General features: G+C 73.8%; 43 protein-coding genes (1 of these 43 running past the window's edge). 20 read left to right on the plus strand and 23 right to left on the minus strand.

Annotated elements, in window-relative coordinates:
* Positions 1-90: 90 nt before the first annotated feature.
* A complete protein-coding gene (locus ACFY1T_RS20790; RefSeq protein WP_390789576.1) occupies positions 91-828 on the minus strand; it encodes a hypothetical protein in 738 nt (245 codons plus the stop codon).
* 11 nt (positions 829-839) lie between these two features.
* Between ACFY1T_RS20790 and ACFY1T_RS20795 the strand changes: the two genes are divergently transcribed.
* Both ACFY1T_RS20795 and ACFY1T_RS20800 read left to right on the plus strand, forming a co-directional pair.
* Entirely contained in the window at positions 840-1,397 is a 558-nt protein-coding gene (locus tag ACFY1T_RS20795) for a GNAT family N-acetyltransferase (protein ID WP_390789428.1), read from the plus strand.
* 89 nt (positions 1,398-1,486) lie between these two features.
* The gene (locus ACFY1T_RS20800; RefSeq protein WP_390789429.1) at positions 1,487-3,454 is read left to right on the plus strand and encodes a DUF5107 domain-containing protein; all 1,968 of its coding nucleotides are present in this window, start codon (positions 1,487-1,489) and stop codon (positions 3,452-3,454) included.
* A gap of 40 nt (positions 3,455-3,494) precedes the next feature.
* Here ACFY1T_RS20800 and ACFY1T_RS20805 read toward each other — a convergent pair whose 3' ends face one another.
* Positions 3,495-4,466 carry an SGNH/GDSL hydrolase family protein gene (locus ACFY1T_RS20805; RefSeq protein ID WP_390789430.1) on the minus strand — a complete coding sequence of 324 codons (972 nt, stop codon included), beginning with the start codon at positions 4,464-4,466 and terminating at the stop codon, positions 3,495-3,497.
* 342 nt (positions 4,467-4,808) lie between these two features.
* Between ACFY1T_RS20805 and ACFY1T_RS20810 the strand changes: the two genes are divergently transcribed.
* The 3 genes from ACFY1T_RS20810 to ACFY1T_RS20820 all read left to right on the plus strand — a co-directional run bounded on the left by ACFY1T_RS20810 (position 4,809) and on the right by ACFY1T_RS20820 (position 9,081).
* A complete protein-coding gene (locus ACFY1T_RS20810) occupies positions 4,809-5,849 on the plus strand; it encodes an Rv2578c family radical SAM protein (RefSeq protein WP_390789431.1) in 1,041 nt (346 codons plus the stop codon).
* 112 nt (positions 5,850-5,961) lie between these two features.
* Positions 5,962-7,572: an alpha/beta hydrolase gene (locus tag ACFY1T_RS20815; protein WP_390789432.1), complete on the plus strand. Its 1,611-nt coding sequence runs from the start codon at positions 5,962-5,964 to the stop codon at positions 7,570-7,572.
* 108 nt (positions 7,573-7,680) lie between these two features.
* Positions 7,681-9,081, plus strand: a complete 1,401-nt coding sequence (locus ACFY1T_RS20820; protein WP_390789433.1) for an acyltransferase family protein — start codon at positions 7,681-7,683, stop codon at positions 9,079-9,081.
* Positions 9,082-9,159: 78 nt separating this feature from the next.
* Here the strand turns inward: ACFY1T_RS20820 and ACFY1T_RS20825 are convergent, their stop codons facing one another.
* Positions 9,160-9,720 (minus strand): adenylosuccinate lyase, encoded by a 561-nt coding sequence (locus ACFY1T_RS20825; protein WP_390789434.1) that lies wholly within the window; start codon positions 9,718-9,720, stop codon positions 9,160-9,162.
* A gap of 368 nt (positions 9,721-10,088) precedes the next feature.
* Between ACFY1T_RS20825 and ACFY1T_RS20830 the strand changes: the two genes are divergently transcribed.
* From ACFY1T_RS20830 to ACFY1T_RS20880, 11 genes are all read left to right on the plus strand, one after another.
* The gene (locus tag ACFY1T_RS20830; protein ID WP_390789435.1) at positions 10,089-11,903 is read left to right on the plus strand and encodes a 3-hydroxyacyl-CoA dehydrogenase family protein; all 1,815 of its coding nucleotides are present in this window, start codon (positions 10,089-10,091) and stop codon (positions 11,901-11,903) included.
* Between the two features lie 175 nt (positions 11,904-12,078).
* Positions 12,079-12,912, plus strand: a complete 834-nt coding sequence (locus tag ACFY1T_RS20835) for a TetR family transcriptional regulator (RefSeq protein WP_390789436.1) — start codon at positions 12,079-12,081, stop codon at positions 12,910-12,912.
* Positions 12,913-13,315: 403 nt separating this feature from the next.
* The gene (gene ccrA, locus ACFY1T_RS20840; RefSeq protein ID WP_390789437.1) at positions 13,316-14,653 is read left to right on the plus strand and encodes a crotonyl-CoA carboxylase/reductase; all 1,338 of its coding nucleotides are present in this window, start codon (positions 13,316-13,318) and stop codon (positions 14,651-14,653) included.
* Between the two features lie 49 nt (positions 14,654-14,702).
* Entirely contained in the window at positions 14,703-16,754 is a 2,052-nt protein-coding gene (locus tag ACFY1T_RS20845; RefSeq protein WP_030868036.1) for a protein meaA, read from the plus strand.
* Positions 16,751-17,725 carry a CoA ester lyase gene (locus tag ACFY1T_RS20850; protein ID WP_030292956.1) on the plus strand — a complete coding sequence of 325 codons (975 nt, stop codon included), beginning with the start codon at positions 16,751-16,753 and terminating at the stop codon, positions 17,723-17,725. Before ACFY1T_RS20845 ends, ACFY1T_RS20850 begins: the two co-directional genes overlap by 4 nt.
* Before the next feature lie 5 nt (positions 17,726-17,730).
* Complete coding sequence (locus ACFY1T_RS20855; protein WP_030155134.1) at positions 17,731-18,243, plus strand: MaoC family dehydratase; 513 nt, start codon at positions 17,731-17,733, stop codon at positions 18,241-18,243.
* A gap of 2 nt (positions 18,244-18,245) precedes the next feature.
* Positions 18,246-19,451 (plus strand): acyl-CoA dehydrogenase family protein, encoded by a 1,206-nt coding sequence (locus ACFY1T_RS20860; RefSeq protein ID WP_030868030.1) that lies wholly within the window; start codon positions 18,246-18,248, stop codon positions 19,449-19,451.
* A gap of 186 nt (positions 19,452-19,637) precedes the next feature.
* Complete coding sequence (locus ACFY1T_RS20865) at positions 19,638-20,294, plus strand: phosphatidylserine decarboxylase (protein ID WP_030868027.1); 657 nt, start codon at positions 19,638-19,640, stop codon at positions 20,292-20,294.
* 34 nt (positions 20,295-20,328) lie between these two features.
* Complete coding sequence (gene pssA, locus ACFY1T_RS20870; RefSeq protein WP_030155141.1) at positions 20,329-21,153, plus strand: CDP-diacylglycerol--serine O-phosphatidyltransferase; 825 nt, start codon at positions 20,329-20,331, stop codon at positions 21,151-21,153.
* Positions 21,154-21,504: 351 nt separating this feature from the next.
* Entirely contained in the window at positions 21,505-22,986 is a 1,482-nt protein-coding gene (locus ACFY1T_RS20875; protein ID WP_390789438.1) for an AlkA N-terminal domain-containing protein, read from the plus strand.
* Positions 22,987-23,001: 15 nt separating this feature from the next.
* Positions 23,002-23,517: a methylated-DNA--[protein]-cysteine S-methyltransferase gene (locus ACFY1T_RS20880; RefSeq protein WP_390789439.1), complete on the plus strand. Its 516-nt coding sequence runs from the start codon at positions 23,002-23,004 to the stop codon at positions 23,515-23,517.
* A 1-nt stretch (position 23,518) separates the two neighbouring features.
* On the opposite strand, the gene ACFY1T_RS20885 is transcribed toward ACFY1T_RS20880, so the two are convergent.
* Positions 23,519-23,947: a hypothetical protein gene (locus tag ACFY1T_RS20885; RefSeq protein ID WP_390789440.1), complete on the minus strand. Its 429-nt coding sequence runs from the start codon at positions 23,945-23,947 to the stop codon at positions 23,519-23,521.
* A 35-nt stretch (positions 23,948-23,982) separates the two neighbouring features.
* A complete protein-coding gene (locus ACFY1T_RS20890) occupies positions 23,983-24,483 on the minus strand; it encodes an NUDIX domain-containing protein (protein ID WP_390789441.1) in 501 nt (166 codons plus the stop codon).
* A gap of 228 nt (positions 24,484-24,711) precedes the next feature.
* On the opposite strand from ACFY1T_RS20890, the gene ACFY1T_RS20895 reads away from it, so the two are divergent.
* Positions 24,712-25,728, plus strand: a complete 1,017-nt coding sequence (locus ACFY1T_RS20895) for a glycosyltransferase family 2 protein (RefSeq protein ID WP_390789442.1) — start codon at positions 24,712-24,714, stop codon at positions 25,726-25,728.
* Positions 25,729-25,763: 35 nt separating this feature from the next.
* Here the strand turns inward: ACFY1T_RS20895 and ACFY1T_RS20900 are convergent, their stop codons facing one another.
* Entirely contained in the window at positions 25,764-27,458 is a 1,695-nt protein-coding gene (locus tag ACFY1T_RS20900) for a BCCT family transporter (protein ID WP_390789443.1), read from the minus strand.
* A gap of 143 nt (positions 27,459-27,601) precedes the next feature.
* On the opposite strand from ACFY1T_RS20900, the gene ACFY1T_RS20905 reads away from it, so the two are divergent.
* On the plus strand, positions 27,602-28,750 hold the full coding sequence (locus ACFY1T_RS20905; protein WP_390789444.1) for a glycerate kinase: 1,149 nt from the start codon (positions 27,602-27,604) through the stop codon (positions 28,748-28,750).
* Between the two features lie 136 nt (positions 28,751-28,886).
* Here the strand turns inward: ACFY1T_RS20905 and ACFY1T_RS20910 are convergent, their stop codons facing one another.
* On the minus strand, positions 28,887-29,474 hold the full coding sequence (locus ACFY1T_RS20910; RefSeq protein ID WP_390789445.1) for a cysteine hydrolase family protein: 588 nt from the start codon (positions 29,472-29,474) through the stop codon (positions 28,887-28,889).
* 82 nt (positions 29,475-29,556) lie between these two features.
* Here ACFY1T_RS20910 and ACFY1T_RS20915 point away from each other — a divergent pair, with 82 nt between their 5' ends.
* Complete coding sequence (locus tag ACFY1T_RS20915) at positions 29,557-30,534, plus strand: GlxA family transcriptional regulator (RefSeq protein WP_390789446.1); 978 nt, start codon at positions 29,557-29,559, stop codon at positions 30,532-30,534.
* Positions 30,535-30,552: 18 nt separating this feature from the next.
* Positions 30,553-33,351, plus strand: coding sequence for a SpoIIE family protein phosphatase (locus tag ACFY1T_RS20920; RefSeq protein WP_390789447.1), 2,799 nt, complete (start codon positions 30,553-30,555; stop codon positions 33,349-33,351).
* Between the two features lie 75 nt (positions 33,352-33,426).
* Here ACFY1T_RS20920 and ACFY1T_RS20925 read toward each other — a convergent pair whose 3' ends face one another.
* From ACFY1T_RS20925 to ACFY1T_RS21000, 16 genes are all read right to left on the minus strand, one after another.
* Entirely contained in the window at positions 33,427-35,493 is a 2,067-nt protein-coding gene (locus tag ACFY1T_RS20925; protein ID WP_390789448.1) for a SpoIIE family protein phosphatase, read from the minus strand.
* Between the two features lie 74 nt (positions 35,494-35,567).
* Positions 35,568-38,834, minus strand: a complete 3,267-nt coding sequence (locus tag ACFY1T_RS20930; protein ID WP_390789449.1) for a DUF3376 domain-containing protein — start codon at positions 38,832-38,834, stop codon at positions 35,568-35,570.
* A 20-nt stretch (positions 38,835-38,854) separates the two neighbouring features.
* Positions 38,855-39,649 carry a BTAD domain-containing putative transcriptional regulator gene (locus ACFY1T_RS20935; RefSeq protein ID WP_390789450.1) on the minus strand — a complete coding sequence of 265 codons (795 nt, stop codon included), beginning with the start codon at positions 39,647-39,649 and terminating at the stop codon, positions 38,855-38,857.
* 79 nt (positions 39,650-39,728) lie between these two features.
* A complete protein-coding gene (locus tag ACFY1T_RS20940; protein ID WP_390789451.1) occupies positions 39,729-41,123 on the minus strand; it encodes a hypothetical protein in 1,395 nt (464 codons plus the stop codon).
* Entirely contained in the window at positions 41,120-42,583 is a 1,464-nt protein-coding gene (locus tag ACFY1T_RS20945; protein ID WP_390789452.1) for a hypothetical protein, read from the minus strand. Before ACFY1T_RS20945 ends, ACFY1T_RS20940 begins: the two co-directional genes overlap by 4 nt.
* Positions 42,580-44,679 (minus strand): ATP-binding protein, encoded by a 2,100-nt coding sequence (locus ACFY1T_RS20950; protein ID WP_390789453.1) that lies wholly within the window; start codon positions 44,677-44,679, stop codon positions 42,580-42,582. The genes ACFY1T_RS20945 and ACFY1T_RS20950 overlap by 4 nt, the downstream gene beginning before the upstream one ends.
* The gene (locus ACFY1T_RS20955; protein ID WP_390789454.1) at positions 44,672-46,549 is read right to left on the minus strand and encodes a hypothetical protein; all 1,878 of its coding nucleotides are present in this window, start codon (positions 46,547-46,549) and stop codon (positions 44,672-44,674) included. Before ACFY1T_RS20955 ends, ACFY1T_RS20950 begins: the two co-directional genes overlap by 8 nt.
* Positions 46,546-48,687, minus strand: a complete 2,142-nt coding sequence (locus ACFY1T_RS20960; protein WP_390789455.1) for a phage tail protein — start codon at positions 48,685-48,687, stop codon at positions 46,546-46,548. The genes ACFY1T_RS20955 and ACFY1T_RS20960 overlap by 4 nt, the downstream gene beginning before the upstream one ends.
* A complete protein-coding gene (locus ACFY1T_RS20965; protein ID WP_390789456.1) occupies positions 48,687-50,861 on the minus strand; it encodes a putative baseplate assembly protein in 2,175 nt (724 codons plus the stop codon). Before ACFY1T_RS20965 ends, ACFY1T_RS20960 begins: the two co-directional genes overlap by 1 nt.
* 18 nt (positions 50,862-50,879) lie before the next feature.
* Positions 50,880-51,353, minus strand: a complete 474-nt coding sequence (locus ACFY1T_RS20970; RefSeq protein ID WP_390789457.1) for a GPW/gp25 family protein — start codon at positions 51,351-51,353, stop codon at positions 50,880-50,882.
* Positions 51,354-51,403: 50 nt separating this feature from the next.
* Positions 51,404-54,118 carry a hypothetical protein gene (locus tag ACFY1T_RS20975; protein WP_390789458.1) on the minus strand — a complete coding sequence of 905 codons (2,715 nt, stop codon included), beginning with the start codon at positions 54,116-54,118 and terminating at the stop codon, positions 51,404-51,406.
* Between the two features lies 1 nt (position 54,119).
* Positions 54,120-55,691 carry a hypothetical protein gene (locus tag ACFY1T_RS20980; protein ID WP_390789459.1) on the minus strand — a complete coding sequence of 524 codons (1,572 nt, stop codon included), beginning with the start codon at positions 55,689-55,691 and terminating at the stop codon, positions 54,120-54,122.
* Positions 55,688-56,353: a phage baseplate assembly protein V gene (locus ACFY1T_RS20985; protein WP_390789460.1), complete on the minus strand. Its 666-nt coding sequence runs from the start codon at positions 56,351-56,353 to the stop codon at positions 55,688-55,690. The genes ACFY1T_RS20980 and ACFY1T_RS20985 overlap by 4 nt, the downstream gene beginning before the upstream one ends.
* The gene (locus tag ACFY1T_RS20990) at positions 56,353-57,438 is read right to left on the minus strand and encodes a phage late control D family protein (RefSeq protein WP_390789461.1); all 1,086 of its coding nucleotides are present in this window, start codon (positions 57,436-57,438) and stop codon (positions 56,353-56,355) included. Before ACFY1T_RS20990 ends, ACFY1T_RS20985 begins: the two co-directional genes overlap by 1 nt.
* On the minus strand, positions 57,431-57,613 hold the full coding sequence (locus ACFY1T_RS20995; RefSeq protein ID WP_390789462.1) for a hypothetical protein: 183 nt from the start codon (positions 57,611-57,613) through the stop codon (positions 57,431-57,433). Before ACFY1T_RS20995 ends, ACFY1T_RS20990 begins: the two co-directional genes overlap by 8 nt.
* Positions 57,610-57,671, minus strand: partial view of a hypothetical protein gene (locus tag ACFY1T_RS21000; RefSeq protein WP_390789463.1) — the 3' portion only. The gene runs 1,273 nt beyond the window's last position; the window shows 62 of its 1,335 coding nt (coding positions 1,274-1,335); the start codon falls outside the window, past its right edge — the gene reads right to left on this strand; its stop codon occupies positions 57,610-57,612. The genes ACFY1T_RS20995 and ACFY1T_RS21000 overlap by 4 nt, the downstream gene beginning before the upstream one ends.

A 57,671-nucleotide genomic window follows, 5' to 3' on the forward strand; every position in this document is an offset into this window, starting at 1 on the left:
TACAAGGGCTTCCGCCCGGCACGCCGAGAGCACGCACCGGACGCCGCGGGACCGCCCTCCGGGCGGACGGCGCTACTTTGCGGACACCCCCTAGGCACTGTGCAGCCAGACGCGGAGCGGGCCCAGCGGGGTGAAACCGTGGCGGTGAGCAGTGTCCAGGTCCTCCCCGGATTCGTAGCCGACGACCGGGAGGCCGGGCCAGAGTTCGGCGAGGGCCGCGAGGGCGCCCGCCCAGGCCTCGTCGTCGGGGGTGCCGTCCGCCGTGAAGACGTTGGAGAGGCCGACGACCGCGCCCGTACGGTTGGCGGCGGCCCCGGCGAGGATGCGCCCGTCCGCCGACCTCCCGGCCAGGAACGCGATCTCCGGCGCGAGCAGGCCCGGGTGGAAGAGGCCCGTGCCCTCCCCGCCGCCCCACGCCGCCTCCCAGCCGGCCAGCTCCCCGGCGTCCGCGACGCGGGTCCAGGCCAGGCCGGTGGCCGGTCCGGCCGGGGCCGGGGCGTCCGCCGGCCGGTGGATCCATTCGGCGCCGAACAGCACCTCGAAGCCCGCCGGGGCCAGGTCCAGCACGGCGAAGCTGTCCTTGACGGAGCAGCCGGGGGACCCGGTGTCCATCGCGGCCACCAGCGCCTGCGCCGAGGCCTCCCTCGTCAGGGTCACGCCGTCGGGGTAGTACGGCGGGGTGCGGCGCGCGCTGGTCCACGCGTCGGCCGCGAAGGCGCCGCCGCCGCTCACCGCCGCGCACCACTCGGCGTTGTTGCGTACGGCCGCGTGCAGCAGTTCTTCGGTGTCCTTGTCGATGATCACCCGGGGTAGCCTGCCACAGCTCATAGCCTGGGGGGATGTCATATTCCACGTACCTCCGCGAGGGGGAGCACGTCGGGCTGCGGCCCTTCCGGCTGGCCGACGGCCCCGAGTTCACCGCACGCGTGCACGAGAGCCGGCACCTCCACCACCCCTGGCTGAACCCGCCGGCGACGGCCGAGGAGTACGAGGCGTACGCGACACCGCTCATCGAGGGCGGCGGCCGGGTGGGCTTCCTGGTCTGCGAGCGCGGGACCGGGGCCATCGCGGGCTTCGTCAACATCAACAACATCGTCTACGGGGCCTTCGACTGCGGGGCGCTCGGCTACGGCGCCTTCGCGCACGCAGCCGGGCGGGGCCTGTTCCGCGAAGCGCTGGGGCTCGTCGTGGCGCAGGCCTTCGCCGCCGAGGACGAGGGCGGTCTGGGGCTGCACCGTCTGGAGGCCAACATCCAGCCGGGCAACGCGGCCTCCCTTGCGCTGGTCCGCGGAGCCGGGTTCCGGCAGGAGGGGTTCTCGCCGGACTTCCTCTTCGTCGACGGCGCCTGGCGCGACCACGAACGCTGGGCGATGACCGCCGAGATGCCCGGCGCGTAGCGCTCCGGCCAGGGCTTTACGCAATCCTGACCGGTGGTGATCCGCGGAAACCCTGTGCACCGGCCGCCCCGGCGTGTTCCATTTCCTGCATGGCCACCACCGTCCGCCGCGCCGTACTGAACCTGCCCGCAGCCCCGTTGGGCCCCGAGAACCCGCTGCCCGTCCTGTGCGCGCCCGCCGACGTGCACGCGCTCGACCAACGCTCCCGTGACGGGCTGCCGCGCGACATGGCCCGGCAGATCGGCTACGAGCCGTTGCGCTCGCTGCTGCCCGTACGGCTGCGGGACGGGTACCGACGGCACAGGCGGGAAGGCGAGTTCGAGGCGATCGTCCTCGAGAACGCGCACCTGCGGGTCACGGTGCTGCCCGGGCTCGGCGGCCGCGTCCACTCGCTCGTCCACGTGCCCACCGGGCGGGAACTCCTCTACCGCAACCCGGTGTTCCAGCCCGCCAACTTCGCCCTCAACGGCGCCTGGTTCTCGGGCGGCATCGAGTGGAACATCGGCGCCACCGGCCACACCACCCTCTCCTGCTCCCCGTTGCACGCCGCGCTCGTGCCGGCCCCCGACGGGGGCGTCATGGTCCGGCTCTGGGAGTGGGAGCGGCTGCGCGACCTCCCCTTCCAGGTGGACCTCTGGCTGCCCCAGGACTCGGAGTTCCTGTACGTCGGCGTGCGCGTCCGCAACCCGCACGAGCGGACCGCCCCCGTGTACTGGTGGTCCAACATCGCCGTCCCGGAGGATCCGGGCACGCGGGTGCTCGCCCCCGCCGACGAGGCCTGGCACTTCGGGTACGAGCGCGCGCTGCGGCGGATCCCCGTACCGCGGTGGGAGGACGAGGACCGCACGTACCCGCTGCGCAGCGAGTACCCGGCCGACTTCTTCTACGAGGTCCCGGACGGGGCCCGGCCGTGGATCGCCTCGCTCGACGCGCAGGGGCGCGGACTCGTCCAGACCTCCACGGCCCGGCTGCGCGGGCGCAAGCTGTTCGTGTGGGGCTCGGGAGAGGGCGGCCGGCGGTGGCAGGAGTGGCTGACCGAGCCCGGCACCGGCGGCTACGCCGAGATCCAGGCGGGTCTCGCCCGGACCCAGCTGGAGCACGTACGGCTGGAGGCCGGGGCGGAGTTCAGCTGGCTGGAGGCGTACGGACCGCTGGCCGCGGACCCGGGACCGGTGCACGGCCCCGACTGGGCATCGGCCCGCTCCGCCGCCGAGGCGGCCCTGGCGGCCGCACTGCCCCGGGAGCGGGTCGAGGAGGCGTACGAGGCGTGGCTCGGGGCCGCCGACACCGAACCCGGGGAGCGGCTGGCGGCGGGCTCGGGCTGGGGCGCGCTGGAGGTGCTGTGCGGCGGGTACGAGCTGCCCGGCACCCCGTTCGAGGAGGCGGGGCTCGGCGAGGCCCAGGCGCCCTGGCTGGAGCTGTGGCGCACCGGTGTCTTCCCCGCCCCGCGGCGGGTGGCGCCGCCGGGGCCCAGCCTGGTCGCCCCGCACTGGCGGGACATGCTGGAGACGGCCCCGGCGGATCCGCTGACCGAGTACCACCTGGGCGTGGCCCAGTGGCACGCGGGCGATGTGGCGCAGGCGGTGCGCAGCTGGGAGCGCGGGCTGGCGCTGGCGCCCTCGCGGTGGCCGCTGCTGCGCTGCCTGGCGGTGGCGGACGCGCTGGCCGGCGATCCGGCGCGGGCGGCGCAGCGGTACGCCGAGGCCTTCGAGGACCTGGCCGAGGAGAGCCGGGGCGGCGAGCCCTGGACGGCCGCGGAGTCCGCGCTGGGGCGGGAGGCGATGACGACGCTGCTGGCGGCCGGCCGGCTGCCGGCGGCGCGGGCGGTGTGGGACCGGCTGCGGCCGGCGCTGCGCGAGGAGGGCCGGTTCCGTCTGCTGGCCGCGCGGCTGCTGGCGGCGGAGGGCCACGTGGGCGCGGCCCGCCGGGTGTTCGAGGACGGCTTCGAGCTGGCGGACCTGCGCGAGGGCGAGGAGATCCTGTCGGAGGTCTGGTCCCGCATAACGCACCGGCCGCTCCCCGCGACGTACGACTTCCGCATGCGCCCGCCGACGTAGGCCCACGGCCCCCGGGGACCGTGGGCGGGGGCGTCGTTCGTCAGCGCGGCTCGATGGCGTTCAGGATCGCCGATGCGACGTGGTCGGCGGCGTTGCGGTGGCCCTTGGCGTTGGGGTGGACGAGGGCCGGCCGGTTGTCGTGGTCGAAGACGCCCTCGACCCACTTGCCGGCGTCACAGACGCTGTGGTTCCGGGTGGAGTCGTAGAGGTCGACGAAGTCGGCGGACCCGTGTGCGCCGGCCGACTTCTCGATGGTCTTGTTGAGGGGTTCGAGGACGTCCCGGCGCAGCCAGTCCAGATCGCCCCGGGTGATCGAGAGGAACTGGTGCAGGTCGTTGTAGTCGCACTTGGAGGTGTCCGCGGGAACGATCGTGGGGTAGCCGACGGCCAGGATCCTGGCGTGCGGGGCCTTCTCGTGGAGCTTGGCGAGCATCTCGCCGTACTCCTTGCCCACCTTGGTCAGCCGGCCGGGGATGCTCGCGGCCAGTTCTTCCCGGCACGGCGTGCCCACGCCGCCGCTGCCTCCTCCCAGCTCCAGGCACTTGAGGAGGATGTCGGCGAAGCCGAGGCTGTTGCCGCCCACGCCGACGGTGATCACGTCGGTGCCGGGCCGCACCGCCTCGGACTGCGGAGGAACCGCCGGGAAGGGGTAGTCGGGGTCCTCGGAGAGGGGCGGCAGGTGCCGCCCGATCGGCTCCTGGGCCCTGAAGGTGACGTCCTGGATGGTGGCGGCGCCGCAGCTGACGTTGGTCAGCTCGATCAGCGGGCCCAAGTCGCGGTCGATGACCTGCGGGTACGACTGGTCGGTGCGCTCGCAGCCGTCGCGGGGGTACTCGAAGACGTCACCGGCGGCCGGGATGACCCCGGCGGTGTACGAGTCACCGAGGGCGACCCAGTCGTAGGAGGCCGCGGCCGCGGGCTGCGCCCCGGCGAGTTGTACGGGGACCAGGGCCCCCGCGGTGAGAGCGGTGGCCGAACCGAGCAGGGCCAGACGAATACGGAAGCTCGCCACGAATCCTCCAGAGATAGGGCGTTGGCAGCGCTACGACGATACGGAATCCGTCACTCCATGCACTAGATCGAATACGGACAGTCACGCGCGAGGGAATCCGCGGGCCCTGCGTCGCGCCGGGCGCACGTTCTGACCGGAGATGTCCGTTTAACCGACCAAGATCTTCCGCCGGTGACGGATTCCGCGCGGCGTGGGGACCGTGGGGCGGGTGCGCTCAGCGCCCTCGCGGACCCCGCTCCACCCCCCGCTCGCGCGGCTGTCCGGTTCCCGACCCGGCGTCCCTCGCACGATCATGGGAACGTTTGTTCTATTCTCGGGGCCGAGACACCGAGGGAGGCGCTCATGCGCTGGGACAATCTGACGGACGGGCCCCGGGGTCCCGGGCAGGCGGGGGCGCTCTTCGGGGCCGCCTCCGTCGTCACGCGGACCTTCGACACCCCGGAGTTCCGCGGGATGACCTTCCACGAGGTCCGCGCCCGCTCGGTCCTCAACCGGGTACCCGGCGCCTCGCGCATGCCGTTCGAATGGACGGTCAACCCGTACCGCGGGTGCAGCCACGCCTGCGTGTACTGCTTCGCCCGCAAGACGCACGGCTACCTCGACCTCGACACCGGCGTCGGTTTCGACTCGCAGATCGTCGTCAAGACCAACGCCCCCGAGCTGCTGCGCCGCGAACTCGCCTCGAGCCGGTGGGCCGGCGCGCACATCGCCATGGGCACCAACGTCGACTGCTACCAGCGCGCCGAGGGCCGCTACCGGCTGATGCCCGGGATCATCGAGGCCCTGCTCGAGCGGGCCAACCCCTTCTCCATCCTGACCAAGGGGACGCTGATCCTGCGCGACCTCCCGCTCCTGCGGCGGGCCGCCGCCGTCGCCGACGTCGGCATCTGCGTCTCCGTCGGCTTCACCGACGCCGAGCTGTGGCGCACCGTCGAGCCCGGCACCCCCTCCCCCACCGCCCGGCTGGCCGCCGTACGGGCCCTCACCGACGCCGGCATCGAGTGCGGGGTGCTGATGGCCCCGGTCATCCCCTTCCTCGGGGACTCCCCCGAGCAGCTGCGCGCCACCGTCCGGGCCGTCGCCGAGTCCGGGGCGACCTCCGTGACACCCCTGGTACTCCATCTGCGGCCGGGCGCCCGCGAGTGGTTCACGGCATGGCTGGCCGACCGCCACCCCCACCTCGTCGAACGGTACGAGCGGATGTACGCGGGCGGCTCGTACGCACCCACCTGGTACCAGCGCCAGATCACCCGGCAAGTCCACGAGCTCGCCGCCGAATTCGGCATCGGGCCCTCCCGGCGGGGCGCGGCCCGCAGGATCCCCGTCCCCGAACGCCCGGCCGGTCCGGCGCCCGCCGAGCCGGTGCAGCTCAGCCTCCTGTGACCTCGTACGGCCCCTGAAGGCTCATCACATCGGGCCAATCAGCGGCCCAATCCCGCCTTCCGGGCGCGGTTTCCGGGACGATTCCGCCCAGAACCCTCGGCTGGGAGGCCCCATGCTCCACCCCGCGTACCCTGCGACCCCCGCGAAGAAGCGCGGCCCGCTGACGAAGCGCGCCGCCGTCCTGCTGTCGGTCGCCACCGCGACCGTGGCCGCCGTCGTCACGAGCCCGGCGGGTGCCGCGCCGGCGGCCGCGGCGCCGGCCGCCGCCCCCGCCGCGCTGCGCTGGACCGGCTGTGCGACCCCGCGCTATCCGACGCTGCAGTGCGCCTCCCTCAAGGTCCCGCTCGACCACGACCACCCGGCCGGCCGGCAGATCTCGCTGGCCCTGACCCGGGTCCCGCACACCGCCAAGACCTCGCAGGGCCCGCTGCTCGTCAACCCCGGCGGGCCCGGCGGCAGCGGCCGGAGCCTGGCCGGGTTCATCGCCTCCGCGCTGCCCAAGGACGTGGCCGCCCAGTACGACGTCATCGGCTTCGACCCCCGGGGCGTGGGCAAGAGCGAGCCCGCCCTGGACTGCGGGCCCGGCCACTTCACCCCCGTGCGCCCGGACTCCGTACCGCTCGACGCACAGACCGAGCGGGCCAACCTGGACCGGGTGAAGTCCTTCGCCGAGTCCTGCCAGACCCGGCACGCGGACGTGCTCCCGTACATCGGCACCGTCTCGGCCGCCCGCGACATCGAGGTGCTGCGCGGGGCCCTCGGCGCGGCGAAGGTCAGCTACTTCGGCTACTCGTACGGGACCTACCTGGGCGCGGTGTACGCCAAGCTCCACCCGGACCGGGTGCACCGCCTCGTCCTGGACTCCGTGGTCGACCCGGGCGGGGTCTGGTACGAGGACAACCTGGCCCAGGACCGGGCGTTCGACGCCCGCCACAAGTCCTTCCTGGCCTGGGTGGCCCGGTACGACGAGAAGTACGGGCTGGGCAGCGACCCGGCGGGGGTCGAGGAGCGCTGGTACGCGATGCGCGACGCCCTGCGCGGGAGTCCGGCGGGCGGCAAGGTGGGCCCGGCGGAGCTGGAGGACACGTACATGCCGGGCGGCTACTACAACGGCTACTGGCCGGTCCTCGCCGAGGCCTTCTCCGCGTACGAGGTGGCGAAGGACCCCAAGCCCCTGGTGGCGGCGTACGAGCGGTTCGGGGCGGTGGAGCCCTCCGCGGGCAACAGCTACAGCGTGTACACGGCGGTGCAGTGCCGGGACTCGGCCTGGCCGAAGGACTGGAACCAGTGGCGTGCCGACATGTGGCGCACCCACGCGAAGGCCCCGTTCATGACCTGGAACAACGCCTGGTACAACGCGCCGTGCGCGTTCTGGCGGACGGAGCCGCTGGCGGCGCCGGACGTGACCAACGCCGACCTCCCGCCGGCCCTGCTGCTCCAGGCGACGGAGGACGCGGCGACCCCGTTCGAGGGGGCGCTGAGCATGAAGGGGAAGCTGAAGGGCTCGGCGCTGGTGGTGGAGCAGGGCGGCGGCAACCACGGGGTGGCGCTCAGCGGCAACAAGTGCCTGGACGAGAAGGTGGCGGCGTACCTGCGCAGCGGCCAGGCCTCGGACGCGAACTGCCCCGCCCAGCCCGCCCCGAAGCCCACCACGTCCACGCGCGCGGTCCCCCCGACCGCCGGCGGCACGGCCCTTCACGGCCTCCTGGGCTTCCGCGGGTAAGCATCGGATCGCGGCCGTACGGGCAGGTTTGCCATGTTTCGCCCGAACCGCTCCCGACGCCTCGGTGAACGGGCGCGGGACGGGCGGACATCGGCTAGGGTCCCTGCGGTGAAGAAGCTGATACCCCCCTTCCCCCGACGCAAGGCCACCGCGGCCCCGGGCTCCGCCGCCGGCGCCCGGCTCGGCTGGCTGGACGCCCTGCGCGGCATCGCCGCCCTGGTCGTGGTCCTGCACCACTTCGACGTGCTGCGGATGCTGCCCTTCGGCGGGATGGTCTGGCGCAACTTCGACCTCGGGGTCTTCGGGGTCATGCTCTTCTTCATCGTGAGCGGCTACATCATCCCGGCCTCGCTGGAGCGCAGGGGCGACGTCCGGGCCTTCTGGATCGGCCGGCTCTTTCGGATCTACCCCGCCGTCATCGTCGCGTTCGCCGCCGCGATCATGATGCTGCCGGCCGGAGACGGCTCGGTCGCGCTGCTGCGCACCGGCGACGACCTGGCCTCGCTGGTCGCGAACGGCCTGATGCTGCAGGACATGCTGGGCGTCATCAACGGCATGAACGTCACCTGGACGCTCTGCTACGAGATGGTCTTCTACTTCTTCGTCACCGCCCTGTTCACCCGGGGCCTGCACCGGCACAGCGCCCCGATCGCGGTGGCCTTCGCCGGCGCCGCGCTGGCGATCGGCACCGCCCTCGCCCCCCAGCTGCTGATCACGGAACTGGGCTCGGTCCGGCTGCTCCTGCTGATCGTCACACCGATCGTGCTCCTGGGCTTCTGGGGCGTGCTCAGCGGCAACCGGAAGGCGACCGCGGCGGGCGCCCTGCTGCTCGGCGGACTCGGCCTGGTCCTCGTCACGCTCAACAGCCGGGCCGTCGCGTTCGAGACCTTGATGATCTTCGCGACGATGTTCGGCGGCACCGTCGTCCACCGGGCGCAGCACGGCACGATCCGCCGGGTTCCGGCGCTGCTCGCCTGCGGGTCCGTGGTCGCGGCGGGCGTGCTCGTCGGATGGCTGTACAACCGCAACGGCGTCCAGGAGAGCACCTGGACCTCCGGCTGGAAGGCCTGGTCGCTCTCGTACCTCGCGGCCTGGATCCTGTTCGGCCTCTTCTTCCTGCTGCGGGGACGGCGCTTCCCGAAGCCGCTGACCTGGCTCGGCGCGATCAGCTTCTCGATGTACCTGCTGCACTTCCCGCTGCTGCGCACCGTCGGACCGCCGCTGGGCGTCCCGCCGATGCCCGAGTCCACGCTCGGGAAGGTCGCCTGGACGGCGATCTTCCTCACCGTGCTGATGGCCGCGAGCCATCTGATGTACCGCCTGGTCGAGCTGCCTGCGCAGCGCCTGGGCAAGCGGGTCCAGCGGGCGGCGGACCGTCGCCGCCCGGCCGTCGCCGGTGCCGCAGCCGCCGCGCCCGACGCGATCCTGCACCGGCAGGCCGAGGGCGGCGAGGGCGGCGGGAGCGGGGCCGCCCGGGCACAGGGCGAGAAGGCTTCGGTCTCCGGCTGAGGGACGGACGCACCGCGAAGGCCCCGGCCTCCGTGAGGCGTTCCGGGAGGTACGGGGCGCCCGCCCCGTGCGGCGGAGTCAGCGCGGTTTGCGCAGGGTGCGCAGGGCCGCCGTGGCCGCCACCGCGAGGCGGGGGTGGGACTGGGCCCGGGTGAGGACCTCCCGGGCGCGCGGGTCGGCGAGGGCGCCGAGCCCCTCCACGCAGGCCAGGGCCACCCGCCAGTACGGCTCGTGCGGGGAGAGCAGCCGGGACAGCGTGGCCATGAGGACCGGCGCCGATTCGGGGGCGCGCAGGATCGCGAGGAGCCGTACGGGCTGCAGGGCGTAGGCCGTGCGCAGGGTGTTGGTGGCCAGGGCCGCCGCCGCCCGGGCGGTGCGCGGGTCGCCCAGGGCGGCGAGCGCCTCGGCGGCCGCCGCGCAGCGCGGCGGGTCGCGGTGGTTGAGCAGCAGCACGAGGGGCTCGAAGGCGCGCCGGTCCCCGGCCAGGCCGAGGCGGTACGCGGCCAGCTCGCGGGCCCACAGGGGCAGGCCGGCGGAGGTCAGGGAGGCGGCCAGCGCGTCGGGGTCCGCCGCGAGCAGCTCCCCGTACCGCGGGGACTCGCCGGATTCCGTTCGCAGGCGCTCCAGCACGTCGTTCACCCGGCCACCCTAGGGCGGCGAGGCCGCCGCCACGCCGGGTTTCCCGCAGATGACTGATCGATGATCGATGATCGGTACATTTGGGCGGTACAGGTCACATCTCCGCGCTCTGGCGCGGCAGTTACCGGCGGGTTACGCTCCCTTCAACGTACGAGGCCGGCCTGGTGACGCAGCCGCCCCGTATCAGTCGGTCCGGTAGCTCCCACGACTCCCGTGCACCAGCTACCCCTGCTGCCCTTCGTGTACGGCGCGGCCCCGGGACAGGGTCCGCCGTTCTCCGCCCCGCGTTTCCCCGCGGGCCGGATCCGCCGCGCGTCGTGCGCCGTGCGGCCCCCTCAGTCGTCACCCTCTTCCACTGGAGTCCCGCGATGGACCTTCCGTCCACGTCCAGTCAGTCCACCGGCCAGTCCGCCTTCCAGACCATCGCCGTCGTCGGCCTCGGCACCATGGGCACCGGCATCGCCGAGGTCCTCGCCCAGGCCGGCCGCGAGGTCATCGGCATCGACATCAGCGAGGCCGCCACCCGCCGGGCCACGGCCGCCCTCGCGGCCGCCACGGCCCGTTCGGTGGCCCGCGAGCGCCTCACCGAGCAGGAGCGCGAAGGCGTGCTCGCCCGCTTCCGCACCTTCACCGAGCTGTCCGCCGCCGCCGACGCCGACCTGGTCATCGAGGTCGTCCCGGAGGACTACGCGCTCAAGCAGCGGCTCTTCCGCGAGCTCGACGCGATCGTCCGCCCCGACACGATCCTGGCCACCGGCACCAACGCCCTGTCGGTGACCCGGCTCGCCGCCGAGTCGCAGCGCCCCGAGCGCGTCCTGGGCCTCCACTTCTTCAACCCGGCCCCGGCGATGAAGCTGGTCGAGGTGGTCTCCAGCGTCCTGACCGCCCCGCCGGCCGTCGAGGCGGTCACCCTGCTGGCCCGCGAGCTCGGCAAGGAGCCCGTCTCCGTCGGCGACCGCCCCGGCTTCGTCGCGGACGGCCTGCTCTTCGGGTACCTCAACCAGGCCGCCGCGATGTACGAGTCGAAGTACGCCTCCCGCGAGGACATCGACGCGGCGATGCGGCTCGGCTGCGGTCTGCCCATGGGTCCGCTCGCACTGCTCGACCTGATCGGCGTGGACACCGCCCGGACCGTCCTGGAGGCCATGTACGCCTCCTCCGGCGACCGGCTGCACGCCCCGGCCCCGATCCTGGGCCACCTCGCCGAGGCGGGTCTGACCGGGCAGAAGGCCGGGCGCGGCTTCTACACGTACGGGGAGCCGGGCGGCTCCACGGTCGTCCGCGACGCCCAGACCCCGCTGGAGGGGGCCCGGCTCGGCGAGGGCCGGCCGGTCGCGAAGGTCGGCGTGGCCGGCTCCGGCACCATGGCGAGCGGCATCGCGCAGGTCTTCGCGCAGGCCGGCTTCGCGGTGGTGCTCGCCGCCCGCAGCCAGGAGAAGGCGTCCGCCGCGAAGGCCGCGATCGGAAAGTCCTTGGACCGTGCGGTGTCCAAGGGCCGGCTGACCGAGGAGAACGCGGCGCGGACGCTGGAGCGGATCACGCCGGCCGGCTCCCTGGACGCCTTCGCCGACGTGGACCTGGCCGTGGAGGCGGTCGCCGAGGACCTGGCGGTCAAGCAGGAGCTGTTCGCGGCCCTCGACAAGGTCTGCCGGCCCGGCGCGGTGCTGGCCACCACGACCTCCTCCCTGCCGGTGATCGCGATCGCCCGCGCGACCTCGCGTCCGCAGGACGTGATCGGCATGCACTTCTTCAACCCGGCTCCGGCGATGAAGCTGGTCGAGGTGGTCCGGACCGTCCTGACCTCCGACGACGTGCACGCCACGGTCCGCGAGATCTGCCTGAAGGTGCGCAAGCACCCCGTGGACTGCGGGGACCGGGCCGGGTTCATCGTCAACGCGCTGCTGTTCCCGTACTTGAACAACGCCGTGAAGATGGTCGAGCAGCACTATGCGAGCCTCGACGACATCGACGCGGCGATGAAGCTGGGCGGCGGCTACCCGATGGGGCCCTTCGAGCTCCTGGACGTCGTCGGTCTCGACGTCTCGCTGGCGATCGAGAAGGTGCTCCACAAGGAGTTCCGCGATCCCGGTCTGGCCCCGTCCCCGCTGCTGGAGCACCTGGTGGCGGCGGGTTGCCTGGGCCGCAAGACCGGCCGCGGATTCCGTGAGTACGCCCGCCGGTAATCAGCGCCCCGGCCAGGTGCCCCCAGAGCCGGATGCGTGGGGAGGGCTGCTCGGGTCTGCCGCACCCTCACGGCAGGCCGTACCTTCCGAGCCCAGTGCGGGCCCTCCCCCGCATCCACCCCCGCCCCACCCCCCTCAGGCGCGCTCCCCCGCGCGAATGAAGTACTTTCGCTCTATGTCCCAGCCCGCCAAGACCTCGCCCCGCGCCGCCACGGCCTCCGACAGCACCGAGAGCCCGGCGGGCACCAAGGCGGCCGCCCAGCGGCTCAAAATGCGCCGCGAGCTCGCCGCCGCCGCCATGGAGCTGTTCGCGACCAAGGGGTACGAGGCGACGACGGTCGACGAGATCGCCGCGACGGCGGGGGTGGCGCGCCGGACCTTCTTCCGGCACTTCCGGTCCAAGGAAGAGGCGATCTTCCCGGACCACGACGACACCCTGACCAGGGCCGAGGCGGTGCTGGACGTGGCCCCGGCGCACGAGCACCCGCTCGACACGGTGTGCCGCGGGATCAAGGAAGTCATGAAGATGTACGCCGCCTCGCCGGCGGTGTCGGTGGAGCGCTACCGGCTCACCCGCGAGGTGCCGGCGCTGCGGGAGCGGGAGATCGCCTCGGTGGCCCGGTACGAGCGGCTCTTCACCCGCTACCTGCTGGCCCACTTCGACGAGACCGACCACCACGACGGCAACGACGACCCGCTGCTGGCCGAGGTGGCCGCCTCGGCGGTCGTGACGGCCCACAACCACGTGCTGCGGCGCTGGCTGCGGGCGGGCGGCCAGGGGGACGTGGAGGCTCAGCTGGACCACGCCTTCTCGATCGTGCGGAAGACCTTCGGCACGGGGATCGGCGCGGGCCGCACCCTGAGCACCACGCCGGCAGCGGCGGCGGCCCCGGCCGCGCCGGCGCAGGTCCGTACGCAGGGCGAGGTGCTGGTGGCGGTGGCCCGTACGGACGCCCCGCTCGACGAGGTCATGCGGACCATCGAGGAAGCTCTCAGAAACAAGCAGTAGTCGCACACATCACAGTGGCCGCTCCCGTTCCGGGGGCGGCCGCTTTTGTTTGTCCGACTTGCCCCTACTCGCGGGTAACCCTGATCGATCATCGCTCATCTGCGCAGGTCAATAGGCAAATGAGAGAAAGTTTTGGCACGCGGTGCCTTGCTAGGTGACACGGGGTGCCATACGTTGAATCTCGTCCGGATGTCCCCGCGGTCCACGCCCACTCGGCACGAACCGCGCCCCGGATGCCTGCGTCACCAGGCCCCGCGCGCACGCCTCACCACGGGCACCGCGCCAGCACCACAGCTCCGCCGGACCGACGGCACCCGCAGTACCTCAGCACCACCCACACCACACCCGTTCCACGCACCCGCGTATCCCTCAGCGCACCCTCAGCGCTCGCCGGAGGCACACCGTGAAGGACATCCTGGACGCGATCCAGTCGCAGGCCGCAACGGCCGCCGACTTCGCGGCCCTGCCGCTCCCCGACTCGTACCGCGCGATCACCGTGCACAAGGACGAGGCGGAGATGTTCGCGGGGCTCACCACCCGTGAGAAGGACCCGCGCAAGTCCCTGCACCTCGACCAGGTCCCGGTGCCGGAGCTCGGCCCGGGCGAGGCCCTGGTGGCCGTCATGGCCTCCTCGGTCAACTACAACTCGGTCTGGACGTCGATCTTCGAGCCGGTGTCGACCTTCAGCTTCCTGGAGCGTTACGGGAAGCTCAGCGACCTGAGCAAGCGCCACGACCTCCCTTACCACGTCATCGGCTCCGACCTCGCGGGCGTCGTGCTGCGCACCGGCCCGGGCGTCAACTCCTGGAAGCCGGGCGACGAGGTCGTCGCGCACTGCCTCTCCGTCGAGCTGGAGTCCTCGGACGGCCACAACGACACGATGCTCGACCCCGAGCAGCGCATCTGGGGCTTCGAGACCAACTTCGGCGGCCTGGCGGAGATCGCCCTCGTCAAGTCCAACCAGCTGATGCCGAAGCCGGACCACCTGAGCTGGGAGGAGGCCGCCTCCCCCGGTCTGGTCAACTCCACCGCGTACCGCCAGCTGGTCTCGCGCAACGGCGCCGGCATGAAGCAGGGCGACAACGTCCTGATCTGGGGCGCCAGCGGCGGACTCGGCTCGTACGCCACGCAGTTCGCGCTGGCCGGCGGCGCCAACCCGATCTGCGTGGTCTCCAGCGCGCAGAAGGCGGACATCTGCCGCTCGATGGGCGCGACCGCGATCATCGACCGCAGCGCCGAGGGCTACAAGTTCTGGAAGGACGAGCACACCCAGGACCCCAAGGAGTGGAAGCGCTTCGGCAAGCGCATCCGCGAGCTGACCGGCGGCGAGGACATCGACATCGTCTTCGAGCACCCCGGCCGGGAGACCTTCGGCGCCTCGGTCTACGTCACCCGCAAGGGCGGCACCATCACCACCTGCGCCTCGACCTCGGGCTACATGCACGAGTACGACAACCGCTACCTGTGGATGTCGCTCAAGCGGATCATCGGCTCGCACTTCGCCAACTACCGCGAGGCGTGGGAGGCCAACCGCCTGATCGCCAAGGGCAAGATCCACCCCACGCTGTCGAAGGTCTACTCCCTGGAGGAGACCGGCCAGGCCGCGTTCGACGTCCACCGCAACCTCCACCAGGGCAAGGTCGGCGTCCTCGCGCTGGCCCCCGAGGAGGGCCTGGGCGTGCGCGACCACGAGCTGCGCGCGACGCACCTCGAGGCGATCAACCGCTTCCGCAACATCTGAACCGTCTGAATCGTCTGAGTCGGCTCAAAGGCCATAAGGATCGCCTGAGATGACAGAGCGCCAGAAAGACCGTCCGTGGCTCATGCGGACGTACGCCGGCCACTCCACGGCCGAGGCGTCCAACGAGTTGTACCGCCGCAACCTCGCCAAGGGCCAGACCGGCCTGTCGGTCGCGTTCGACCTCCCGACGCAGACCGGCTACGACCCCGACCACATCCTCGCCCGCGGCGAGGTGGGCCGGGTCGGGGTCCCGGTCTCCCATCTGGGCGACATGCGACGGCTGTTCCAGGACATCCCCCTGGAGCAGATGAACACCTCGATGACGATCAACGCCACCGCCATGTGGCTGCTGGCGCTCTACCAGGTGGCCGCCGAGGAGCAGGGCGCGGACATCGCCCAGCTCCAGGGCACCACCCAGAACGACATCGTCAAGGAGTACCTCTCGCGCGGGACGCACGTCTTCCCGCCCGGGCCCTCGCTCCGCCTGACGACGGACATGATCGCGTACACGGTCAACCACATCCCGAAGTGGAACCCGATCAACATCTGCTCGTACCACCTCCAGGAGGCCGGGGCCACCCCGGTCCAGGAGATCTCGTACGCGATGTCGACCGCGATCGCCGTGCTGGACTCGGTGCGCGACTCGGGCCAGGTCCCGGAGGATCGTTTCGGCGAAGTGGTCGCCCGCATCTCGTTCTTCGTGAACGCGGGCGTCCGCTTCATCGAGGAGATGTGCAAGATGCGCGCCTTCGGCCGCATCTGGGACCAGGTCACCCGCGAGCGCTACGGCATCGAGAACGCCAAGCAGCGCCGGTTCCGGTACGGCGTGCAGGTCAACTCCCTGGGCCTGACCGAGGCGCAGCCGGAGAACAACGTCCAGCGCATCGTGCTGGAGATGCTCGCGGTCACCCTCTCCAAGGACGCCCGCGCCCGCGCCGTGCAGCTGCCCGCCTGGAACGAGGCGCTGGGCCTGCCCCGGCCCTGGGACCAGCAGTGGTCGCTGCGCATCCAGCAGGTCCTGGCGCACGAGAGCGACCTGCTGGAGTACGAGGACATCTTCGCCGGATCCCACGTCATCGAGGCCAAAGTCGACTCCCTGGTCGTCGACTGCCTGGCCGAGATCGACCGGATCCAGGAGATGGGCGGCGCGATGGCCGCCGTCGAGTCCGGATACCTGAAGTCCCAGCTGGTCTCCTCGCACGCCGAGCGGCGCGCCCGGATCGAGGCCGGTGACGACAAGATCGTGGGCGTGAACTGCTTCGAGCAGACCGAGGAGAACCCGCTGACGGCCGACCTGGACGGCGCCATCATGACGGTCGACCCGGCCGTCGAGGCGCTGACCGTGGAGCGGATCGTCCGCTGGCGGGCCGAGCGGCAGGAGTCCTCGGACCGGCAGGGCAACGGCGACCCGTTCGTCTTCCCGACGGTGATGCAGGCCCTGGACCGGCTCAAGGAGGCCGCGGCCGGGACCGAGAACCTCATGGAGGCCACCTTGGAGTGCGCCCGCGCCGGTGTCACCACCGGTGAGTGGGCGAACGCCCTGCGCGAGGTGTTCGGCGAGTTCCGCGCCCCGACCGGGGTCTCCTCGGCCCCGGTCGCGGTCACCGCCGAGGAGGGCACGCCGATGGCCCTCGTCCGCGAGAAGGTCGCCCGTACCGCCGAGGACCTCGGCTCCGGCCGGCTGCGCCTGCTGGTCGGCAAGCCGGGCCTGGACGGACACTCCAACGGCGCCGAGCAGATCGCCGTGCGGGCGCGCGACGCCGGATTCGAGGTGGTCTACCAGGGCATCCGGCTGACACCCGAGGAGATCTCCTCGGCGGCGCTGGCCGAGGACGTGCACTGCGTGGGACTGTCCATCCTGTCCGGCTCGCACAGCGCGCTCGTGCCGGACGTGCTGGAACGCCTCCGTACGGCGGGGGCGGGTGACATCCCCGTGGTCCTCGGCGGCATCATTCCGAACGCCGATGCCATCGCCCTCAAGGCGGCCGGTGTGGCCGCCGTCTTCACACCCAAGGACTTCGGTATCACGGAGATCATCGGCCGTATCGTCGACGAGATCCGGAAAGCGAACAAGCTCGACCCTCTGGAGGTCCCCGCATGACCACGCCCACGTCTCCCGTGAACCGCCTTCGGCCGCGCCGCTCCTGCCTCGCGGTGCCGGGATCGAACCCGCGCTTCCTGGAGAAGGCCCAGGGCCTGCCGGCCGACCAGGTCTTCCTCGACCTGGAGGACGCCTGCGCCCCGCTCGCCAAGGAAGGCGCCCGCCACACGATCGTGGACGCGCTGAACAACGGCGACTGGACCGGCAAGACCCGGGTCGTGCGCGTCAACGACTGGACCACGCACTGGACGTACCGCGACGTCATCACGGTCGTGGAGGGCGCGGGCCAGAACCTCGACTGCATCATGCTGCCGAAGGTCCAGGACGCCCAGCAGGTCGTGGCGCTGGACCTGCTGCTGACGCAGATCGAGAAGACGATGGGCTTCGAGGTCGGCAAGATCGGCATCGAGGCGCAGATCGAGAACGCCAAGGGCCTGGTCAACGTCGACGAGATCGCCGCCGCCTCGCCGCGGCTGGAGACCATCATCTTCGGTCCGGCCGACTTCATGGCCTCGATCAACATGAAGTCGCTGGTCGTGGGCATGCAGCCGCCCGGCTACCCGGCGGACGCCTACCACTACATCCTGATGCGGATCCTGATGGCGGCCCGCATGCACAACCTCCAGGCGATCGACGGTCCCTTCCTGCAGATCCGCGACGTGGACGCGTACCGCGAGGTGGCGGGCCGGGCGGCGGCGCTGGGCTTCGACGGCAAGTGGGTGCTGCACCCGGGCCAGGTCGACGCGGCCAACGAGGTCTTCTCCCCCTCCCAGGAGGACTACGACCACTCCGAGCTGATCCTCGACGCGTACGACTGGTGCACCTCCGAGGCCGGCGGCAAGAAGGGCTCGGCCATGCTCGGCGACGAGATGATCGACGAGGCCAGCCGCAAGATGGCCCTGGTCATCGCGGGCAAGGGCCGTGCCGCCGGCATGCAGCGCACCACCAAGTTCGAGATCCCGGAGGCCTGATCCCGATGCAGTTCGGACGCACGTACGAGGAGTTCGAGGTCGGCGCGGTCTACAAGCACTGGCCCGGGAAGACGGTCACGGAGTACGACGACCACCTCTTCTGTCTGCTGACCATGAATCACCACCCGCTCCACATGGACAGCAATTACGCCGAGAACACCACCGACTTCGGCAAGAACGTGGTCGTGGGCAACTACATCTACTCGCTGCTGCTCGGCATGTCCGTGCCGGACGTCTCCGGGAAGGCCATCGCCAACCTGGAGATCGAGTCGCTGCGGCACGTGGCGCCGACCTTCCACGGCGACACGATCTACGGCGAGACGACCGTCCTGGACAAGACCCCGTCCAAGTCGAAGAACGACCGCGGGATCGTCTACGTGGAGACCAAGGGCTACAAGCAGGACGGCACCCTCGTCTGCGTCTTCCGGCGCAAGGTGATGGTCCCGACCGAGACGTACATCAAGGAGCGCGGCGGCGAGCAGCCCGGCCGCCCGCAGCTGAAGGAACAGGGGAAGTAGCCATGGCCCGACTCGCCCAGACCGCCGGGCTGACCGACGTCCAGCGGGAGATCCTCAAGACCGTCCGCGAGTTCGTCGACAAGGAGATCATCCCGGTCGCGACCGAGCTCGAACACCGTGACGAGTACCCGCAGCAGATCGTCGACGGCCTCAAGGAGCTCGGCCTCTTCGGCCTGATGATTCCGGAGGAGTACGGCGGGCTGGGTGAGTCGCTGCTCACCTACGCGCTGTGCGTGGAGGAGATAGCGCGGGGCTGGATGTCCGTCTCGGGCATCATCAACACCCACTTCATCGTGGCGTACATGCTCAAGCAGCACGGCACGCAGGAGCAGAAGGACCACTTCCTCCCCCGCATGGCGCTCGGCGAGGTGCGCGGCGCGTTCTCGATGTCCGAGCCGGGGCTAGGCTCCGACGTGTCGGCCATCACGTCGAAGGCGGTGAAGGACGGCGACGAGTACGTCCTGAACGGCCAGAAGATGTGGCTGACGAACGGCGGCTCCTCGACCCTGGTGGCCGTCCTGGTCCGGAGTGACGAAGGACACCCCGAGGGCACGGCCCCGCACAAGTCGATGACGACCTTCCTCGTCGAGAAGGAGCCGGGCTTCGGTGAGGTCCGTCCGGGCCTGACCATCCCGGGCAAGATCGACAAGATGGGCTACAAGGGCGTCGACACGACCGAGCTGATCATGGACGGACTGCGCATTCCGGCCAATCGGGTCCTCGGAGGCCAGACCGGCCGAGGGTTTTACCAAATGATGGACGGCGTCGAGGTCGGCCGCGTCAACGTGGCGGCGCGTGGCTGCGGCGTCGCTCAGCGTGCGTTCGAACTGGGTGTCTCTTATGCCCAGCAACGTCACACTTTCGGCAAGGCGATCGCCGAGCACCAGGCCATCCAGTTCAAGCTGGCCGAGATGGCTACCAAGGTCGAGGCCGCCCATGCGATGATGGTCAATGCAGCACGCAAAAAGGACTCCGGGGAACGAAACGACCTGGAGGCAGGGATGGCGAAGTACCTCGCCTCCGAATACTGCAAGGAGGTAGTCGAGGACGCCTTCCGCATCCATGGCGGCTACGGGTTCTCGAAGGAGTACGAGATCGAGCGCCTCTACCGGGAGGCACCGATGCTGCTCATCGGTGAAGGTACGGCCGAGATCCAGAAAATGATCATCGGTCGGCGCCTGCTCGAGGAGTACCGACTGCAGGGCTGAAAGTCCCTTTTGCGGCGGATCCTCCATGGGTTCGTCGCAAAAGAATCACTGGCAGTCACTGGCTGGCGGCCATCGACTCGGCTTCTGGCTTGCCCAGTTGTTGCGTGCAACCGATAGCATTCCAGTAAAGCCGCCGTCCCGTCCCCCTGTTTGCGGCGCGGCAATCACCCGCTACGAAGGTCATCCATGCCCCACAGCCAAACCTCTGCACCTCGCGTCGGCATCCTCGGTGGACGTCTCGCACGCGGAGCATCGCCGTGGCTTCTGCCGACCGTCGCCACCGCTGCGCTCAGCCTCACCCGGGCCCGCAAGTCCGGCCGCTGGGCCGCGGTGGCCGTGCCCACCACCGCTCTCGCGGCGGGCATGCTGTGGTTCTTCCGCGACCCCGAGCGTGAGATCACGCAGGGCCGGGTCATCTCGCCCGCCGACGGTGTGGTGCAGAGCATCATGCCGTGGAAGGACGGGCGGACCCGGGTCGCGATCTTCATGAGCCCGCTGAACGTCCACGTCAACCGCGCGCCCCTCGCGGGCACGGTGACGTCCGTGGAGCACATCCCGGGCGGGTTCGTCCCGGCGTTCAACAAGGAGAGCGAGAACAACGAGCGCGTTGTCTGGCACTTCGACACCGAACTCGGCGACATCGAGATGGTGCAGATCGCCGGCGCCGTCGCACGCCGCATCGTCCCGTACCTGCCGGCCGGCACCAAGGTGGAGCAGGGCGAACGCATCGGTCTGATCCGTTTCGGCTCCCGCGTCGACATCTACCTCCCCGAGGGTGTCGAGGTCGCGGTCGAGGTCGGACAGGCCACCACCGCGGGGGTGACCCGAATTGACCGTGACTGACCCTGAGACTCCCACCACACCGTCGGGCGGCTGGGTGCCCGAGGCCGCGGAGGAGGAATCCGCCGAAGACGACATGCCGCTCTCGCTGCGGCTGTCGATAGCGGACACCCTCACCCTCGGCAACGCGACGTGCGGATTCATGGCGGTGTACTTCACCACCACCGGGATCCTCATCCCGCACCTCACCGGCAGCGGCGAGTCGGGCATGGCCCGCAACAGCGCCGCGACGGCGGTGATACTGATGCTGCTCGCCGCGGTCTTCGACCTCTTCGACGGCATCGTGGCCCGCAAGCTGCGCAGCTCGCCGATGGGTGCCGAGCTGGACAACCTGTCCGACCTGATCAGCTTCGGCCTGGCTCCCGCGTACTTCGTGCTCGTCTACGGCATGGTCGCCGACGACGCGGTGCAGAAGATGTCCGCGCTGGCCGCGATCGTGGTGCTGCTGGCCGTGGTGCTCAGACTCGCGAGATTCAGCTGCGTGACCATGAAGGACGGCATGTTCCAGGGCATGCCGAGCCCCTTCGGCGCGCTGACGGTCGTCTCGATCGTCCTGCTGGAGCTGCCGTTCGTCCCGACGCTCCTGGCGATCATCGGGGTGGCCTGGCTGATGGTGAGCCGGGTCGAGTACCCGAAGCCGCGGGGCGTCCTCGCGGTGGCGATGCTGAGCTGGATCATCGGGGCCATGGGCCTCCTGGCGGCCTGGGCGTTCGACGCTCCGGGCGGTCAGCTGCTGCTCCAGGCGGGCTGCGCCCTGCAGATCGCTCTGGCGGCGACCATCCCGCTGTTCGCGACGACCCGTCGCGCGAACACCTTCCGCCACAACCGCCGCGAGGCGCGAGCGGCGTCGCAGCTCCCGTAGCCGCACGCAGTCCCCGAAGGGCCCCCGAGGTGTCACACCCCGGGGGCCCTTCGCATGCCCCGGCACCGCGAGGGGGCGGGACCGGTGGCGGGCAGCTCCCTCGAAGCGGGCCGGCCGGGGTCGGGGGCGGGGTGGGGCACTGTCCGGGGTGTAAAACGTGATTTGTGGCCCCACACGCGGAGTACGTGACGCTCCCGCTCGGGGGCCATAAATCATGCCTACCCCGGACAGTGCCCCACCCCGCCCCCGGCCCCGGCCACCCCCGCTCGGCCCCCGCACCACCCCCGGCGGGCTACGCTTGATGTCGGAAAATCGCCAGCCCGGCGCGGGCCGGCCCGGGATGCTGGAGCCATGTACACCGACACCGACCGCTGTGTGAGGGCCGTGCAGTCGAAGGACGCCCGCTTCGACGGATGGTTCTTCACCGCCGTGCGGACCACCGGGATCTACTGCCGGCCCAGCTGCCCCGCGGTACCGCCCAAGGTCGAGAACATGACCTTCCTGCCCAGCGCCGCCGCCTGCCAGCAGGCCGGCTTCCGGGCCTGCAAGCGGTGCCGGCCCGACACCTCCCCCGGCTCCCCCGAGTGGAACGCCCGCGCCGACGCCGTCGCCCGGGCCATGCGGCTCATCCAGGACGGGGTCGTGGACCGCGAGGGGGTGCCGGGGCTGGCGGTGCGGCTGGGCTACTCCACCCGCCAGGTGGAGCGGCAGCTGAACGCCGAGCTCGGCGCCGGACCCCTCGCCCTCGCCCGGGCCCAGCGCGCCCAGACCGCCCGGCTGCTGATCGAGACCTCCGAGCTGCCGATGGGCGACATCGCCTTCGCCGCCGGGTTCTCCTCGATCCGGACCTTCAACGAGACGGTCCGCGAGGTCTTCGCCCTCGCCCCCGGCGAGCTGCGCCTGCGGGCCGGGAAAGCGAGCCGGCACGTGCCGAGGGTGCCCGGGACCATCAGCCTGCGCCTGCCGTACCGGGCCCCGCTCAACCCCGACAACCTCTTCGGCCACCTCGCCGCGACGGGCGTCCCCGGCGTCGAGGAGTGGCGGGCCGGCGCCTACCGCCGGACGCTGCGGCTCCCGTACGGCACCGGGGTCGTCGCGCTCAGTCCGCAGCCCGACCACATCGGCTGCCAGCTGGCCCTGACCGACCTGCGCGACCTCACGATCGCCATCAGCCGCTGCCGCTGGATGCTCGATCTGGACGCCGATCCCGAGGCCGTCGACGAGCAGCTGCGGGCCGATCCGCTGCTGGCCCCGCTCGTGGACAAGGCACCGGGGCGCCGGGTGCCGCGTACAGTCGACGCGGCGGAGTTCGCCGTACGGGCCGTGCTCGGCCAGCAGGTGTCCACCGCCGCCGCCCGCACCCACGCCGCCCGGCTGGTCGCCGCGTACGGGGAGCCGGTGGCCGATCCCGATCCCGAGGGCGGGCTGACCCACCTGTTCCCGTCGCCGCAGGCGCTCGCGGCCCTGGACCCGGAGTCCCTGGCCCTCCCGGCGAGCCGGCGCACCACCTTGACCACCCTCGTCGGCGCGCTGGCCGACGGCTCCCTCCCGCTGGGCATCGACAGCGACTGGGAGACGGCCCGCGCGCGGCTGAACGCGCTGCCCGGCTTCGGCCCGTGGACCACCGAGGTGATCGCGATGCGGGCGCTGGGCGACCCGGACGCCTTCCTGCCGTCCGACCTCGGGGTCCGGCGGGCCGCGAAGGAGCTCGGGCTGCCGTCCACGCCCGCGGCGCTCACCGCCCGGGCGGCCGGCTGGCGGCCCTGGCGGGCGTACGCCGTGCAGTACCTGTGGGCCACCGATGCCCACCCCATCAACCACCTGCCCGTCTGAGGAGTGCGTACCGTCATGAGCACCATGAGCACCATGAGCACCAAGCAGCACAGCGTCGTCGACAGCCCGTACGGCCCGCTCACCCTCGTCGCCACCGACGGCGTCCTCAGCGGCCTGTACATGGTCGGGCAGCGGCACCGCCCCGCCGAGGAGTCCTTCGGGGAGCGGGTCGCCGCGACCGAGGAGCCGTTCGCCGAGGTCGCGCGGCAGCTGTCCGCGTACTTCGCCGGGGAGCTCACCGAGTTCGACGTGCCCGTCCGGCTGGAGGGCACCGCGTTCCAGCGCAGCGTGTGGGACCAGCTGGTGCGGATCCCCTACGGCGAGACCTGGTCGTACGGGGAGCTCGCGGCCAGGCTGGGCAAGCCGAACGCCTCGCGGGCGGTGGGCCTGGCCAACGGGAAGAACCCGGTCGGCATCATCGTCCCGTGCCACCGGGTGATCGGCGCCTCGGGGAGCATGACCGGCTACGGCGGCGGCGTCGAGCGCAAGGTGCGGCTGCTGGCCTTCGAGTCCGGCACGACGGGGTCGTGACTCAGACCAGCGCGAGGGGGACGAGCAGGGCGAACGCGGCCCCCGCCTCCACCGCGTAGGCGTACAGGGAGGGGTGCTGGACGGGGGCGGCGAGCAGGACCACGCTCTGCTGGGCGGTGGCCGCCGCCACCCAGTCCGCGTCGGCTCCGAGGTTGCCCTGGTACCAGCCCTCGCAGGCGCCGGGGCCGGTCACGGCGAGGAGGTCGTCCTCGGGGCGGTAGAAGGCCTGCCAGCCGGCGGCGGGAGCGGACCAGCCCTCGAAGTCGGTGAAGGAGGCCCAGCCGCCCTCGCGTATCGCGGTGTCGAAGAGCCACACCGGTGTCCCCTCGGCCGTGACCTCGCCGCCCTCCTGCTGCTCGGTGGTGAAGTGGACCATGGGCAGGGCGTCGGGCCCGTCGGCGGTGCTGGGCCAGGCGTACATCGTGATCATCAGATGATTCTGTCCTGCTCGAAGTAAGCCCGGTGTCACGGGGAGACCGGACGGCTGCCGTTCTCCAGCTCCGCGGTGCCCTCGCCGGACTCCAGGACCCGGTAGGCCTCCCGGGTGCGGCGGCCGAGCGATCCGGGGAGGTACGCGGTGAGTTCGGCGGGCTCGACCAGCCGCCAGGAGAGCAGTTCCTCCTCCTGGAGCCTGATGGAGGCGAGCTGCGCCTCGTCGAGCACCCCGCCGTCGTAAAGGTAGGCGACCAGCGGCGGACGGCCCTCGCCGAGCGTCCAGTCGACGGCGAGCAGCCGGCCGAGCGGCAGGTCCAGGCCGATCTCCTCGGCGCTCTCGCGCCGGGCGGCCGTCCGCGGGGACTCGCCGGCGTCCGACTCGATGGTGCCGCCCGGCAGGGCCCATCCCTCACGGTAGTTGGGCTCGACGAGCAGGACCCGCCCGTCGGCGTCGCGGTAGAGGGCGGCGGCACCGGCCAGCACCCGGGGAAGGCTCGCGATGTACGTGGCGTAGTCATCGGTGGTGGTCACGCCGCCCACCCTACCCAGCCGTCCCGCCGCACTCGCGCCCGCCGTATCCGGGCGTCGTCCGGCATGCGGACGGCCGGATGGCGGCCGTGTGCCGGTGACGTCCGGAGCCGGTGTGCCATCGCCCGGCCCCGCCCGTATTTTACGACCGGTCGTACGCGGCCGGTTCGGGGTGTCGGCGGGTCCGCCGACGCCCTTTCGCTCTCAGACGTCGAGGACAGGCGAACAGCCATGCACAACGCAGCAGCCTCCGCACGCGACGAGGTCACCAGGCCGGTGCCCGTGCTGTCGGTCGTGATCCCGATCTACAACGAGCAGGAGGCACTGCCGCTGACCGTGGCACGCCTGCGCCCGGTCCTGGACGACCTCGGCGTGAGCTACGAGGTGGTCGGCATCGACGACGGCAGCACCGACGCCACGCCCGTGGTCATGCAGAAGACACGGCAGGACTGGCCCGAGCTGCGCATCGTCCGCTTCGCCCGCAACTCCGGTCACCAGGCCGCGCTGACGGCGGGCGTGCACCGGGCCCTCGGCGAGTACGTCGTCAGCATCGACGCCGACCTGCAGGACCCGCCGGAGAAGATCTCCGAGATGTTCGCCCTCGCCCGCGAGAAGGGCCTGGACATCGTCTACGGCGTGCGCGGCGACCGCGGCACCGACACGTTCTTCAAGCGGCGTACGGCAGGCGCCTATTACCGGCTGATGCGGGGGCTCGTCGGCAAGAACATGCCCAACCAGGCGGGGGACTTCCGCCTGCTCAGCCGGGCCGCCGTCGATGCCCTGAAGTCCCTGCCCGAGCACCAGCCGGTCTACCGGCTGCTCGTGCCGTGGCTCGGGTTCAGCAGCGGCGAGGTCGTCTACGTCCGTGAGGAGCGGGTCGCCGGCAGCACCCACTACCCGCTGTCCAAGATGGTGCGGCTCGCCCTCGACAGCATCACCAACTTCTCGGCCGCCCCGCTGCGGCTCGCCACCTGGCTGGGCCTGACGAGCTTCCTCGTCTGCTTCTGCCTGGCGATCTACACCACCCTGCAGTACGCGTTCGGCTCGACCGTGCCCGGCTGGTCGTCCCTGTTCATCGGCATGCTCTTCATCGGCGGTGTGCAGCTCATCTGCGTGGGCCTCCTCGGTGAGTACATCGGGCGGATCTACTCGGCCGTCCAGGCGCGGCCCGCCTACTTCGTCGGCTACGACTCCGCCGAGGAGAGCGACTGCGCGCCGCACCCGCGGACCTCCGCGTACACGGCCTGATCCGCGGCCGCGCGCCGCCCCGGCGCCCGCGGGGGTCAGGGCGGCGGGGGCGGGTCCTCGCGGTCGCGGCGCGGGGATTCGGCCAGGCGGCGCAGGCGGGGGTGGCGGGTCGGGGCCCGGTCGGTGACGGCGTCGCCGACCATCGCCGTGACCGCGTCGCGCATCCCGTGCAGGGCGTGGTGGCGGGCGGGCCCGGCGCCCGGGTCCTCGCGGAGTTCCTTCACCAGGGCCCAGCAGAGCAGCATCATGACGATCACGAAGGGCAGCGCGACCAGGATGGTGGCGGTCTGCAGGGATTTGAGGCCGCCCGCGACCAGCAGTACGGCCGCCACCGCCGCCATCAGCACGCCCCAGGTGACGACGAGCCAGGTGGGCGGGTTCAGCGAGCCGCGGCTGGTGAGCGAGCCCATCACCAGGGAGGCCGAGTCGGCGCTGGTGACGAAGTACGTCATGACCAGGGCCATGGCCACGTACGAGGTGACGGTGCCCAGCGGGAGCGCGTCCAGCATGGCGAAGAGGGAGGCCTCGGCCCCGTCCTTGACCTTGACGGCGAGGTCGGCCGCGCCGGTGGAGTCGAGGCGGATCGCGGTGCCTCCCATCACGCAGAACCAGACCACCGTGGCCCCGCTGGGCACGAGCAGGACGCCGATCAGGAACTCGCGGATCGTGCGGCCGTGGGAGATGCGGGCGATGAAGGTGCCCACGAACGGCGCCCAGGACAGCCACCACGCCCAGTAGAAGATCGTCCACGCTCCGAGCCAGGAGCTGTCGGTGAAGGCGCCGGTACGGGTGGCCATGGGCAGCAGCTCGTGCAGGTAGCTGCCCACGCTGGCGGGGATCACGTCGAGGACGTAGACGGTCGGGCCGAGGAGGAAGACGAAGAGCATCAGGGCCGCGGCGAGCACGATGTTGATGGTGCTCAGCCACTTCACGCCCTTGTGCAGGCCGGAGAAGGCGGAGAGCACGAAGGCCGCGGAGAGCGAGCCGATGATGATCAGCTCGACGCCGGTGGAGTCCTCGATCCCGGCCGTGATGTGGAGCCCTTCGGCGACCTGGAGCGCGCCGAGGCCGAGGCTGGTCGCCGTGCCGAAGACGGTGGCGAAGACCGCGAGCAGGTCGATGGCCCTGCCGGGCCAGCCGCCCGCGCGCTCCTCCCCGATCAGCGGGACGAAGGCGGCGCTGAGCCGGTTGCCGCGGCGCTTGCGGAAGGTGGCGTAGGCGAGGGCGAGGCCCGCGATGCCGTAGATCGCCCAGGGTGTGAGCGTCCAGTGGAAGAAGGAGTAGTCGAGGGCCGCCTGGGCGGCCGCTCCGGTGCCGGGGGCCGCCCCGGAGGCGGGCGGCGGGTTCAGGTAGTGGGTGAGCGGCTCGCCGACCCCGTAGAACATCAGGCCGATGCCCATGCCGGCGCTGAACATCATGGCGATCCACGCGAGGTTCGTGAACTCGGGCTCGGAGTCGTCGGCGCCGAGCCGGATCCGGCCGAAGCGGCTGATCGCGAGGACGACGCACATGACGAGGAAGACGTCGGCGGCGATCACGAAGAGCCAGGCGAAATTGGCCAGGACCCAGGCCAGCGCGGTGCTCGACGCCGTGTCGAAGGAGTCCTTGCCGAGTGCCGCCCACGCGACGACGGCCAGTACGGCGATCACCCCGATGGTGACGACGGCCAGGTCCGGTGCGGGTTCCGGGCCTTGCTGCGGACGGGCGTCTTCCAGTGAATCCGCGCTCATGCGGCCACACTATGCAGGCGTATATCCCTATTTAGGCGGATGGCGCGCCGCGTGTGACCCAGGCCACCCATGGGCATAGGAGGATCCTCCGGATAGGCTCATGGGGGCGCGACTGCACTGTTCGATAGCAAGGGATTAGCAAGGTGACGGACGGAGCAGTAACTGAGACCGCGCGCGTGCTCATCGCCGCGGACAAATTCAAGGGCTCGCTCACGGCCGTTCAGGTCGCGGAGCGGGTGACGGCCGGCCTTCGCAAGGCCGTACCGGACCTGGAGGTCGAGACCCTCCCCGTCGCGGACGGCGGCGACGGTACGGTCGCGGCCGCGGTGGCGGCCGGGTTCGAGCGCCGGGAGGTACGGGTCACCGGACCGCTCGGCGAGCAGGTCACGGCCGCTTTCGCGCTGCGCGACGGCACCGCCGTGGTCGAGATGGCGGAGGCCTCCGGGCTCCAGCTGCTGCCGGCGGACGTGTTCGCCCCGCTGACCGCGACCACGTACGGCTCGGGCGAGCTCCTGAAGGCCGCGCTGGACGCGGGCGCGCGCTCGATCGTCTTCGGCGTGGGCGGCAGCGCCACCACCGACGGCGGTGCGGGGATGCTGGCCGCGCTCGGTGCGGTGTTCCTGGACGCGAACGGTGAACCGGTCGGTCCGGGCGGCGGCGCGCTCGCGGAACTGGCGTCCGCGGACCTGTCCGGGATCGACCCGCGCTTCGCGGAGGTCGACTTCGTCCTGGCCAGCGACGTGGACAACCCGCTGACCGGCCCGAAGGGGGCGCCCGCGGTCTACGGCCCGCAGAAGGGGGCCTCGCCGCAGGACGTGGCGACGCTGGACGCGGCGCTGGCGCACTTCGCGGTGGTGTTGGAGAAGTCGATCGGGGAGAAGGCGGGCCGGCTGGCCGCCGCCCCCGGTGCGGGCGGCGCGGGCGGCATCGGGTACGGGGCGCTGCTGCTCGGCGCGTCGTTCCGGCCGGGGATCGAGCTGATGCTGGAGGTGCTGGGCTTCGCCCCGGCGCTGGAGCGCGCCACGCTGGTGATCACCGGCGAGGGATCGCTGGACGAGCAGACCCTGCACGGCAAGGCGCCGGCCGGTGTCGCGGCCGCCGCGCGCGCGGCGGGCAAGCCGGTCGTGGCGGTCTGCGGCCGTCTGCTGCTGGGCCAGGATGCCCTGGAGGCGGCCGGCATCCGCAAGGCGTACCCGCTGACGGACCTGGAGCCCGACCCGGCCAAGTCCATCCCGAACGCGGGTCCCCTGCTGGAGCGGGTCGCGGCGAACATCGCCGCCGAGGTGCTCTGACCTCCGGTCGGCCGTACAGGGCCCGGCACCCCCCGAGCGGGGGCGCCGGGCCCCGGCGTTTTCCGGCCCCGGGCGCCGCGCCCCGGGCGCCTCGGACGCCCCTCGCGCCTCGGACGCCGGAGGGATCGCTGCGGGGCTACGCCCCGAGCAGCGCGGCCGTGGTGACGATGCGCGCGAAGCCGCCGCCCTGGAGGTTGACGGCCGTGGCGGTCGCCAGCTGGTCCGCGCTCAGGGAGGGGCCCTCCGGGCCGGCCGCCAGGTCGAAGGTGTGGGTGGCGTCGAGGGGGACGAGGACCTCGTAGCCCAGGTTCCCGGCCATCCGCGCGGTGGTCTCGACGCACATGTTGGTCTGGATCCCGGTCACCACCAGCTGTCCGATGCCCTGGGCGGTGAGCCAGTCGGCCAGGTCCGGGGTGCCGTAGAAGGAGGAGTTCACCGTCTTGGTGATCAGCAGGGACTCCTGGCCCGCCCGGTCCGCCACGAAGTCCTTGAAGGCGTGGCCGGGGTGGTCGGCGGCCAGGACCGAGCCGGCGGTCCGCGAGGCGTGCCGGACGAGGACCACCGGGCGGTTGGTGTCCCGCCAGGCGTCCATGAGGGCGGCGATGTTGGCCTCCGCCTCGGGGTTGTTGCGCGGCCCCCAGTAGGACGCGTCGTCGAAGCCCTTCTGTACGTCGATGACCAGCAGCGCTGCGTTGGGGGCGAGTGCGATCTCGTTCTTCGTCATGGCTTCATGATCTTCCGCCCGGCCGGGCCGCCGACAGGCGCTCCCGGGACCCGAACCGATGGGATCCTGCCAGAATGGCAGCATGCATCGTGTCGCCGTCGTCGTCCAGCCCGGCATCCGCAGCTTCGACCTCGCCGTCATCACCGAGGTCTGGGGTCCCGACCGCAGCGTGCTCGGCGTCCCCCGCTTCGAGCTGCGCCGGTGCGCCGTCGACGCCGAGCCCATCGCACTGCCCGGCGGTCTCACGCTGGCCCCCGACCGGGGGCTCGACTGGCTCGCCGAGGCCGATCTCGTCGTCGTACCGGCGCTCGCCGAGCCGTCCGACCCGACGCCCGGGCCGGTCCTCGCCGCCCTGCGGGAGGCGCACGCCCGGGGCGTGCCGGTGGCCGCGCTGTGCGCCGGGGCGTTCATCCTCGCCGAGGCCGGCCTGCTGGCGGGCCGCCGGGCCGTGACCCACTGGTCGCTGGCTCCGCGGCTGGCCGCGTCCCACCCCGCCGTACGGGTCGAGGACGCCCCGCTGTACGTGGAGGACGCCGGGCTGTGGACCTCCGCCGGGGTGGCCTCCGGGATCGACCTCTGCCTGCACCTCGTACGCCGGGCCCACGGCGCGGAGGCCGCCGCCGCGATCGCCCGGTCCATGGTGACGGGCCCGTTCCGCACCGGCGACCACGCCCAGTACCTGGACCGGCCCACCCCGGCGGCGGACCGCACCACCGAGGCCCTGGCGGCCGTGCGGGAGCGGGCCCTGCGCCATCTGCACGAGCCGCTGTCCGTGGCCGCCCTGGCCCGCTGGGCCGGGATGTCCCCGCGCTCCTTCGCCCGCCACTTCGTCGCCGCGACCGGCACGACCCCGCACCGCTGGCTCCTGGGCCACCGCCTGGACGCGGCCCGCAAGCTGCTGGAGCGCACCGACCACCCGGTGCCGGAGGTGGCCCGGCGCGCGGGCTTCGCCAGCGAGGTCACCTTCCGCCAGCATTTCACCTCGTACGTCGGTCTCAGCCCCCGCGCGTACCGCGCTGCGGCGGCCGCCGCACCGGCAGCCCCGCCCAAATCGCGGTGACAGTGTTAGAAATGGCTCATGACCGGACGTCTGGGTCGACCCAGGGGATCGCCGGCCCGGCAGCCGACCGGGCGGGACGCGGGGCTGCCCGCGTGGCGCCCCCGGCGCGCCCACAGCGTCGCCGGTCAGGTCTTCGCCCTCATGGCGTTCATCGTCGTCCTGCTGATCACCGCGGCCTCGGTCGCCCTCGTCTTCCAGGAGCGCTACGGCACCGAGCGCGACGCGCGCCACCGCTCGCTCGCGGCCGCCGAGGCCTTCGCCCACGCCCCCGGGCTGCCCGCGGCCCTGAGATCGCCGAATCCGACGGCCGAGCTGCAACCGCTGGCCGAGGCGGCGCGGCGGGCCGCGGGCGTCGACTTCATCGCCGTGATGACCCCCGACGGACTGCGCTACACCGATTCCCGGCCGGACCTGATCGGCAAACGGGCCACCGGCGACCTCTCCCGCGCCGCGGCCGGGCACCCCTTCACCGAGGTGTTCACGGGCTCGCCGAGCGACGCCGTCCGCGCCGTGGTCCCCGTACGGGACGCGAGCGGCAAGGTCGTCGGCCTGGTCGGCACCGGCATCGAGGTCGCCACCGTCTCCGACTCGGTCGCGGGCCAGCTGCCGCTGCTGCTCGGCGCCGCGGCCGGGGCACTGCTGCTCGGGACGGGCGGCGCCGCCCTGGTCAGCCGTCGGCTGTCGCGCCAGACCCAAGGCCTGGGCGCGAGCGACATGGCCCGCATGAACGAGCACCACGAGGCCGTACTGCACGCGGTGCGCGAGGGCGTTCTGATCATCGGCGCCGACCACCGGCTCCTGCTCGCCAACGACGAGGCCCGGCGGCTGCTGGACCTGCCGCCCGACGCCGAGCAGCACCACGTGAGCGAGCTCGGCCTCGATCCGCGGACCACCGCGCTGCTGGTGTCCGGGCGGGTCGCCACGGACGAGGTGCACCTGGCCGGGGACCGGCTCCTGGCCGTCAACGTCCGCCCGACCAAGACGTACGGCGGGCACACGGCCGGCAGCGTCATGACCCTGCGCGACACGACCGAGCTCGCCGCGCTCTCCGGCCGCGCCGAGGTGGCCCGGGAACGGCTCCAGCTGCTGTACGACGCGGGGGTGCGAATCGGGACCACGCTGGACGTGGTGCGGACGGCCGAGGAGCTGTCGGAGGTGGCCGTGCCCCGGTTCGCCGACTTCGTGACGGTGGAGCTGCTGGAGCCGGTGCTGAAGGGCGAGGAGCCCTCGCGGGGCACGGGCGTGTACACGGAGATGCGCCGGGCGGCGATGAGCGGGGTGCGCACCGACCAGCCGCTTCAGGCGGTCGGTGACATCATCCGGTTCGTCGTGCCGACCGCGCCGATGGCGGCGGCCCTGGACGCCGGGCACGCGGTGCTCGCCCCCGATCTGCACGCTGCGATGGGCTGGCGGGCCCAGGACGAGGCCGGCACCCGCCAGGCCCTCGGGTACGGGCTGCACTCGCTGATCTCGGTGCCGCTGCAGGCCCGCGGAGTGGTCCTCGGCATGGCGAACTTCTGGCGGGCCGCCGACACCCCGGAGGCCTTCGACGAGGAGGACCTGTCCTTCGCGGAGGAGCTGGGGGCGCGGGCGGCCGTCTCCATCGACAACGCCCGCCGATACACGCGGGAGCACGCGACGGCCGTGGCCCTGCAGCGGAGCCTGCTGCCCCGGGTGCTGCCGGACCAGACCGCCGTGGACGTGGCCTTCCGGTACCTGCCGGCGAAGGCCGGGGTGGGCGGCGACTGGTTCGACGTGATCCCGCTCGCCGGGGCCCGGGTGGCTTTGGTCGTCGGCGACGTCGTCGGGCACGGGGTGCACGCGGCGGCGACGATGGGCCGGCTGCGGACCGCCGTGCACAACTTCGCCTCCCTGGACATGCCGCCGGACGAACTGCTCGGGCATCTGGACGAGCTCATCCACCGGATCGACCAGAACGAGTCCGGGAGCGCCGGGGACCCCGCGGAGGGGGCGGGCGAGGCGGCCGGCGTCACCGGTGCCACCTGCCTGTACGCCGTCTACGACCCGGTCTCCGGGGCGTGCGCGATGGCGAGCGCCGGGCACCCCGGTCCGGCCCTGGTCCGGCCGGACGGCTCGGTGGAGTTCCCGCAGCTGCCCGCCGGGCTGCCGCTCGGGGTGGGCGGCATGCCCTTCGAGGCCGTGCAGCTGCGGCTGCCCGAGTCGAGCCGGCTCGTGCTGTTCACGGACGGACTGATGGAGGACCGCGACCGGGATTTCGACACGGGCCTCACCCTGCTGGCCGAGACGCTCGCCCATCCCGGCCGCAGCCCCGAGCAGGCCTGTGCCGACGTACTGGCGGCGCTGCTGTTCCCGGCGCCGAGCGACGACATCGCCCTGCTGATCGCCGACACGCGGCGGCTGGAGGCGGACCGGATCGCCGAGTGGGAGGTGCCGGCCGATCCGGCCGCCGTCTCCCGGGTCCGGGGCGCGGCCTCGGCGCAGCTGGGCGCCTGGGGCCTGGGGGACCTCTCGTTCACGGCCGAGCTCATCCTCAGCGAGCTCATCACCAACGCGATCCGGTACGGGAACGCGCCCATCCGGGTGCGGATCCTGCGCGACCGCAGCCTCATCTGCGAGGTGTCCGACGGCAGCAGCACCTCTCCGCACCTGCGGTACGCGGCCACCACCGACGAGGGCGGCCGCGGACTGTTCCTGGTCGCGCAGTACGCGGAGCGCTGGGGCACCCGGTACACCGAGCGGGGCAAGGTCATCTGGGCCGAGCTGCCGCTGACCGGGGGGCCGGAGCCGGCCCTGCCCGTACCAGACCTGGCGGCGCTGGAGGACCTGGCCTGGTGACCGGGGTGCGCCGGGCGCGGGCGTAACGATTCACCCGGGGCTGCGGCCGGCCGGTGCCGATGACCCGCCGGCGGCTCAGCGCCCGCCGGCGGTCTTCGTACGGGCCAGCAGGACGGCCACGTCGTCCTGCGGGGCCTCCGGCAGCAGCCGGGCCAGGATGTCCTCGCACAGCCGGTCCAGGGGCTGCCCGGCGTCGCGCAGCGCCCACCCCAGCTGGGCCATGCCCTGGTCGAGGTCGCGGTCGCGGGACTCGATGAGCCCGTCGGTGTAGAGCACGAGCAGGCTCCCGGGCGGCAGGGCGACCTCCTCGGTGCGGAACTCCTGCCCGCCCGTGCCCAGCGGGGTGCCGGGCGGGCCGTCGAGGAAGGTGACCTCCCCGCCGGCGGTGGCCACGGCCGGCGGCGGGTGGCCGGCGCGGGCGATGACGCAGCCGCCCGTGGCCGGATCGTGGACGGCGTAGACGCAGGTCGCCATCTCGTCCTCGCCCAGGTCGGCGACGGCCTCGTCGAGGGAGCGCAGCAGCCGGGTCGGGGAGACGTCGTGGCGGGCGAGGGTGCGCACGGCGGTGCGCAGCTGTCCCATGACGGCCGCGGCGTGGATGCCGTGGCCCATGACGTCGCCGATGACCAGGCCGGTGCGGCCGCCGGGGAGCTGGATGACGTCGTACCAGTCGCCGCCGACGTCGTGGTCGCTGGCGGGCAGGTAGCGGCCGGTCAGTTCCAGGCCGGTGACCTCGGGGAGGGCGCTGTTGCTGAGGCTGCGCTGGAGGGTCAGCGCGGCCCGCCGCTGGTTCGTGTACATGCGGGCGTTGTCGATGTTGAGCGCCGCGCGGGCGACCACCTCGTCGATCAGTACGCAGTCCTGCTCGTCGAAGGGCTCGCGGTCGTTCATCCGGGTCACGGTGACCGCGCCGAGCACGGTGCCGCGGGCGAGGAGCGGGATCAGCCGGGCGGAGCCGAGGGTGGCGAGGTAGGCGCGCAGCTCGGCGGCGCGCGGGTCGGGGAGCAGCGTGTGGACGTCGGCCCGGTACAGGTTCATGGGCCGGCCCTCGGCGATGACCCGTTCGTAGACGGAGTCGGGCGGGATCTGGAAGGTCTGGCCGGGGGCCAGGCGGGCGGTGGGGGCCTCGGGGTCGGGGAACTCGACCGCGATGCGGCGCAGGACGCCCTCGTGGGTGGCCGCCGCGTCGTCGGGGGCGAGGACGGTCTCCAGGAGCTGGACGTCGGCCGAGTCGGCCAGCTGGGGTACGAGGACCTGCACGATCTCCCGGGCGGTCTGGCTCAGGTCGAGGGTGGTGCCGATGCGGGTGCCGGCCTCGGCGAGGACGGCGAAGCGGCGGCGGGCCCGCTCGGCCTCGCCCTGGGCCTGCTGGCTCTCGGTGATGTCGATGAGGGAGGCGATCACGCCGAGCGGGCGGCCGGAGCCGTCGAGCAGGGGGGCGTAGGAGCAGGACCAGGTGTGGTCGTGCCCGGGGTCGGCCGGGGTCCGGCCGGTGCGGCGCACGTCGACGACGGCGGTGCCCCCGTCCATGACCTGGCGCATGGTCGCCTCGAGCGCGGCGGCGTTGACGCCGGGCACGACCTCGGTGAGCCGTTTGCCCAGGTGCGCGGCGGCCGAGACCCCGTTCATCCGGGCCAGGGCGTCGTTGACGCGCAGGAAGCGCAGGTCGGGGCCGAGGGTGGCCAGGCCGATGGGCGACTGGGTGAACAGGCTCTGGAGGGCGGCGAGCGAGTCCCGCATGCGCAGGACCTCGGAGGTCTCGACGGCGATCAGCATGGCCCCGGTGCGGCCCTGGGGGTCGGCGGCGGGGACGATCCACATCTCCATGGTGACGCGGTGCCCGTCGCGGTGGCGCACGGGCAGGGTGCCGACGACCGTCTCGCCCGCCTGGACCCGCCGGGTCAGGTCGTCGGCGAGGGCGCGGTTGGTCTCGGGGACGAGGACGGAGGTGCCGGGCAGTCCGAGGATGTCCTCGGGGCGGTGGCCGAGCAGGTCCTGGGCGGCGAGCGACCATTCGACGATGATCCCGTCGGCGTCTTCCCGCCACAGCGCGATCGGGAGCAGCTCGCTGAGTACGCCGGCGTACCCGACGGCCGCGGCCGGCTGTTCCGGGACTTCGCTCGTCGACTGGTATGTGTCCACCGCACCGACCTCACCCCGGGGGGTCCGATTCCTACCGATTCACCCTATCCGAGCCATCGGCACGGGGCGCTGCGTCAGGCCGGTGCGGTCCGCTGCCTCGGATAGAGCCAGGGCAGTGCGAACGTGACCCAGAACAGAACGGCGTAGAGGATGAGCGCGGCCCACCAGCCGTTGGGCCCGGCACCCCCCGACCGGCCCATCTGGATCATGGCGGCGATCACTCCCGCGATCAGGGCGGCGCCCGGCAGCAGCCACCACCGGTCGGTCCCCACGTAGAGCACGGCCGCGGCGGCGAGGGCGAAGCAGACCCCGACGATCAGCGCCGTGTTCCGGCTCCCGCCGGTGTCCGGGGGGTGCAGCCCGCGCAGCCGCCACAGGGCGACGGGCGGGCCGGCCACGGCGAGCACGCCGACGGGAAAGCGCAGCCAGGCCGGCCGGATCCACTGCCTGACCAGCGCCGCCAGCGCGATCATGGCGTACAGGCAGACCGGGACGTGGGCGAGCAGTGAGGACCACTGGTCGGTGGAGAAGGCGATGCCCGTCCACATCAGCACGGCCGCGACCAGCCCCCACGCCGGGGCCACCACCCCGACCAGGGGCGGGAGGTAGACCAGGGGTTTCAGCACGCCGAGGACACCCTGCACCGCGCGGGCCCGGGCCTTCCCGGTGGGCTGGAGCGCCGGCCAGGCGAGGAGCCCGGTCCGCAGGGCCGCCCGGCGGGGATCCCGCGCCCGCAGCAGCTGCCCGACCTCCTCCTCGCCGATCCCGCCGAAGGAGCCCAGCGCGGCTTCGAACTCGGCCGGTGTGGTCAGGGCGGGCGGGTTCAGCGGGGGGTCGGGGGGCTTGTTGCCGCCCCGGAAGCCCTTGCGGTGCAGCTCGGCGAGGAACGGCAGCTCCTCACGGAGGATCTCGTGCTGGCGTACGGCGGTCAGCACGTCCCGTACCCGGTCCCAGGGCTCCACGTCCGGCCGCGAGGTGACGTCCTGCGCCCAGAGCTCCGTGAACGCCGGCCCGAGGGCCGGTTCGGCAGCGATCCGCTCACCGAGCGCCGTGAGGTCGGCGGTGTCGCCGAACGCTTCGGCCAGGCGCTCGTCGGTGGCGACGACCGACACGAGGGAGGCGGCCCCGTCGAGGCGGCCCCAGGTCCAGTCGCTCATCCGCCAGCGGGCGCTGAGGAACGCGGCGAAGTTGTTGAGCTGGTTGCCGCTGAGCTTGGCCCTGACCATGTCCTTCGGGGAGTTCTGGACCGCCGCCGGCAGCACCCTGCGGGTGGCCCAGCTGGTGTTCGCCGCCGAGACGGTGTGGAAGTCGATGTCGGGTGCCTCGGCCAGCGGGTCCGGGCGCAGCGGGCCGAGCAGCACCTCGGCGTACGCGAGCGCGTCGGTCATCGGACCGGCGCCGCGGGCCGCCGCGTGGAGCGCTTCGTAGCCGGCGACGTCGGGGACCAGGTCCACACCGATCTCCGCGCCCAGTTCCGCGAGCCGCTCCCACAGGTGCCCGAAGCCCTCCGGTACGGAGTCCGGGCCGGGGCCGGGCGCGGGGGGCTGGGGCAGCCGGCCGCCGGTGACGGCCGTCGCGAGGTTCGCCGCCCAGGTCTCCCACTGCGCGCAGGCCGCCCCGGGCGGGGGCGCGGGCGGCATGAGGGCGCCCAGCAGCCGGGTCGCCTCGCGGAAGGGCGCCGCGGCGTCGGTGGGGAGCAGCCCCTGGGACAGGGCGGTCCGGTAGCGGCCGAGCAGCAGCCGGTCCCGGGCGGCGGTCAGCGTGGCGACGGCGGAGCGGCAGGCGAAGAGCCGCGCCCGGTACGCCTCCACGCGCTGCCGGTCCGTCGGGGCCGTGTCGACCGCGCCCGCACCCGCGGGCTCCGCGCCCCCCGGTCCGCCGTCCGCCGCTCCCGCGCCGGACTCGTACGCGTCCAGCCAGTCCATGAGCAGGCGTACGGTACGCGCCAGGACCAGCGGGGAGCACCCCGGTCCGGGCAGCGCGCCGGGCCCCACCGCCAGGCCGTCCGACGCCTCGCGCAGCCGGGCGAAGAGGGCCGTCGAGCCACGGCCCACGCTCTCGTCCAGCGCCTCCAGCGGCCCCGGGCCCGCCGGCAGCGGCAGCGCGTCGGGGCCGGTCACGTCCGCCGGGTCCTCCAGCAGCCGGACGAGCCGCAGCGCCTCCGCCCCGCCGACCGTACGGGCGTACGCCTCCCGCCGGGCCGTCGCCACGTCCTCCAGCTCGGCGAGGGTCAGCGGCAGCACCCCGGCGGCGGCGCGCTTGCGCTGGGCCGCGGCTTCGGCGGCGCGCAGCTCGAGGGCGTCGTCGCGCAGGGACTCGGATCCGGTCTTCACGGCCAGGGACTTCGCGGCCATCCGCACCAGCCGGGTCACGCGCCGGCTGCTCCCCGGCTCGGGCGGCGGCGGGAACGGGGGCACGGGCTGGAGGAAGAGGAGCCAGCGGTCGGCCTTGCGGGCCATCGGGGCCCCCGCGACGGCCCGTACGGCCCAGGCGACGGGGATGTTGTCCAGCAGGCCGCCGTCCATGAGCTCGGCGCAGCCGTTCAGGTTCTCGTCGGGGTAGCCGGTCTCGCTGCTGACCCCGCGCATGTCCACCCGGGGCGGGTCCTCGACGGGCTGCGCTCCGTTCCCGAGGTACACCCGGGCCGGTTCGAAGGCCCCGGGGAACGAGGAGGAGGTGCGCGCCGCGTAGGCGAGCCGGTTCAGCGCCGCCTCCCTGGCCGCGCCGGTGACGTCGACGGGGAAGTCCGTCAGGGAGCTGCGGTGGCGGAAGCGGAAGTAGGCGTTCGAACGGCCGACCAGGAGCGGCCGCCCGAGGGTGGGCCGCACCCGGTCCCGGCGGGGGCGCAGCCGGGTGGCCGTCAGGATCAGCCGGAGCGAGGCGGGCGGCTTCCAGTCCGGCGGGGCCTCGTCGATGAGCCGCCCCAGCGCGTCGCGCAGCTCCGCGTAGAAGACCTCGTCCCCGCGCATCAGCGAGGCCGGCACGTGGAAGGGCGTGGAGCGGCGCAGCAGCCCTTCGAGGTCGCCGAGGCGCAGCCACACGTCCCGTACGCCGCGGCCGAAGGGCATCCCGTACACGAGGTGGCAGGCCAGCAGGACGCCGTTGAGCCCCCCGGCGCTGGTCCCGACGAGGACGTCGATGTCGACGTCCTCGTATCCGCACGTGTCCAGCAGGCCCGCGTAGAGGCCCGCTTCGGGAGCGGGCTCCGACCCGGCCGCCGCGCGCAGCGCCGCCGTCTCGCAACAGGCCCCGCCCATCCAGACGGCGAGGCTGACCCCGCCGCGCATCGCGAGGGCCAGGCGCAGTTCGGTACTGCGCCGACCCGGCCGGTCGTCGCTCATGCCACCAGCTTGACCCCGGATCAGGCGCGGCGCACCCGGGCGGCCACCACCTCGCGGGCACGGGTGGCGGAGCGGCAGAAGTTCCTTATCAGACCGGAGAGTTCACATCCCGGCTCCACTCCGAGTTCGCGTTTCACGAGAGCGCGGTACGTGTCGTACGCGCGCATGGCCTCGATCAGGTTGCCCTCCGCCAAGTGCGCCTCGATCAGGGCCCGCTGGGCGCTCTCGCGCAGCGGTTCGGCACTGACCGCGAGCAGGGCCGACTCCACCGCCTCGGCGTGCCTGCCCGCCCTGGCCAGCTCGCGGCTGAGCGCCTCCAGCGCGTGCAGCAGCCGCTGGCGGACCCGTTCCCGCTCCAGCAGCACCCAGTCGTCGTACCAGCCGGGCAGCAGGTCGAGCGCGTCGGTGCGCCATTTCAGCGCCGACAGGTCCTGGGCGGTGGCGGTGCCGCCGATGAGGCGCCCGGCCCAGCCGTACAGCACGTACAGGTCCACCACGGTGTGCTCGCGCATGGCGAGCGAGCACTTGTCGGAGTCCAGCAGGTCGATGCCGGCGGCCTTGAGCCGCCACAGTGCGGACCGCAGGTTCCCCGCCGCCCGCAGGTCGTCGCCGGACGGCCACAGCGCCCCGGCGGCGTGCCGGCGCTCGACCCGGCCGCCGTTGAGCGCGACGAACGCGAGGAGACGCTTGCCCCCCTCGGGCACGTCCAGCCATCTCCCCTGATGGATGACGCGCGGGCCACCCAGGAGATGGAGGGCCGGCGGCTCCCCCTGCCCGGGGACGCGGACCGGGGACGCGAGGAACTGCTGGTTCATAGGCGGTCCTCCTGCATAGAAGTCCGACCCGCATATGCTATGCGCGCACCGTCACCGATCAGTCACCGAGTGCTATTTTTCATCCGGGGCTGTAGCAGTGGCGCTGGTCCCTGCGGACGAAGGCGACCCAGTCGCCGACCGGCGCCTCCCGGTCGTCCACGGGCAGCAGGATGTCCACGCCGACGGGCTCGTCGAGCCGGATGCGGTCCCGGTGGCGCGCCTCCTCCACCGCCCGGGCGACGTCGGCGAGCGCGCAGGTGCAGTACCTGAGGTCCAGCCGCTGCCCCAGGAGCGCCCGGATCCCGGCGGGGGCGGCGCCGGGGGCGACGCTCCGATCAGAATCCGAATCCGGCTCCGGCTCCGGCTCCGGATCCGGGGTGAACGGGAGGTACCCGGCGGGCGGGAGCTCCGCGATGCCCAGCTGCTCCAGGGTGTACGGGCCCGCGGCCGCCCGCGGCCGGACCAGGGCGCCTTCGCCGATGCCGGTGATGAGCCGGGCCACCTCCGCGCCCAGCTGGTCCTTGGTGTGGCTCTTGAGGAACCGCTGCTCGCCGATGAGGGCCAACTGCTCCAGCAGCGGGCCCAGATCGGCCGCCGGCGGCCGCGCGGCGCCCAGCACCTGCGCCAACTGGTCCTGGAACTGGAGGATCTGGGCCGTGTACGCGTCCCAGGGCCGCATCCCGAGCCGTGACTGCCAGTACCGCTGCGGCGGGGCCGCGGCCCGGTCGCGCCGGGCCGTCCAGGTGTCGACCTCCCACCCGTCGGGGCTCCCGGGATCACGCAGGAGGACCGCGATCCGTACGACCTCGGGCCGGCCGGGGCTCGCGGCCGGCGGGGCCCAGGACGGCGGCAGGTGCGCCCGGCCGGTCCCGTACGGCCACGGGGAGTGCTCGGTGCGCTCGGCGCCGAAGACCCGCGAGGCGAGGAAATTGCGCCGGGAGGCGGGGAGTTGGTTGTCGAGCCCCCGCTCGAAGCCCTCCGCCAGCCTGATCCGCACCCCCTCGGCGAGGTACGGGCGCCGGGTGGTCCCCGTACCGGAGCAGGGGTCGTCGCAGTAGCTTCCCTGCACGGGGGCGTCGCCGTAGGGCCGGGAATCGGGGGCCACTTCGACCCACCAGAAGCCGTCGAGCCCCGGTTCCAGTCCGGTGAGCGGGAGCGTGACGAGGCGCTGCGAGCGCAGCGGGCGGCCCTGAGCGGAGACGGCGAGACCGCCGCCGACGCGCAGGGTGCCGTCCTGCACGCCGACCTCGTAGCCCTCGACCACGCCGGGACCGCCCGCCGCGCCGACGGCCAGGGCCAGTTCGCGGGCGTAGTCCTGGATGCGGTTGAGGTGTTCGGCGCGCAGGAACAGCCCGTCGAAGGCATTGAGGCGGTCGATCCCGCCGTCGGCGGTCGCGGAAGGCCCGGCGGGCGGTGCGGGGCTGGCGGGGTCGGCGGGCGGCGCGGCCCCGGCGGCGGCTTCGCTGAGCGTCATTCCTCGGTCCTCCCGGGGGCCGCCTGGCGCGGCAGATGGACGGTGACGACGGCGTCGTTCCCCTCGTCGGCGGTGCCCGGCGGGCCGCCCTCCGGCCCGGCGAAGGGCGCGCGCGGGTGCCGGCCGTACAGGGGTTTGGGCCCGGTGCCGCGGACGCGGACGCGGACCGTCTCGTACGCGGGGCGCTGGTCGAGGTCCACCTTCACCCGCAGCCCGTCGTCCGACACCCGGATCCCGGCGACCTCGTCGGTGGCCCAGCCGCGGCCGGTGCCGGAGAGCGAGGTGATCTCGATGCCCTCCGGTTCGGCGGAGCCCGCCGCGAGCGGGGCGGTGACCTCGAAGCTGAGCACGGTGTGCTCGCGGCTCCAGGCGACGGAGTCGCGGATCAGGCGCGGGCCTCCGGCGTCCGCCTCGGCGGCGGCGCCGACGATTCCGGGCGCCAGTGCGCACACCAGCTCCTGGACGGTGGTGGTGGGCAGGACCGCGGTCCGCACGGACGGGTCGGCGCGCACCTCCTCGATCCGTACGCACCCGTCGTACTCGGTGAGTTCGACCGTGAGGCGGGCGAGCACCACGGGGGCGTGGTCCTCCGTGACCGGCGCCCACGGCGGACACGTGTCGCCCTCCGCGCGCTCCGGTGCCAGCGCGGTGGCGTCCGCGGCGGCCAGCCGCCGGAACGCGGCGAGCAGCGCCGGTGCCCGCCGGTGCGCCGGTACCCGGGCCACCTCCGCGGCCTCCCGCAGCGCCTCCTGCCCGGCGGTGTCCCCCGGCGCGGCCTCCTCGAGCCCGAGCAGGACCCGTACGCGGTGGTAAGGGCGCCAGGGCGCGGGGGCGGTGGAGCGGATCGTGATCCGCGCGGTCTCGACGATCCGGGAGAAGTCGTCGTGCCGCCGGGTCACGTCGCACGGGTCGGCGAGGGCGGGTACGGGCCGGTCCGGGCAGGACGCGAACTCCGCGAGGATCCAGGCCTCGACGGCGTGCCGCCGGGGCGGATCGGACTCGGGGCCGTCGTCCGCGGGCGTCCGGGCCGCGGGGGCCTGCGGTCCCTGCGGCGGGTGCGCTTCGATCCACTCCCTCGCCCACGCGGTCAGGGAGACGCACCAGGCCGCTTCGAGGGTGAGTTCGCGGCCGAGGCCGTCCACGGCCAGCCCGGGGAGCACCCTGAGCTCGTCGCCGTCCCGGGCGACCCCGAGCCCCCAGATCACCCCGGAGCCGTGCAGCCAGGCGTGGTGCAGCATGAGCTTGCCGCGCGGATTGCCCATCAGGACGCGGAAGTCGTCCTCGCCGAGCAGCATCCCGAAGGCCACGCGCAGCGCGAGGAAGGGGTTCACCGGCAGCTCGTCCCCGCCGCAGGGGCCGGGGCCGCACGGCCCGCCCCCGTACGGGGGGTCGTCGGGCAGGTCCGGGGCGGACCCGCAACCGCAGCCGCACGGGGTGCTGCCGGAGCCGAGCGCCGTCATGGGTTCTCCTTCTGGGTACGCCGGCCGTTCGCCGGGGCGGGGAGGTCGTGCGCCTGGTCCAGGGCCCGCGCGGCCCGCCGGTCCGCGCCGGCGCCGGCGGGCCCGGCCGGCTCCCCGGGGAAGGGGCGGGCCGCCTTGCCGTACTCGCGCCGCATCGCGTCGACGAGGTGTCCCTGGCGGACCGCTCCGCCGTCGTCCGCCGCCCGGAAGGCGGCGCCGATCGCGGCGTTGCGGATCCAGCCGCCGGGCACCGGGTAGTGCTGCGCGAGCGCCGTCAGGTCGACGTCGGCGTGCAGCAGCGCGCGGGGCAGGTGCAGCTCCCACATCCGGTACCGGCCGGCCTCGTCGGGGAGCGGGAACTCCACGACGAAGTCCATGCGGCGGATGAAGGCGGCGTCGATGTTCTGCCGCAGGTTCGTCGTCAGCACGGCCAGCCCGTCGAACCGGTCGAGCCGCTGGAGCAGGTAGGCCGTCTCCATGTTCGCGAACCGGTCGTTGGCCTCGGAGACCTCCGTGCGGGCGGCGAACAGGGCGTCGGCCTCGTCGAGGAGGAACACCGCCTGCGTGCGCTCGGCCACTTCGAAGCAGGCGGCGAGGTTCTTCTCCGTCTCGCCGATGTACTTCGACACCAGCTCGGAGCCGTCGACGACCAGCAGGTCCCGGCCCGCCTCGGTGGCCAGTACCTCGGCGGCCAGCGATTTCCCGGTCCCCGGCGGCCCGGTGAGCAGGAGCCGTACGCCGCGTGCGGCGCGGGCCGCCTCGCGCAGCCGCCAGTCGTCCAGGACGAGCGCCTGGTGGCGCAGCCGGGCCACGGCGTCCCGCAGCTGCCCGTCCGCCTCCCCGCCGAGGACCAGGCGCGGCCAGCGGGCGCGCGGGGCGACCAGGTCCACGCCGGGGGGCAACAGCGCCCCGGCGCGGGCCCGGATGGCGCCGGAGACGTCCGGGCCGCCGCCGTCCTCCCCGGCGCCCGGTGCCAGCGCGGCGCGGCTGTGCAGGTCGAGGGCGACCTGGGCGGTGAGTGCCGGGTCGAGGGGGTGGCGCGCGGCCAGTTCGGACGCGCGCTCCGGCGCTTCGGGCAGCGCCGCCCGCCAGGCGGTGCGCCGGTCCGCCGTGCCGACCGGCCCGACCGGCACGGTCAGTACGGGCCGGTGCGGCCCGGGGCGTACGGTGCCGGGCGCCGCGCAGACCAGCAGCGGCCCGGGGATGCGGGCGACGGCGGGGGTGACCGGGCCCGCCGCCCCGCCCGCCGGGGCCGCCACCACCAGCAGTGGCACGGCGTCCCGTACGGCGGCGTGCAGCCCCAGCAGCCCCATCGCGCGCGGGTCTTCGGGCCGGGTCCGGGCGGCGAACACGCCGAGTCCGGCGGCGCGGGCGAGGGCCGCGCAGCGGCTGAGGCCGACGGTCTCGTCCCGGGCGCCGACCAGCAGGATGCGGGGGTCTCGGGAGCGCAGGGCGGCGACCGCCCGTACGGTCTCGGGGAGTTCGAGCCACCCGTCGAGTCCGGCGACCGGCGGTCCCGGGTCGGCCTCCTCCAGCGCGGCGGGCCAGGCGGAGTGGCCGTGCAGGGCCTCCCACAGCCCGTCCGCGAGGGTCAGGGAGCGTTCGTGGAAGGGGCCTTCGCCGGTCAGGGCGAGCACGCCCGCCCGTACGGCCCGGCCCTCGTGCAGCAGTCGGCGCAGGGCGACCCGGTCGGGGGCCTGCGCCCGTACGCCGCCTCGGGCCGCCGTACGGGCCGCGCAGTCGGTCAGCAGGCCGGCCAGGCCCACGCTGGGGTGCGGGGCGCCGCAGGGGTTCATGGTGCGGAAGGTCCGGGCCAGGCCCTCGTGTTCGTCGGGGAGCCCGGCGAACAGGACCAGGTCGGTCTCCAGGGAGCCGAGCCCGAACCGGTGCACGAGCCGGTCGAGAGGGGTGTCGGCCGGAGGGCGGGCGCCGGGGGCGGCAGCGGCGCGCTGTGCGGCGCTCGCGGCCCAGTCGCGCAGGAAGGCCACGGACTCGCCGCCGGCCTCCTCGCTGCACAGGTTCTCCAGCAACTCGGCCACCCGTACGGCGACTTCGGCCGCCCGCCGGGAGAGGTCGCGGCTGATGCGCTCAGGCATAGCGGTACCTCACGACGGCGCCCAGCCAGCCCAGCCAGCCCGGGTCGAGGTCCAGGCCGGCGCGGCGGACGGCCAGGTCGGTGTCGGCGTGGGCGAACACGGCTTCGATCCAGCCGGTCTCGGCCGTGATCCGCCCGGGGCGGCGGGCGACCGCACGGACGGCGCCGAACGGATCGTCCGCGTACCGCTCTTCGCCGAGGCGGGCGGCGGTGGCCCGCGCCCAGTCGGCGGCGAGCGCCTCCACGGCCTCCTGCTCGCGCGGGGTCGCCGCCGGGGCCCGCAGGAGGGCGGCGGCGCGGTCGGGGCCGAGTCCGGCGAGGGCGAGGGCGGCGGGGTCCCCCGGGGCGAGGCCGCACAGGGCGCGGGCGGCGGTGTGCAGTACCCAGGGCAACGGCCGCCCGGCCAGGGCCGGTTCGCCGAGGGCGCGGTCCGGTAGCCCGGCTTCGGGCGCCGCGCCGAGCAGGAAGAGCAGCCCGGCCCAGCGGGTGGCCGCGCCGTCCGCCGGACCGGGAGCGGGCCTTGCGGGCCGTACGGGGCCCGGCTCGGCGGTGCCGGCGGCCGCGGGACCCCCCGCACCGGATCGGGAGGCAGCGGCGGCGGGAGGTCCTTGCGGCAGCGGGCTCCGGCCGGGCGGGGCACCGTCGGCGGCCGTTCCCGGTCCGCCGGGCCGGGCGCTCCCGGCACCGGGGTGTCCGGAGCCCCCGGGGTCCCGGAGGCATCCGGCACGGACGGCGCCGCCGCACGCGGCACACCCGCCGCGCCGGGTGTCCCCGGCACCCGCACCGCATCCACCGTCCGCGATGCACCCGGCGTCCGCGGCGCACCCGGCGTCCTCGCCGCATCCGGCGCACCCGGCAGCCCCTGCGCGCGCGCCACGTGCACCGTCCGCGGGACACCCGGAGCACCCGCCACACCCGGTGTCCGCGCCGCATTCGGCTCGCCCGGCAGGCCCGCCGCCTCCATCGCACCCGGCGCAGCCGCCGTCCGGCACCTCCCGGCCCCCCGCGTCCGGTTCGGGCTCCGGCCGGGCCGGACCCCCGGCCAGGGTGCGCAGGCCCAGCGCCAGGAGTCCCCGCAGTCCGGGCCGGGCGGCGGGCCGCTCCAGCACGGCCGGGTCGGTTTCCGCCAGGACCAGTACGGCCCAGGCGGCGAGCGTCGGTTCGGCGGGCCGCAGCCGGGACGCCCGGACCAGCCCGGCCAGCCCCGACCCGGAGAGCAGGGTGCGGGCGAGCGCCCGGGTACCGGGGTCGGGCGTCCCCGCGCCCGGCTCCCCGGGCTCCTCGGGCGCCACGAGGGAGGCCAGGCGCTGCCAGCCCTCCCGGCCCCAGGCCCGGTCCAGCGCGGCGAGCCCGCACTGCCCGGCGGCGCGCAGCACGGCGGCCGCGGCGAGCCGGGGGCGGCGTTCCAGGGCGGCCAGCAGAGCCGGGCCGGGCGCCGCCTCCGGGGCCGGGTCGCCGGGCCCCAGGATGCCGGTCTGCCGCCAGGCCCACAGGCGTTCGCGGCGCCCCGCGGCGAGTCCGGCGACCGCGTCGGCGAGGAGGTCCACGTCGTGCCGGTAGTGCACGAGGGTGCCCGGCGCCGCCGCGCCGCCCTCGCGCACGGTCCGCTCGATGGCGGCGGCGACCGCCCCGGACCACTCACGCGCGAGCGCCGGACCGGGGCGGTCCAGGTCGAGCCCGACGGTGAGGTCGAGCCGGGCCAGGCACCAGTGGCCGGGGGGCAGGTCCAGGGCGCGCAGGGCGGTTTCCAGCGAGCCGGCGACCGCGTGCCGCAGCGGACCGCGCAGCGGGTCCCCGCCGGGTGGCGGCGCGGCGGGGTCGTGGTGCAGGGTCGCCGTCAGCCGGTCGATGACCACGGTGGGGCCGCTCATCCGACGCGCACCGCCCCGGTGATGGTGCTCTCGCCGACCCGGGAGCCGGCGGCGGGCACGCCCACGATGCCGTCCGCGCCGACCCGGACCCTGCCGACGACGGCCGGGCCCCAGGCCGCGCCGGGGCCGACGACGGAGGTGAGTCCGAGGTGCAGGGTGCGGCCGATCCGCATGCCCGTGCCGAGCGGGCAGATGTCCACGAGGGTGTGGGCCGGTTTGTGGGCCTCCACGATGGTGCGGACGACGTCGAGTTGGACCGGGCTCGGATCGGCGGGGATGAGCACGCTGAACCGGTGCGCGGCGGCGGTGTATCCGTCCTCCCCGGGCCGGGTGCCGCCCACCGTGAACCGGCCGAGCGCCCCGGCCGTGCCCGCCGCGCCGCCGACGGCCGGTGCGGGGCCTCCGCCGGGTCCGGCGCCGAGCACCGCTCCGCCGAGGCCGCGCAGCCGCCAGTGCTCCACGACGCTGATGGGCAGCGGGAGGTAGAGCCGCAGGATGCGTTCGAGGCAGGAGACCGTGCCGCGGATGCGGAACAGGTCGTACGCCTGGGCGATCAGCTCGCGACGGGCCGCCTGCGGCCAGCGCCGGTCCAGGGCCAGGCCGAGCAGCCCGGCCAGCCAGCCGAGGGCCTCCTGCGGGGTGGCCCGGGGGTCGAGCAGCAGGGTGCGCAGGGCGGCGCGGGAGTCCAGCTCGTGGAGCAGGCCCTCGGCGGGCGCGAGGAAGCGCTGGAGGAACGCGGCGTCGGCCTCGTCCCGGCTCCAGGCCCGGGGGAGCTCGGCGGTGAGCCGGTGTCCGGGCCGCTCCACGCGCAGGCCGCGGACGCGGGGGGTCAGGCGCGGGGTGCCGGCGAGCCGGAGCACGATCCACAGGTAGCGGCCGGGCGGGGCCTGGACGGGGGCCTCGTACGTCTCGAAGCCGTCCTCGGGACCGATCTGCGCCCAGGGCAGCTCGCGGCCGGTCGGGCGCCGGAAGAGGGGTGCGGAGGGCGGCAGCCGGTCGGCGTAGAGGGCCCGGGAGGGCAGCGGCGGGGTCTGGTCGGGGTGGCGTACGGTGCGCGGTCCGCGCACGGGCGGCGACCAGGGCAGCGGGTCGGGGACCGTGTCCTCGTCGCTGGTCAGGAAAGTGACGCGGACTTCGGTACCGGGCGGGACGCAGGCGTCGAGGAACAGCCGGCCCCAGCGGGTGCGGTACTCCCCCGCGTCGAGGCGGTAGCCGATGACGCTCCCGGCGGGCGTGTACCGGGCGGCCGGTCCGGCGGTACGGGCGATGCCCTCGGCGGTGGTGAACGCGACGCGGCCGTCGGGGCCGGCGGTCATGGCGCCGCCGTCGTAGCCGGGGGCCCGCAGGGGTTCGATCTCCGCCCAGGCCGCGCCGTCCGTGCGGAACCGCCGCAGCGGCCGGCCGGGACCCCGGGCGACCACCAGCGCCCCGTCGGCGGTCAGGTCGAGGTCGGTGGCGCCGGGTACGGCGAGCGGCCGGGTGCCGTCGGCGCGGGCGACGACGGCGTGGCCGCCGGCCGCGCCGGTCCACAGGACGTGCAGGTGTCCGGCGTGGTCGGCGATCCGGGTGGGGCGCAGGCCGTCGCTCCCCGCCGGGTGGCGCAGCAGGGGCCCGCGCACCGGTCCGCGGCGGCCCCGCAGGAGCACGATCCCGGCGGGCCGGGTGACGAGGACGGCCACCGCCCCGCAGTGGGCGGTGACGTCGAGGGGCCGGCAGTGCGGGCGGGCCGCGCTGCGGACGGGGACCCGGCGCAGCAGCCGTTCGCCCCACAGGTCGACGACGTGGACGGCGCCGGCCCCGGACTCGGCGATGAACAGCCGCTGGGCGCCGTCCACGGCGAGCCCTCGCGGGACGCACAGGGTGCCGGGCCGGTGCCGGGGCGGGGTGTCGGCGCCGCCACCGGGCGCGATGACGTCCACGCGTCCGGCGCGCGGGTACGAGCGGTAGGCGCGGCCCCAGCGGTCGAAGGCCAGTCCGGCGGGTCCGTGCACCGCCGTCCCGGGGTCGGGCCCCGCCTCGGGCTCGGGTTCCCAGGCGAGGCAGACCCCGCCCTCCTCCAGGAGGGCGGTGGACTCGTGGCGGCAGCGCACCCACTGGTCGGGATCGGCCAGGACGCCGATGGTGCGGTCGCCGTACATCAGCACACCTCCGGGGGGAGCGGTACGAGGACGGGGTCGCCGGGGGGCGGCGGCGGGCTGCCGTAGCCGGCTCCGACGGGCAGCGGGCCGCCGGTGACCACGGTGACGGCGGCGACCCGTGGCACCTCCCACGGCTCCAGCGGGACCAGCGGCAGCGGGGTCCAGCCCGTACCGGAGCGCCGGGCCAGCAGCAGTTCGCCCTCCAGGTACTCCAGGCCCTCCACCTGGACGGCGACGGCCTCCAGTTCGGCGCGGCGCACGGCCCGGCCCAGCGGCCAGCCCGCGCCTTCGGGCCCGTACGGCGGCAGCGGGGCGAGGTACTGGCGCAGGATCAGTTCGACCCAGCGGCGTACCGCGTCGGGCTGGTAGCCGTCGCGGGTGCGGATGCCCGCGGAGACGGCGATGTCCACGTAGGTGGGCGGGATGACGTACAGCTCGGTGGTGACCAGGCGCCGGGGGGCGAGGTACGCGGCGACCTGGCGCAGCAGGGCGAGATCGGGCAGCGGGGCGCCGGGGTCGCGCTGGTCCTCGGTGGGGAAGACGAGCACGCTGACGACGCCCGCGGCGGGCTGGGCGGGCGTGTCGGGGTGCAGCAGGGGCAGGGTCTCGGCGCGGCGCACGCCGGGGACTTCGAGGGCGAGGGAACGGAAGTCCTCGGCGGTGACGGCCCGGTCGCGGCGGTGCACCTCGGCGGGCAGGGCCTCCAGGGCGTCGGCGAGGGAGGCCGGGTCCGCGCCGCCGGCCGCCGGGAGGGGGTTGGCGACCTTGACGCCGGCGACGCCGGTGAGCGCGCCGATCGCGCCCGCCGGGACGTTTCCGGCGGAGCCGCCGCCGTACCGGTAGGCGAGGACGCGGATGCGCTCGCCGATCTGGGGCAGACGGCAGCGGCTGCCGAAGCGGACGAGTCCGGCTTCGGCGTCGAGGGTGTAGTGCCGGTCGAAGGGGCCGCTGCCCGCGAAGTCCTCGACCTCGGTCCAGGGCCGCCAGCCGTCGGCCTCCTCGACCTCCAGGCGGACGCTGCCGGCGAGGACGGGGCGCTGGGTGAGGCGCAGGACCTGGCCCGCGTCGGCGGTTCCCGTGCCGAGGAGTTCGGGTGCGGCGGTGCGGGCCTGGACGGCGCCGACGGCGTTGACGCCGACCCAGCGGATGCGGTGGATGGCGTCGTTCTCGCCTGCGGGGCGGCGGACCCGCAGCCAGCCCAGGACGCGGGCGGCCGTCTTCTCGTCGTCGATGGGGGGCGGGCCGTTCGGGTCCCCGGGGCCGGTGCGGCCGCGGGGGTGGGTGGGGAAGGCGGCCGGCAGCTCGACGCTGACCACGCCGGCGGTGGTGAGACCGCGGGTGGTGTCGCCGAGGACGGCGAGGGAGGTGAAGGCGGCGGGGGCCCCGGGGCCGTTCCACAGCTCCCACAGGAAGCCGGGCGGGGCGCTCACGAGGTCGCCCGCCCGCAGCCGGGTCGGGTCCCCGGTGTCGCGGGCGCGCAGGTCGTACGGGCGCGGGAGCTGCTCGTCGGGGACGACGCCGACGAAGAGGGTCCGGCCGGCCATCAGGCGGGGGTCGGTGGTGTTCTTGGCCAGCAGGGCGATCCACAGGGACCGGTCGAGGGTGGTGCTGACGTCCAGGGGCGGCCGGTCGGGGTCCAGCGGGTCGGCGGGGACGGCGGTGGTGACGTAGAAGGAGACGGGGGCTCCGGAGGCCGCCCGCGCGCGCTCTCCCCTGGGCAGGGCCTCGACCGCGTTCTGCCGGCGCCGGCTCTCGGCGGGGCCGGGTGCCTCGGGGGCGGGCGTCTTGCCGACGGCGAGGGTCTCCAGGGGCCAGGCGACGACCTCGTCGCCGGTCTCGAAGGCGATCGCGCCGGCCCGGGCCTCGGCGCCGCGCAGCACCTGGACGCCCTCGGGGCGTTCGGTCTGCAGGACGAGGAGGGCGCGGGCGGTGAGCGCGGGGCGCGGGCGGACGCCGAGCAGCCGCAGGAAGGCGACCTTGGTGGCGTCGGGGATCTGGTTGAAGCGGAAGAGCAGGGACTCGCCGAGGTGTGCGAAGAGTTCGAGCAGGGCGATGCCGGGGTCGCCGGCGTTGTGGTCGGTCCACTCGGGCGCGTAGACCGGGATCCGCTTGACCAGCTCGTCCCGGAGCTGTTCGAAGGTGCGGTCGTCGAGGATGGGTCCGATCAGCGGCATACCGTCGTCACCCGGCCCCTACCGCAGGTAGAAGGGGTAGACGAGGTTGTCCGGGCGCAGGTCGAGCAGGTGGACGTAGGCGATGTCGATCCATACGAGGGCGGGCTCCTCCCCCGGGGTCACGGCGACCTCGGTGACCCGGATCCGGGGCTCCCAGGCGCTGAGGGCCTCGCCGATCTCGGCGGCGATCGCGGTGCGGGTGGCGGGGGTGTTGGGGGCCATGAGGTGGCGGCGCAGTCCGCATCCGAAGGTGGGGCGCATGACGCGCTCGCCGGGTTCGGTGTCGAGGATGGTCTCGACGGACTGCCGGATCGCGGCGGCCCCCGCGACCCACGCGAGCCTGCCTCCGCCGGTGCCTCCGCTGCCGGTTCCGCTCCCGTTTCCGGGCCGGAACGGGAACCGCAGCCCGGTCCCGAGCCGGGCCTCGGCGGCGGACGGGGCTCCGGGGCCGCGGCCGCCGGGGGCGGATGTCAGGGCGTCAGATGCTGCCATGCCGTCCATGGTCCGGGGGGACCGTCACCGGGGCGTCTCCCCGTGCTCGGTCACTTCCACCAGCCCTCCTCGCGGAGCTTGGGCTTCATCTGCTCGATGGCGTCCCCGTACTTGTTGCCGAACTTCGACTCGATGTCGTCGATGTCCTTCTCCACGGCGGCGTTGAACTTCTTGCGCCTCATCAGGCTCAGCTGCTCCGCGCGGTGCTCCTTGGCCTCGTCCCAGGATCCGGTGCTGGCCACCCGCGGGTGGAACCAGTTGCCCCAGCGGTCCCTCAGCCCTCGATGGTCCATCTTGTCCATCTGGATCGCCGGCCCCCTGCCGAACGAGAGGTCCTTGATCTTCGAGTAGACACCGTACGGCGGAATGTGGTTGATCTCCGTACCTGCGTAGTTCCGGGGGCCGTTCTTCAAGCCTTGGTGCCGGCCTCCCTTGAACGCGGGCAGGTATTCCTCCTTGTACAGGGGGTGGCTCTTGCTCTGCACGCGTCGGTCGACCCCCTCCTCTCCCGGCTCCTTGGCCTTCTTCGGTGCGGCGTCGATCCTCGCCGCCTTCACCTTGGGGCTCATCCCCGCCGTGATCTGCCACTTCTCCCCCTCCCGCTCGGCGTCGAGGACGGTGAAGCCGTGCGTCCTCCTGATGCCGGCCAGCGCGTCCCGCAGTTCGCTCTCGTCGTACGGGTCCTTGTGCGAGCGCTCGGCGAGGGCGCCCAGCGCCTGCAGGCCCGTCAGCCAGCGGTCCTTCTTCTCCGGTGGCGGAACCGCGTGGCCAACCTCGGCCGGCTTGCCCTTGGCCGGCTTGCCCTTGGCCGGGGCGGGAGCGGGGGCCGCCCTCGGCGGGGCCTTCGCCGGGGCCCGCGCGGCGGTTGTCGGGGCGGCCGCCGGGGCGCCCGGGTCCTTCCAGGCGCCCTTCTTCCGCTCGTCCTTGGACGATGTGGCCGGGACCTCGTCGTTCACCAGGTCCGTCAGGAACTTCTCGGGGCTGAAAGCCACTTCACCGAAGGTGATCTCGGGGACCTTCCCCGAGCCCAGGACGTGTTCGACGTCCGCCCCGATGCCGAACTCCCCCGGCAGCGGGTATTCCAGCTGCGCCAGCGGCCAGTTCCAGCGCTTGTCCGGCGCCGGGGACCACCACGGGCTGTCCAGTTCGACGAAGAGCTCGCCGCCGAGCCCGAGGAAGGGCCGGGCCGCGATCTCCATGTGCCCGGCCAGGAAGAACTCCCCGCGCTTGCCCGCCTTCGGATCGGCGACCTCCCGGTAGCCGATCACCGGCGTGGCCTCGACGTAGCCGCGGACCCCGGCGAGTGCGGTGAGCGCGATGCCCGCCTTGACGTCGTGACCCACGAGCTGGACGCCCGCGCCGCCCTCGGCCTTGAGCCGCAGGCCCGCGTAGGCGGAGATGTTGAGGGTGCCGGTCAGGCCGAAGCTCCCCAGCACCTCCGGTTTGGTCGACCACGTGCCGGTCAGTTCCATCCTGTCGAGCACCGCGGGGCCGATCTTCGCGATCGCCTCGAGGCCGATGTTGGCAAACAGGAACACATTGCCGACCAGCGGGATGCCGTAGGCCGCACGGACCTCGAACTTCGCGAGCTGTCTGGCGTAGTCCTTCGTGTCGAAGAGCGGCTTGTCCATCTTCGGCTGGATCTTGCCGACCACCGTGACGTCGCCGTGGTGGTCGACGACCACCACCGCCTCGCCGCTGAGCCAGTCGGCCAGCCGGACGCGGACCGTTCCCCAGCCCGCCACCACTCGGGGGCCGGGCCGCGGGCCCGCGGGCGCCGCCGCGGGCTCCGCCTCCCCGGCCGCCGCCTTCGCGGAGCCGACCTGGCCGGGGAGCCGACCATCCGTCAGTTTCTGGGCCGTACCGGCGTCGGTGGCGACCAGCGTCACCTCGCCGTCGAACTTCTCGTTGGCGTAGTGCACGGTGCCGCACAGGTCGACGGCCCCCGCCGCGAAGGCGGCCGTCACCTGCCCGGTGAACCCGCGCAGCGCCACGTCCACGACCGCCTTCCCGGACAGCGCCCCGTCCGGCCCGCGGGCCACCGGCACCTCCACCGAGCCGAGCCCGGCCACCGTGCCCTTCGCGACGGCGTCGAAGACGACGAGTTCGTTCGCGAGTGCGAGGCTCCCGGAGGCGCTGAGGAAGCCGCCGAGCGTGAAGGACATCCCGCCGGCCTTCACGAACAGGGTCGGGCCGCGCAGTTCGTTCTCCACGCCCGCCAGCCGCAGTCCGCGCACGCCGTGCCAGCCCAGCGTCTCGGCGCAGGCCTCCATCCGGCCGAGCAGCGCCGACGGGCCGTCGAGCAGTACGCCCTTCACCCTCGCCGAGGCGTGCCCCTCCAGGACGCCGTCGCGGACGCGCAGGGCGAGCACCGGCTCGATGCCCTCGGTGCGCAGCGGCAGCAGCAGGGGGTGCAGGAGCGGAACGGCCTGGAACCCGCCGCCGGCTGCCGTGGTGAGCCCCTGATCGGTCGTGCGGAGGTGGAGGGTTCCGGCCGCGACCTGGCCGAGGCGGACGCGTACGGGCCCGCCCGCGGCCCCCTTGCGTGCCAGGTACTCCTCGACCGGCGCGGGCACCGCGAGCACCGCCCCGCCCTGCAGGGCCAGTTCCTCCTTGGGGACGTCGGGTGCGACGACCACGCGGGACAGCTCGTCCGCGAGCTTTCCGGGGGTGGTGGCGGGCGCGGGGCCCGCGGGGACGGGGGCGGGTGGGGCCGGGGCGGGCGCGCGGGCCGGTTCCCGGGCCGCGGGGGCCGGAGCCGCCATCTCATCCCCCTTCGCACAGCGGGTCGTTCACCGGTGGCTCCGGCCGGGGCGGTACCGGGACCGGGGCGGTGGCGGGCGGGGTGACCAGGTCCACCAGGTCGTCGAGGTCGTCCTGGGCGAAGGAGCCGCTCGCGTCCTTCAGGCGGGCGCCCGCGCCCTTGGCGGCGAGGAGTTCGTCGAAGGCGTCGGTCTGCGCCTGCCCCATGTCCGCGAGTGTCCTGGTGCCGTCGAAGAAGGCCTTGAGCGCGGCGGCCGCCTCCAGCGAGGGCGGCAGGCAGAAGCGCAGGGCGAGCAGCCACCACAGCTGGAAGAGGAAGACCACGATCGGCAGGAAGAGGCTGAACACGAAGAAGGCCACGATCATGAAGATCTCGAGGGCGAAGGTGCAGGTCCGCGAGGCGGTGCCGCCCACCGAGCCGCCCCGGGGCGTACCGCCGCCCGGGTCGAAGGACAGCTGCGAGCCGGGCGGGCTGGTGATCGCGACCCCGCCGGGTGCGGGCGGTGCGGCCGCCCGGGCGGCCACCGCCCGCAGGTCGGGCATGGTGATGGAGGTCTTCCGGTTCTTGGTGCCCTCGGGGTCGAAGAACGGTGCGAGCCGGAACGGCTCGGTGGGTTTGCTCCACGAGATCTGCGGCGGGCAGTGCTCGTGCCCCGGCCGCGGGGTGCGGCGTACGAAGCAGCGCAGTTCGTAGACGGAGCGTTCGTCCAGCTTGGGGGCGCCCCGGTCGTCGTGGTCGGCGGAGGAGGTCGGCACGACCCCGAACCACAGCGACCGCTGCGGCGGGGGCGTTGCGTGCGCGCAGTCACCCGAGCGGGCGGGCAGCCGCCACATCGGCAGCTCCTGCTCCCGGTCCTCGGGGAGGCCGGCAACCGGGGGCTCGCCGAGCTTGCGCCAGCGGCCGCCCGCGGGCCCGGCCATCCAGGCCTGGGTCTCCTTCTTCAGGTCGACCTTGTCGAGGAGTTCGCGGTGCGCGTCCTCGAAGGCCGTGCGGTGGGCGAGATCGGCCCACAGCACGTCGCGGGCCTCCGAGAGGTACGGGCCCGACTCCGTCGCCGTGCGGTTCCCGGCCGCGCGCAGCTCCGCCGTCAGCCTGCGGGAGAGCGTGCGCAGCACCTTGGGCGGCGCGTCCATCTCCACGTGGCGCCGGCGCATCACGAATCCCACCTCCAGCCCTTCGGCGGACTGCGGGCGCGGCAGCCCGGGCCGGTCGCAGAAGAGCTCGACGACGACCGCGTAGAACCGCTCGTGGCTGGGCTGGTAGAGCTTGCGCAGCCGGGTGCGGACCAGCCGGTGGGTGGCGAACCGGGCGCGGCCCGGACCCCGGTCGGCGAGGTCCACGGGCACCGGGTAGGACCAGACGTCCTCGTCGGGGTCGAAGCGCAGCGAGTCGCGCGGATCGGCCACGAGGGCCCGTACGAACTCGGCCGAGGCGTACTTCTGCAGCGCGGGGGCGTGTGCCGAGGGGTCGAAACGGTCGAAGTGGCCGCGTTCGCAGGCGTACCAGGGGGCGAGGACCTTGAAACCGTGCCCCGCGTGCTCCGCGTGTCCTGCGGGCTCCGCCGCGGCGGTCACCAGATGTTCCCGGCGCCGGGGGTGTAGGCCGGGGAGATCACCACTTGCTCGGTGACCAGCGTCCCGCATTTCACCAGCCCGCTGAAGGTCGACAGCGGGGCGTTCACCGCCACCATGGGCGCCTTGACGTCGACGGACACGTTCGCCCGGACCTCCACCGCGGTCGGCGTCAGCCGCACCACACAGCCCCCGCCGTGCCGGATCGTCACCTGCTGGGTGGCGTCGTCGAGGGTCACCTCGTGTCCGGATGCCATCGTGATCCGCACCTTGGCCGCGCCCGGGGTGTCGTCGAACTCCAGCCTGCTGTCCGCCCTCGACCGCAGCGTGCGCAAGTCGTTGGCGTCCTGCGGCTCGTGCGGCAGGGCGGCACGGCCGTTCCAGGCCGCGCCGAGGACGTAGGGGCGGCGCGGGTTGCCCGCCTCGAAGGCGACGACGACCTGGCTGCCCACCTCGGGCAGCACCAGCAGGCCCTGCTCGTCGTCGGCGTACGGGGAGCAGAGCGTGGCCCAGGCGCGTACGTCGCGGTCCCCGTCCGCGCCCAGCCAGGGGAAGCGGACCTCCACCCGGCCGAGCCGCTTCTCGTCCACGATGTCGGTGACGAACGCCGGGTAGACGCCGAAGTATCCGGGGGCCGAGCCGTCCGCGGGAGCGGGCAGGGACATCACACCACCTCGTTCATGCTGGAGCGTTCGGCGTCGAAGCGGGTGCGGAAGCCGTGGTCCGCGTCGAAGGTGTGCCTGATCCGGGTGACCGTGTACCCCTCCCCCTCGAAGGGGGCGCCGACGGAGCGCAGGGTGAGCGCGCCGCCGACGACGAGGTCGGGACTGCCGTTGGTGGTGCCCGCCGCCGTCACGAACCGGCGGCCTCGGCGCAGCATTTCGGCGCGCGCCCAGGCCCCGGCCTCCTCGGCGGTCAGGGCGGCCTCCCGGACGCGCAGGCCGGTGGCGGGGCCGAGGGCCCGGGCGAGGACCCTGGCCCCGGTGCGGCCGCCGGCCGTCTCCGCCTCGACGACTTCGGGGCCGGCCCGTTCGTCGACGACCTCGCGCCGTTCGGCGTCGTACCCGGTGACGGCCACCTCGCCGCGCTGGTGGGCGAGGTCGGCGCAGAGCCGGACCGACATGAGCTCGCCGCCGTGGACGAGGGTCTGCGGGACCGTGCCGCGGCTGCCGCGGGGGCGGAAGTGCAGGGTGCGGCCGGTCGCCCACAGTTCGGCCTGGACCAGCCTGGCCCGTTCCCGCAGGAACGCGAGGTCGCTCTGGTTGAGCTGCTGCAGGACGTCGTAGCGGGGCCCGGGGACGTCCGCGTCGGCGGCGAGCCCGTGCTCGCGCGCCACCTCCTCGGCGACCGCCGCGTCGGTGGTGTCGTGGTAGGTACGCGTCCGGCGGGTCATGCGCAGCCGCATGAGCGCGTCCTCGGCGTGGACGAGGACCAGCGGCGGTTCCCCGTCGCCCAGGACGAGTTCGAGGCCGGAGACGACGCCCTCGAAGACGTACCGCTGGTGCGACGGCGGGCCGAGGGCCACCTTCAGCGCGCTGCCGAGGCCGACCGTGGACCCGTCGAGGTGCCGCAGCCGGTCCTGGGGGCCCTTGGCTCCGGCGCCGACGGCGAGGAAGTACCCGCGCAGGGTGCGCAGTCCCTCGACGCCTTCGGCGACCTCCAGGCGTACGCAGTCCCGCGCGAGGTCCCTGACCAGGGAGCCGCCGACCTCGAAGACGGGTGACACGGTCGCGATGGCCGCCTCAGTCATCGAAGCCCTCCGCCGCGACGCGGGCGGCGAGCCAGGCGGCCCGTTCGCAGGCTTCACGGTGGTGTTCGGCGGCCGCCCACCTCCCGCCGGCCCGGTCCGGTCCGGCGGCGGGCGGGGCGGCGCCGCCCGCGGCCGGCACGACGTCGGTGTGCAGCTCTCCGATGTACACGCTCATGGCGGGCCTCCTCGCGGTGTCCACCTCAGGGTGGTCGGGCCCGCGTCACGGTCGCGTT

Source organism: Streptomyces sp. NPDC001194 (assembly GCF_042896985.1).
Classification (GTDB): Bacteria; Actinomycetota; Actinomycetes; order Streptomycetales; family Streptomycetaceae; genus Streptomyces.

Bases quoted from the DNA above. Each gene is read 5' to 3' on its own strand.
- ACFY1T_RS20790 (WP_390789576.1), bottom strand. From the start codon at position 828: ATGAGCTGTGGCAGGCTACCCCGGGTGATCATCGACAAGGACACCGAA.
- ACFY1T_RS20795 (WP_390789428.1), top strand. From the start codon at position 840: ATGTCATATTCCACGTACCTCCGCGAGGGGGAGCACGTCGGGCTGCGG.
- ACFY1T_RS20800 (WP_390789429.1), top strand. From the start codon at position 1,487: ATGGCCACCACCGTCCGCCGCGCCGTACTGAACCTGCCCGCAGCCCCG.
- ACFY1T_RS20810 (WP_390789431.1), top strand. From the start codon at position 4,809: ATGCGCTGGGACAATCTGACGGACGGGCCCCGGGGTCCCGGGCAGGCG.
- ACFY1T_RS20815 (WP_390789432.1), top strand. From the start codon at position 5,962: ATGCTCCACCCCGCGTACCCTGCGACCCCCGCGAAGAAGCGCGGCCCG.
- ACFY1T_RS20830 (WP_390789435.1), top strand. From the start codon at position 10,089: ATGGACCTTCCGTCCACGTCCAGTCAGTCCACCGGCCAGTCCGCCTTC.
- ACFY1T_RS20835 (WP_390789436.1), top strand. From the start codon at position 12,079: ATGTCCCAGCCCGCCAAGACCTCGCCCCGCGCCGCCACGGCCTCCGAC.
- ACFY1T_RS20845 (WP_030868036.1), top strand. From the start codon at position 14,703: ATGACAGAGCGCCAGAAAGACCGTCCGTGGCTCATGCGGACGTACGCC.
- ACFY1T_RS20850 (WP_030292956.1), top strand. From the start codon at position 16,751: ATGACCACGCCCACGTCTCCCGTGAACCGCCTTCGGCCGCGCCGCTCC.
- ACFY1T_RS20855 (WP_030155134.1), top strand. From the start codon at position 17,731: ATGCAGTTCGGACGCACGTACGAGGAGTTCGAGGTCGGCGCGGTCTAC.
- ACFY1T_RS20860 (WP_030868030.1), top strand. From the start codon at position 18,246: ATGGCCCGACTCGCCCAGACCGCCGGGCTGACCGACGTCCAGCGGGAG.
- ACFY1T_RS20865 (WP_030868027.1), top strand. From the start codon at position 19,638: ATGCCCCACAGCCAAACCTCTGCACCTCGCGTCGGCATCCTCGGTGGA.
- ACFY1T_RS20875 (WP_390789438.1), top strand. From the start codon at position 21,505: ATGTACACCGACACCGACCGCTGTGTGAGGGCCGTGCAGTCGAAGGAC.
- ACFY1T_RS20880 (WP_390789439.1), top strand. From the start codon at position 23,002: ATGAGCACCATGAGCACCATGAGCACCAAGCAGCACAGCGTCGTCGAC.
- ACFY1T_RS20885 (WP_390789440.1), bottom strand. From the start codon at position 23,947: ATGATCACGATGTACGCCTGGCCCAGCACCGCCGACGGGCCCGACGCC.
- ACFY1T_RS20895 (WP_390789442.1), top strand. From the start codon at position 24,712: ATGCACAACGCAGCAGCCTCCGCACGCGACGAGGTCACCAGGCCGGTG.
- ACFY1T_RS20900 (WP_390789443.1), bottom strand. From the start codon at position 27,458: ATGAGCGCGGATTCACTGGAAGACGCCCGTCCGCAGCAAGGCCCGGAA.
- ACFY1T_RS20910 (WP_390789445.1), bottom strand. From the start codon at position 29,474: ATGACGAAGAACGAGATCGCACTCGCCCCCAACGCAGCGCTGCTGGTC.
- ACFY1T_RS20915 (WP_390789446.1), top strand. From the start codon at position 29,557: ATGCATCGTGTCGCCGTCGTCGTCCAGCCCGGCATCCGCAGCTTCGAC.
- ACFY1T_RS20920 (WP_390789447.1), top strand. From the start codon at position 30,553: ATGACCGGACGTCTGGGTCGACCCAGGGGATCGCCGGCCCGGCAGCCG.
- ACFY1T_RS20930 (WP_390789449.1), bottom strand. From the start codon at position 38,834: ATGAGCGACGACCGGCCGGGTCGGCGCAGTACCGAACTGCGCCTGGCC.
- ACFY1T_RS20935 (WP_390789450.1), bottom strand. From the start codon at position 39,649: ATGAACCAGCAGTTCCTCGCGTCCCCGGTCCGCGTCCCCGGGCAGGGG.
- ACFY1T_RS20940 (WP_390789451.1), bottom strand. From the start codon at position 41,123: ATGACGCTCAGCGAAGCCGCCGCCGGGGCCGCGCCGCCCGCCGACCCC.
- ACFY1T_RS20945 (WP_390789452.1), bottom strand. From the start codon at position 42,583: ATGACGGCGCTCGGCTCCGGCAGCACCCCGTGCGGCTGCGGTTGCGGG.
- ACFY1T_RS20950 (WP_390789453.1), bottom strand. From the start codon at position 44,679: ATGCCTGAGCGCATCAGCCGCGACCTCTCCCGGCGGGCGGCCGAAGTC.
- ACFY1T_RS20955 (WP_390789454.1), bottom strand. From the start codon at position 46,549: ATGAGCGGCCCCACCGTGGTCATCGACCGGCTGACGGCGACCCTGCAC.
- ACFY1T_RS20960 (WP_390789455.1), bottom strand. From the start codon at position 48,687: ATGTACGGCGACCGCACCATCGGCGTCCTGGCCGATCCCGACCAGTGG.
- ACFY1T_RS20965 (WP_390789456.1), bottom strand. From the start codon at position 50,861: ATGCCGCTGATCGGACCCATCCTCGACGACCGCACCTTCGAACAGCTC.
- ACFY1T_RS20970 (WP_390789457.1), bottom strand. From the start codon at position 51,353: ATGGCAGCATCTGACGCCCTGACATCCGCCCCCGGCGGCCGCGGCCCC.
- ACFY1T_RS20975 (WP_390789458.1), bottom strand. From the start codon at position 54,118: ATGGCGGCTCCGGCCCCCGCGGCCCGGGAACCGGCCCGCGCGCCCGCC.
- ACFY1T_RS20985 (WP_390789460.1), bottom strand. From the start codon at position 56,353: ATGTCCCTGCCCGCTCCCGCGGACGGCTCGGCCCCCGGATACTTCGGC.
- ACFY1T_RS20990 (WP_390789461.1), bottom strand. From the start codon at position 57,438: ATGACTGAGGCGGCCATCGCGACCGTGTCACCCGTCTTCGAGGTCGGC.
- ACFY1T_RS20995 (WP_390789462.1), bottom strand. From the start codon at position 57,613: ATGAGCGTGTACATCGGAGAGCTGCACACCGACGTCGTGCCGGCCGCG.